Here is a 56,695-nt window from a genome sequence, read left to right as displayed (position 1 = left end):
GCGCCCTCTAGGACGGTGTCTTGGGGGTCGGGGTTTCATTCACCTCGTCAAAGCCGGTTTCAAGGCTGTGGAAAGACCGGGCAAGGCGACCTTGTGGGCCGTACGTCGCACATCGCCACGCGCGCGTTCCCCGCGGCGGTCCTGGTGATGACGCGCCCCACGGTCGCGCCGCCGACGGACGCGGAGTGCGTGGACGTGGGGTTGGCCGGGAGCCGGGCAACTGGGGCGTGGTCGGCGACTCCACGGGCGGCTACTGCGCGCTGAAGCTGGCCATGGACCACCCCGGGGTGTACGCCGCGGGGGCGGGCCTGCCCGCGCCCGACACTTCACTCCTCGTCAGCAGCGGTAAGGCCGGTGAGTCGAACTACAAGGACACGCTGAAGTTCATAGCGCGCGTGAAGGCCACAAAGCTGACGCAGATCTCCTCGATCATCCTGGAAAGCGGCGGGCACAACTTCCATACCTGGCAGCGCGAGATTCCGGCGACGTTGCAGTGGATGAGCGGGCGGCTGAGGGCCGGTTGAGGGCCGGGCCCGACTGTGCGGCCGTAATAAATGATCTTGGTTTGGGTTCCGAATTCCGTGAACGCTTCGGGATGGCTGTGTTTTTACGGGGCGGGGCTCCAAGATTCGCCTACGCGCGGTAAGTTTCTGGCCATGCCACGTGGACGTCACCGCCATTCCCCGCCCTTGCACAGGCTGCTGCCCCCGTCGGCCATCGCAGGCGTCTCCGTCGTCTGCGCGCTCGGTCCCTGGGCGTTCTCGGAGCCGTTGGTGCTCCGGGGCCTGGCCGCGGCCGCCGCGGCGACGGCGGTCGTCGGCGCGGTCGTCATGCGCCGCTGGGACACCCAGGCCGGCAAGCGGGTCGCCGATCTGACACGCGCGCGTGCGAGCGACGAGTGGCGCTTCGAGGAGCGGGTCGCCGAACTGGAGACGGACCTCGACGAGTCGCGCGAGCTGCGCGGCAAGCTGGAGCAGCGGCTGCGGGCCAAGCGCGCGGAACTCGCGGGGCTGCGCAACGAACACGCGGCGCTGCTACGGCGGTACGCCACCGCCGAGACCGAGCGCGCGACCGCCCTGGAGGGCCGTCGGCTGCTGGAGATAGAGGCGGTGGCGCCCACGCGCGCGTTGCCGCCGGCGCCGGTGGCCGCCGAGACGGCTCCCGAGGAGGAGGCGGGGGCCGTGGCAGCCCCGGCCGCCGAGAACGAGACCGAGCCGGCCGAGCCGACGGCTCCCGCGGTCTTCTCGCCGGAGGGGTCGAGCCTGTTCCTGCGGGCGCGGGCGGCGCTGTCGAAGTTCGACGCGCAGGACGCTCCGAAGACGGAGGGCGAGCCGCAGGGCGACGGTCCGGTGACCGCTCACGGGCCGGTCAGTGCCGACGCTTCGGCCAAGTCCGACGGCCCCGCGAAGACGCACGCCGACACTCCGCCGCAGGAGTCCGGCGACGCGCAGGCCGACATCCCCGCGCAGAACGGCAGCTCCTCGGACGACCAGGCCGTGAAGAGCGGTCCGGTCACGCAGGAGGACGAGGCGCAGGGGAAGCCCGAGGCGGCCGACGGGCAGGAGCATGCGCACGCGGCCGCCGCCACCACGGGCAAGCCGGCCCTGCCCTCCCAGCAGCCCGCCGGACACTTCGTCGCGCCGACCGCGGTGGCCGTCGCCCCGTCGGCGCCCGCGCGGCGCCCGAGGGTCGAGGGCGGCTTCGACTTCTTCGGTACGCACAAGGAGGGCACGCCCCCCGGCCTGGAGGACGTGCAGAACGAGGACCTCGCCGACGTCGTCGGCCAGGAGGCGCTCGCCCTGCACAAGGCCGAGTCGGAGGCGGAGTTCAAGCCGGCGGACGAGGAGTCCCGGGGCATCGGCCAGGTCATCGACCTGACGGCGCACGACGAGACGGAACAGATCGACGTACAGGGGCTGCGCAGCGCGGTGTCCTGACGCCGGGAGCACTCAACCAGGGGTCGGCCTAACGGTCGGCCCCTTGTGTCATCCAGCGGTCCGGCCGTGCGTCCCGCCGCCCCGTCCGCGACCGCTCCGCCTGTGCCCTGAGCAGCTCAGCCGCCTCGTCGGCGTCCCGCAGGCGGGCTGTCACGGTCTTGTTGGCCCCGGTGTCCACATGGACGTCGGCGATGCCCAGCGCACGCTTCCAGGGCCCCTGCGCCAGCCGTACGCTCTGCACCTTCGCGTGCGGCACCAGCGCCAGGCTCCGCCGCAGCAGCCCCTGGTGCGCGGCGAACACCGCGTCGGTCACGACCAGGCCGTAGCCCCGCCACCACACGGGGACGCACCACCGGGCGCGCCGCGGCGGCCGGGACAGCGCCGACTCCGGCGGCACGGTCACCCCGGGCAGCACGCGCGCGATGACGGCCTCGGCGACCTCACGCGGGGCGACCGGAACCAGTACGGAGTTCGACGACCCCGCCACGTCCAGCTCCACCCGCACCCACCCGCGCCGCCGCCACAGCAGCGGCCGTACGACCCGCACCGTCTGCACGCGCCCCGGCGGCACCGTCTCGTGGACGCGGTCCAACAGGCCGCGGTCGATGCGCAGCCCGTCGGGGGAGTCGGCCACCGTCCAGTCGTAGTCGGCGACGAACCGGCCCACGCTGCTCGCGCCCGCCGCGCCGAGCAGGGGCAGGGCGGTGGCGAGGACCGTCCACACGCTGTGGGTGGCGAACCAGAGGACCGGCGGTACGACGAGGGCAGCGGCGAGGGTGCCCCAGGTGGCGCCCGTCAGCACGAGGGAGAGCGCGAGCTCGCGTGGGGGTGTGCGCAGCAGCTCGCGCGCCGGAGCTTCGCCCACTTCGTGCGCCGTCTCGGGCGCGAATCCGGCGGCGCGCGCGAGGAGTTCCGCGCGGAGCGCACGCGCCTCCTCTGCCCCCAGGAAGGCGAGCTCGTCCTTCTTGTCCGTGCCGACGACGTCGAGCTTGAGCTTGGCGACGCCCGCCACGCGCGCGAGGAGCGGCTGGCTGACGTCGATGGCCTGGATGCGTTCGAGCCGGATGTGCGCGGTACGCCGGAACATCAGACCGGTACGGATGCGCAGTTCGCTGCCGGTCACCGCGAAGTGCGTGAACCACCAGGTCAGGAAGCCGTACAGGGCGGCCGCCGGAACGGCGACGGCTATCGCGAGCAGCAGCGTGGTCGTGGTCAGCCGGGTCAGATGGCGCTGCGTCTGGTCGGGATCGTGCACCGCCCACCCGATCACCACGGCCACCGGCGCCCACGCCCGCCTGAGCGGCGTCACGGGATGCAGCCGTCGCTCGGTGACGGGCGGCCTCTCCCGTACGGCGTCGTCGACGCCCGAGGCCGTCACAGCCCCGCCGATCGGGCCCCGCCGAGCTCGGTGAGCCGGTCGCGCAGCCGTTCCGCCTCGGCCGGGTCGAGGCCGGGGATGGTCGCGTCGGTCGCCGCGGCCGCGGTGTGCAGCTGCACGCTGGCAAGACCGAAGTGCCGCTCGACGGGCCCGGAGGTGACCTCCACCAGCTGCATGCGCCCGTACGGCACGACGGTCTCCTCGCGCCACAGCACGCCCCGGCTGATCAGCAAGTCGTCGGCGCGCTCGGCGTAGCGCCAGGAGCGCCAGTTGCGGCCGAGCATCACCCAGCCCCAGACCGCCACCGCCAGGGGCAGCAGCGCGAACAGGGCCCAGGCGGGGCCGGCGAGCAGGCCCAGAAGCACGGCGAGGCCCACGGTCAGCAGTCCCAGCCACACCACCAGCAACAGCCGACGCATCCGCAGCAGCCCCGGTGGCAGCCCGGTCCACACCGGCTCGTGTTCCGCTGCAGCGGCCCCCGTTTGTCCGCTGTGCGCCGCGTTTTCCCGGCTCCCCGTCTCCATATGGTCAGCCTACGTAGGAGAGACTGTGTCCATGCCTACGACGGAGACCACGGTCGGTATCGGCGGAGCCGCGGAGAGCACCGACATGGTGCTCAACATCGGGCCCCAGCACCCGTCCACGCACGGCGTGCTGCGCCTGCGGCTCGTCCTGGACGGCGAACGCATCACCAGCGCCGAGCCGGTGATCGGCTATATGCACCGCGGTGCGGAGAAGCTCTTCGAGGCGCGTGACTACCGCCAGATCATCATGCTCGCCAACCGCCACGACTGGCTGTCGGCTTTCTCCAACGAGCTGGGTGTCGTCCTGGCCGTCGAGCGCATGCTCGGCATGGAGGTGCCCGAGCGGGCGGTGTGGACCCGGACCCTGCTCGCGGAGCTCAACCGGGTGCTCAACCACCTGATGTTCCTGGGCTCGTACCCGCTGGAGCTGGGCGGGATCACGCCGATCTTCTACGCCTTCACGGAGCGCGAGGAGCTTCAGCATGTGATGGAGGACGTCTCCGGTGGGCGTATGCACTACATGTTCAACCGGGTGGGCGGCCTGAAGGAGGACCTGCCCGCGGGATGGGCCACGCGCGCGCGTGCCGCCGTGGCCGATGTGCGCTCCCGTATGGACCGGTTCGACGACCTGGTCCTCGGCAACGAGATCTTCCGGGGGCGCACGCGGGGCGTGGGCGCCCTCGCGCCGGAGACGGTCCACGCGTACGGCGTGAGTGGCCCGATCGCGCGCGCCTCGGGCGTGGACTTCGACCTGCGCCGCGACGAGCCCTACCTCGGGTACGGGGAGCTCCAGGACACGCTCAAGGTCGTCACCCGCCAGGAGGGCGACTGCCTGGCCCGGTTCGAGTGTCTGCTGGAGCAGACCCACAACTCCCTCGACCTTGCCGACGCCTGCCTCGACCGGCTCGCGGAACTGGCGCCAGGACCGATCAACCAGCGGCTGCCCAAGGTCCTGAAGGCGCCCGAGGGGCACACGTACGCGTGGACCGAGAACCCGCTCGGCATCAACGGCTACTACCTGGTCAGCAAGGGCGAGAAGACCCCGTACCGGCTCAAGCTCCGCTCGGCCTCGTACAACAACATCCAGGCGCTGGTGGAGCTGCTGCCGGGCACTCTGGTGGCGGACATGGTGGCGATCTTGGGGTCACTGTTCTTCGTCGTCGGGGACATCGACAAGTAGGCCGCCGAGCGCCGGGGCCGCGTCCGGAATGCCGACCGGCTGCAGCAGCCAGCCGAAGTCACCGAGGCCGCCGGGGGCGGTGAGCTCGGCGGCCTCGCCGGCGGTCGCGAGGGCGCGTACGTAGGCAGCGGGTTGGGTGGTCGCGAGCGCGAGCGGGGGGCGTGCGCCTGCGATGCCCAGGGCGCGCAGGGCTTCGCGCTGGAGAAGCAGGCGCGCGCGCGGCAGCTCGCGCGGGGTCGCGTACCCTCGCCGGCCCGTGCCCTCACTCTCCCGCGCGCCCCCCCGACCAACCGCCCCCAAGCCCGCGCGTACGCCTGTCTCGGTGCCCGCGTGCTCATTGCCCTCCGGGCCCGCGGCCCCGCCCCCTTCGCCCGTGCGCCGGTCCGTGTCCGTGCCCGCGCGCTCATTGCCCTCCGGGCCCGCGGCCCCGCCCCCTTCGCCCGTGCGCCCGTCCGTGTCCGTGCCCGCGCGCTCCCCCGCCCGCGCACACGCATCCAGCGCCACATGGGCCGTCACATCGCACGACCCGTCCGCGACCGGCGCCGTCTCGCGCCCGTCCCGGAAGCCGGTCAGTGTTCCGAACAGGGGGCGCGCATCCGCCGTGTGCGCGTAGTCCACGGCGACCGCGAGCCCCCGCTCCACGGCCCCGACCGCCCCCGCCCAGGCCTCGTCCCGGGGCAGCCCGATCTCGGCCCGCAGCCCCTCCTCGGGGGGCAGCGGCCACCACCGTGCGAGCCACTCGGCGTCCGCGCCGGCGACCGGTTCGCCGAGGCGCTCGGTCCCGTCGCGCCGTACGAGCACCACGCGCGGGACGCCCTCGGCGTCCACCTCGGCGACGTCGACGGGCACGTTGTCCAGCCATTCGTTGGCGAAGAGGAGCCCCGTGACGCCTCGCGGCGGCTCCGGCAGCCACTCGATCCGGTGATCGAGACCGGGCGGGCGGTCGGCGAGCTCGACGGCGTACCCGCGCGCGCGGGCGGCCACGTCGGAGGGGAGCGCGGCGAGGACCGCGGTGACCAGTTCGCCGCGGCCCGCGGCCATGTCGACGAAGTCGAGCGTCGCGGGACTGTCCAGCGCCTCGTCGACCCGGCACAGCAGCCGGGCCACGGCCTCGGCGAACAGCGGCGAGGCGTGTACGGACGTACGGAAGTGCCCGGCCGGGCCCTCGGGCCTGCGGTAGAAGCCGTGCGGTCCGTACAGCGCCTCCTGAGCCGCCGCCCGCCACCCCAGCCATTCCTCGCCAGCGTCTCGCGTCACCGGCCCAGGCTAAGTGCACAGAGGAACGGGGCCTCCACCTTGCGGAGTACACGCGCCCGTCGCGGATCGGTCCTCCGGTTGACCCCCGCACACGTCACGCTTCCCTACGCTGGGTTACGTGCAGCGCCTCTATGACTTCCTCCGCAGGCACCCGACATGGGTCGACGGCTTCTGGGCCGTCTTCGTGTTCGGGATCACCGTGGTGTCCGGGGTCGTGCAGCAGGAAGCGGAGCGCGTCGACTACCCGATCGCCGCCGTGCCGATCGCCCTGCTGCTGTCCCTGGTGATCGCGCTGCGCCGGCGCATGCCGGAGAAGATGCTGGTCCTGGCCAGCGCGCTCGGTGTGGCGCAGCTGGTGCTGGACGTCGAGACCATGCCCGCGAACTTCGCCATGCTGGTGATCACCTACACGGTGGCCGCGACCGGCGCCCGCTGGGCCTCAAGGCTGGCGCTCGGCGTCGGCCTGTGCGCGGCGCCCCTGGCCCAGCTGCGCTGGCCGGCGAACGAGTCGAGCGCCCTCGGCACCGTCGCGATCGTGATCTTCACGTCGGTGCCGTTCGCGCTGGCCTGGGTGCTCGGCGACTCGATACGCACGCGGCGCGCGTACTTCGCGCAGCTTGAGGAGCGCGCGAGCCGGCTCGAAAAGGAGCGCGAGGCGCAGGCCAAGGTCGCGGTCGCCGCCGAACGCGCCCGGATCGCGCGCGAGCTGCACGACGTGGTCGCGCACAACGTGTCGGTGATGGTGGTGCAGGCCGACGGCGCCGCCTACGTCCTCGACGCCGCGCCCGACCAGGCGAAGAAGGCCCTGGAGACCATCTCCTCCACCGGCCGCCAGGCCCTCGCCGAGATGCGCCGCCTGCTGGGCGTGCTGCGCACCGGTGAGCACCAGGAGGGCGGGGAGTACCTCCCGCAGCCCGACGTCGAGCAGATCGACGAGCTCATCCAGCAGTGCCGTACCTCCGGACTGCCCGTCGACTTCAAGGTCGAGGGCACCCCGCGCCCGCTGCCGAGCGGGGTCGAGCTGACCGCGTACCGCATCGTGCAGGAGGCGCTCACCAACACGCGCAAGCACGGCGGGCCGAACGCGGGTGCGAGCGTGCGTCTTGTCTACTTCGACGACGGTCTCGGCCTGCTCGTCGAGGACGACGGCAAGGGCGCCCCGCACGAGCTGTACGAGGAGGGCGGCGTCGACGGCCAGGGCCACGGCCTGATCGGCATGCGCGAACGCGTCGGCATGGTCGGCGGCACCCTGGACGCGGGCCCCCGCCCGGGCGGAGGATTCCGCATCAGTGCCCTGCTGCCGCTCAAACCCGTGCGCTGAGGCCGGGCGTGCCCTGCGCTGACACCTGTAACGACCCCGTAGACGGACACGGAAGAGGACCCGATGACGATCCGCGTAATGCTCGTCGACGACCAGGTGCTGCTGCGCACCGGGTTCCGGATGGTGCTCGCCGCCCAGCCGGACATGGAGGTCGTCGCGGAGGCGGGCGACGGCGTCGAGGCCCTTCAGGTGCTGCGCGAGACCGCCGTCGACGTGGTGCTGATGGATGTGCGCATGCCGAAGCTGGACGGCGTGGAGACCACCCGCCGCGTCTGCTCGGACCCGCATCCGCCGAAGGTGCTGATCCTGACCACCTTCGACCTCGACGAGTACGCCTTCTCCGGGCTGAAGGCGGGCGCCTCCGGCTTCATGCTCAAGGACGTGCCGCCCGGCGAGCTGCTCGCCGCCATCCGCGCCGTGCACAGCGGCGACGCGGTGGTGGCGCCCTCGACCACACGCCGGCTGCTGGACCGCTTCGCGCCGATGCTGCCGAGCACCGGCAACGAGCCGCAGCACAAGGAGCTGGACCGGCTCACCGACCGTGAGCGCGAGGTCATGATCCTGGTCGCCCAGGGGCTGTCCAACGGCGAGATCGCGGCCCGGCTCGTCCTGTCGGAGGCCACCGTCAAGACGCATGTGGGCCGCATCCTGACCAAGCTCGGGCTGCGGGACCGGGTGCAGGTGGTGGTCCTGGCCTACGAGACCGGTCTGGTGCGGGCCGGCGGGCAGGGCTGAGCGGAGCCGGTCAGCGCAGCAGCGCCTCAAGGAAGTCGCTGCCCAGCCGGGCCACCGCCGTGACGTCCAGCTGGTGCAGGACGTACCGGCCGCGCCGGCGGGTGGTGATCAGGCCCGCCTTCTTCAGGACGCCCAGGTGCCGGGATATCTCGGGCGCGGTCAAGCCGTGGATCTGTACGAGCTCGCTCGTGGTGTAGGTGCTGCGGGCGAGGTTGCGGCACAGCTGCATGCGCACTGGGTGGGACAACGCGGTCATCCGCAGGGTCAGTTGGTCGACGGAGGGCGGCGCGGTGAGTTCAGGGGAGCCGACCGGGTAGTGCAGGACCGGCTGCCAGTCATGCCGGTGCAGCACCATCAGATGCGGCCAGCCCAGGCTCGTCGGCACGAGCAGCAGGCTGCGGTCGCGGATGACGGTGTGGCCCTGGCGCAGCTTGTCGATGGTGATCCGGCCGCCGGACTCGTCCAGCGTGACCGCCCGGGACACCGAGGTCAGCGCTTCGGCGAGTCCCTTGTGCCGCAGCAGGTCGGTCTTGTGCCGGGCGTCGGCGGCGAGTTGGTGGCGCAGGCGGTGCCAGACGTCGGCGAAGAACGCCTCCTCGCAGTCCTCCAGGAACTGCCGCAGCCAGGCCCGGATCAGCGGCGGATCGTCGAGCAGCCGCTTGCTGAAGCGCAGTTGCTGGGGCCCGCGCGCGGCGGCGAGTTCCAGGGCGCGGCGGCGCAGTTCGGCGTCGGCGAGCACGGCGGGGCCCTGGGTGGCGTACGGCAGCGCGCAGGTGAACTCCAGGGCGGCGTCCACGAACTGCTCGTCCGTCAGCTTGTCCAGCAGGTCCAGTTCCTCGGCGAGGGTCGCGCCCGGGAGGGTGGGCCCGCCGGGTATGCCCGCGCACGGCAGGAACAGGTCCGAGAAGGTCGTACGCCACAGAAAGTCGGCCTCGCACATCCGGTCGGCCAGATGCGGGTCGAGCCCCGCGGTCACGCTCGTGACCCAGCCCTGCAGGCCCGGATGGTGCCCCGGCTCGGACAGCGCGTGCAGCGCCATGCCGAACTCGGCCAGGGGCGAGGGCACGACGGCGACCCTCTCCGGCCGCAGCCCCGCGATATCGATGCTCACGCTCATGCCCTCATGGTGCACCCCGCCACTGACAACGCCGTCCTCGATTGACGTCCGCCGTCAATCGACGCGACTTCGCCGCGCGACCGGCGCAGGCTGGGAGGACCGACCGGGGCAGCCGCGGAGCCTGCCGGACCCATCACCCGTCCCGAAGAGGCGAACCGCCATGAGCATCACCCAGCAGTACCTCCTCGACACTTACCGGGCCCAGCAGCACGGCGAGCCCGCCCCGCCCGCGCCCGGCACGCACGACTGGCAGGTCGTACGAGAGTGGCGCGACGACCGCCGCTTCCGGGCCGTTCTCGCAGGGCGCCCGGTGGGAGGCCGGCTCCGCCGGGCCCTCACCCGCTGGCTGCGGCCCAGCGGCTGATCTCCTTGTTCAGACGGTCGACGAACTCCGCCACCGCCGCGCGTACGTCCTCGGCCGTCCATGTCAGGCCCGCCGCGCGTACGTCGATCTCGGTGACCGCGAGTCCCGGGCCGGGGGCGGCCCAGGGGCGGGAGAACAGCAGCGTCCTGGTCTCCTCGGCGTGCCGGACCGCCGCCTCGGCGACGACATCGGCGTCGTAGGGCAGCCAGAGCTGGAACTCATTGGTGTGCGGCTCCTCGGGCTGGACGCGGGCCCAGGGCACGCCGGCCGCCGCGAACCCCTCGCGCAGCGCGCCGGCCACCACGCGCGCGTGCCGCACGTAGTCGGGCAGCCGGGGCAGCTCCCGCTCCAGGCCGACGAGGGCCGACAGCGCGGTCGGGAACTGCTGGAAGACGGTGCCGCCGTACCGGTGCCGCCAGGCCTTCAGCTCGTCGACGAGCGTCCTGGGGCCCGCGACCGCGGCGCCGCCGTAGCCGTCGAGGGACTTGTAGAACGAGACGTAGACGCTGTCCGCGAGGTCCGCGATCTCGTTCAGGGGGCGATCGAAGTGGACCGTGGACTCCCACAGGCGCGCGCCGTCGAAGTGCACCACCGCCTCGCGCTCCCGCGCCACCTCCACGACCTCGGTGAGCTCCTCCCAGGACGGCAGCACGAAACCGGCGTCCCGGAGCGGCAGTTCCAGCATCAGCGCCCCGAAGGGCTCGTCGAGGCCGCGCACCTCGTCGGCCGTCGGCAACCGCGGCTCGCTGGTCACCCTGACCGGGCGCAACCGGCTGACCTGGCTGAAGGCGTCGCGTTCATGCATCTCGGGGTGGGCCAGCGCGTGCAGGGCGACGGCCGGGTTCCCGGTCCGGCCCGCCCAGCAGCGCAGGGCCACCTGCTGGGCCATGGTGCCGGTGGGGAAGAACGCGGCGGCCTCCTTGCCGAGCAGCCCGGCGACCTTGTCCTCCAGGGCCTCCACGACGCCGTCGCCGTACATGTCGGCGGCTTCGTCCAGGTCGTACACGTCCGCCGCCTGCTCCAGGAGCGCGAGCCGCTCGCGGAGCGTGCGCTGTCCGCCTGCGCGCCCCAGCGTGCGCTCTGCGCTCCGGGATGCGCTGATGCGCCGAACTCGGAGGTGCTTGCGCCGTTCCGCGTCCGGGATCCGCTCCGATGGCCGTGCGCCCTGCTGTGCCGTCTGCGCCGCTTCACTCATGGGCGGATGATGTCGCGCCGCGCCTCACGCGGGCACTCGCTTTTCCGTACGCGTTTCTCTGTTCGCCCGTGGCTCACAAAAACCCACAGCCTGTGGACAACCGAACGCCCCTCGAACCGATCGCGTTAACATGACGAGAAATCGTCCGGTACCCGGAGCGGACTGGAACGGGAAGGCCGCCGTCGAGTGAGTACAAGCCAACAGCCAGATCCGAAGGACCGCCCAGCGCGGCTCACCGTCGGCGTCGTCGGCGCCGGCCGTGTGGGACCCGCCCTCGCCGCGTCCCTCCAACTCGCCGGGCACCGCCCGGTGGCGGTCTCCGGGGTCTCCGACGCCTCCCGGCGCCGCGCCGCGCAACTGCTCCCCGACGTGCCCCTCGTGGCGCCCGCCGAGGTCCTCAAGCGCGCGGACCTGGTCCTGCTGACCGTCCCCGACGACGCCCTGCCCGCCCTCGTCGCCGGACTCGCCGAGACCGGGGCCGTACGGCCCGGCCAGCTGCTGGTGCACACCTCCGGGCGCTACGGCGCGAAGGTCCTCGACCCCGCCCTGCGCGCGGGCGCGCTGCCGCTGGCCCTGCACCCGGCGATGACCTTCACCGGCACCCCCGTGGACGTCCAGCGCCTGGCCGGCTGCTCCTTCGGCGTCACCGCCCCCGAGGAACTGCGCCTGGCCGCCGAGGCCCTCGTCATCGAGATGGGCGGCGAGCCGGAGTGGATCGCCGAGGACATGCGGCCGCTCTACCACGCGGCCCTGGCGCTCGGCGCCAACCACCTGGTGACGCTGGTCGCGCAGTCCATGGAGCTGCTGCGCGCGGCCGGTGTCGAGGCCCCCGACCGGATGCTCGGCCCGCTGCTCGGCGCCGCCCTCGACAACGCCCTGCGCTCCGGCGACACCGCCCTGACCGGACCCGTCGCGCGCGGGGACGCCGGCACCGTCGCCGCGCACATCACCGAGCTGCGCAAGCACGCCCCGCAGACCGTCGCCGGCTACCTGGCGATGGCGCGCGCGACCGCCGACCGCGCGCTGGCCCACGGGCTGCTCAAGCCGGAACTCGCCGAAGACCTGCTCGGAGTGCTCGCCGACAGCACCAAGGGAGAAGCGGGATGACCACCACCCTGCTGCGCACCGCCGCCGAACTGTCCGCCCGCGCGCGTACCGGTCACCGAGCCGTCGTCATGACCATGGGCGCCCTGCACGAGGGCCACGCCACCCTGATCCGCTCCGCGCGCGAGATCGCGGGACCGGACGGCGAGGTCGTGGTGACGGTCTTCGTCAACCCGCTGCAGTTCGGCGCGGGCGAGGACCTCGACCGCTATCCGCGCACCCTCGAAGCCGACCTCAAGATCGCCGAAGAGGCCGGTGCGGACGTCGTCTTCGCGCCCTCGGTGGACGAGGTCTACCCGGGCGGCGAACCCCAGGTGCGGATCAGCGCGGGCCCCATGGGGGAGCGTCTGGAGGGCGCCGCGCGCCCCGGCCACTTCGACGGCATGCTCACCGTGGTCGCCAAGCTGCTCCACCTCACCCGCCCCGACGTGGCGCTCTACGGCCAGAAGGACGCCCAGCAGCTCGCCCTGATCCGCCGTATGGTCCGCGATCTGAACTTCGGCATCGAGATCGTCGGCGTGCCGACCGTGCGCGAGGACGACGGACTGGCCCTGTCCAGCCGCAACCGCTATCTCTCGCCCGCCGAGCGGCGCACGGCGCTCGCGCTGTCCCGCGCGCTGTTCGCGGGCCAGGACCGTCACGCGGCGCAGGAAGCCCTCCGCGCGCGGGCCCGCGAAGTGCCCGCCACGCACGCGCGTGCCGAGGCGCTGAGCGCCCTCGGCGAGTCCCGCGCCGCCGCCGACGCGCATGCCGTCGCCAAGGCGGCCCCCGGCGGCCCGGCCGCCGTGCGCGCCGCCGCCCGCCTGGTCCTGGACGAGGCCGCCCGCCTCACCCCGCCGCTCGCCCTGGACTACCTCGCCCTCGTCGACCCCTCCGACTTCACGGAGATCGACGACGACTTCACCGGCGAGGCCGTTCTCGCGGTCGCCGCCCGGGTCGGGGCGACCCGGCTGATCGACAACATCCCCCTCACATTCGGAACCCTCGGAGCCGCCTCGTGACCAGCACAGGCATACGACTGCACGCGCCCGCGCCCGGGTGGTCCATCGACGCGGACGTGGTCGTCGTCGGCTCCGGCGTCGCCGGTCTGACCGCGGCCCTGCGCTGCGAGGCCGCGGGTCTGACGACGGTCGTCGTCACCAAGGCCCGCCTCGACGACGGCTCCACCCGCTGGGCGCAGGGCGGCATCGCCGCGGCCCTCGGCGAGGGCGACACCCCCGAGCAGCACCTGGCCGACACCCTGGTCGCGGGCGCCGGTCTGTGCGACGAGGACGCGGTACGGATCCTCGTCACCGAGGGCCCGGACGCCGTGCGGCGGCTCATCGAGACGGGCGCCCACTTCGACGAGTCGGAGGAGGGCGGCCTGGAGCTCACCCGCGAGGGCGGCCACCACCGGCGCCGGATCGCGCATGCCGGCGGGGACGCGACCGGCGCGGAGATCTCCCGCGCGCTCGTCGAAGCGGCTCGCGCGCGGGGCGTGCGCACCATCGAGAACGCGCTCGTCCTGGACCTGCTCACGGACGCCGACGGCCGCACCGCGGGCGTGACCCTGCATGTGATGGGCGAGGGCCAGCACGACGGCGTGGGCGCCGTGCACGCCCCCGCGGTCGTCCTCGCGACCGGCGGCATGGGCCAGGTCTTCTCCGCGACCACCAACCCGTCGGTGTCCACCGGCGACGGCGTGGCGCTCGCCCTGCGCGCGGGCGCCGAGGTCTCCGACCTGGAGTTCGTGCAGTTCCACCCCACCGTGCTGTTCCTCGGCGCGGACGCGGAAGGCCAGCAGCCGCTCGTCTCCGAGGCCGTGCGCGGCGAGGGCGCCCACCTGGTCGACGGCGGCGGCGTGCGCTTCATGGTCGGCCAGCACGAACTGGCCGAGCTCGCGCCCCGGGACGTCGTCGCCAAGGGCATCATGCGCCGGATGCAGGAGCAGGACGCCGAGCACATGTTCCTCGACGCCCGGCACTTCGGCGCCGACATGTGGGAGCACCGCTTCCCGACGATCCTCGCCGTCTGCCGCGCCCACGGCATCGACCCCGTCCACGAGCCCATCCCGATCGCCCCGGCCGCCCACTACGCCTCCGGGGGCGTGCGCACCGACTCCCAGGGCCGTACGACCGTCCCCGGCCTGTACGCGTGCGGGGAGGTCGCGTGCACCGGCGTGCACGGCGCGAACCGGCTCGCGTCCAACTCCCTTCTGGAGGGCCTGGTCTACGCCGAGCGCATCGCCGCCGACATCGCGGCGAGCCACGCCGGGAACGGCCTCCACGCGCGTGCGCCGCATCCGGTGCCGTATCCGGAGGTGCCCGAGCATCCGCTCCTCGCGCCCGAAGACCGTTTCGCCATCCAGCGGATCATGACGGAGGGCGCGGGCGTCCTGCGCTCGGCCGACTCCCTCGCGCGGGCGGCCGAGCAGCTCCAGAAACTGCATGCGGACGCGCGCGAGGCCCTCGTCGAGAACGGCAAGACGGCCGAGCCCGGCGTCGACACCTGGGAGGCCACCAACCTTCTGTGCGTGGCCCGCGTCCTGGTCGCCGCCGCCCGGCTGCGCGAGGAGACGCGCGGCTGCCACTGGCGCGAGGACCAGCCCGAGCGCGACGACACCGGATGGCGCCGCCACATCGTCGTACGGCTGAATCCGGACCGCACACTCGCCGTGCACCCCACCGATACCGCAGACTTCCCCCCGACCCGGCAGCCCCAGGAGCAGTGACAGACGTGAGCACCCCCGACCTCCCCCTCGCCCAGGACGACGGCTGCGGCGACGGCTGCGCCTGCGGGGCGGACACCGACGAGATGTATCTGGAGTGCGGGCTCGACCCCGCCCTCGCGCAGCTTCTGACCGACGCGGGCCTCGACCCGCTGGAGGTCGAGGACATCGCGAACGTCGCCATCCAGGAGGACCTCGACAACGGCGTGGACGTGACGACGGTCGCGACCATTCCCGAGGACGCGGTCGCCACCGCCGACTTCACCGCGCGTGAGGCGGGCGTCGTGGCCGGCCTGCGGGTTGCCGAAGCCGTGATCTCCGTGGTCTGCACCGACGAGTTCGAGGTCGAGCGGCATGTCGAGGACGGCGACCGGGTGGCGGCCGGGCAGAAGCTGCTGTCGGTCACCACGCGCACGCGTGACCTGCTGACCGCCGAGCGCAGCGCGCTGAACCTGCTGTGCCGGCTGTCGGGCATCGCGACCGCCACGCGCGCGTGGGCGGACGTTCTGGAGGGCACCAAGGCACGCGTGCGTGACACCCGCAAGACGACGCCCGGGCTGCGGGCCCTGGAGAAGTTCGCGGTCCGCTGCGGCGGGGGTGTGAACCACCGGATGTCGCTGTCGGACGCGGCCCTGGTCAAGGACAACCACGTGGTCGCCGCGGGCGGTGTGGCCGAGGCCTTCAAGGCCGTACGGGAGGCCTTCCCCGAGCTGCCGATCGAGGTCGAGGTGGACACCCTGCACCAGCTGCGCGAGGTGGTGGACGCGGGCGCCGATCTGATCCTGCTGGACAACTTCACGCCGGGGGAGTGCGAGGAGGCGGTGGCCCTGGTGCACGGCCGTGCGGCGCTGGAGGCCTCCGGGCGGCTGACCCTGGGGCACGCCAAGGTGTACGCGGACACGGGCGTCGACTATCTGGCCGTAGGGGCGCTGACGCACTCCTCGCCGATTCTGGACATCGGGCTGGACCTGCGAGCGGCGGAGTAGGGAGCGGGAACCGGCCATGCTGCTGACGATCGACGTAGGAAACACCCACACCGTCCTGGGCCTGTTCGACGGCGAGGACATCGTCGAGCACTGGCGCATCTCCACGGACGCGCGCCGGACGGCGGACGAGCTGGCGGTGCTGTTGCAGGGGCTGATGGGGATGCATCCGCTCCTCGGGGAGGAGCTGGGCGACGGGATCGACGGGATCGCGATCTGCGCGACCGTGCCGTCCGTGCTGCATGAGCTGCGGGAGGTGACGCGGCGGTACTACGGCGATGTGCCGGCGGTGCTGGTCGAGCCCGGGGTGAAGACGGGGGTGCCGATCCTCACGGACAACCCCAAGGAGGTCGGCGCGGACCGGATCATCAACGCGGTGGCGGCGGTGGAGCTGTACGGCGGTCCGGCGATCGTGGTGGATTTCGGTACGGCGACGACGTTCGACGCGGTGAGTGCGCGCGGGGAGTATGTCGGCGGGGTCATCGCGCCCGGGATCGAGATTTCGGTGGAGGCGCTCGGGGTGAAGGGCGCGCAGCTTCGGAAGATCGAGGTGGCTCGGCCGCGGAGTGTGATCGGGAAGAACACGGTCGAGGCGATGCAGTCCGGGATCGTGTACGGGTTTGCCGGGCAGGTGGACGGTGTGGTGGGCCGGATGGCGCGGGAGCTGGCCGACGATCCGGATGATGTGACGGTGATCGCGACGGGTGGGCTGGCGCCGATGGTGCTGGGTGAGTCGTCGGTGATCGATGAGCATGAGCCGTGGTTGACGTTGATCGGGCTGCGGTTGGTGTACGAGCGGAACGTGTCGCGGATGTGACGGGTGTGCGGGGGCGCACGCCGATGGTTCTCGCCCCCGCCGCCCCTACCCGTCCCTCCCCCAGAGGGGGACCCCCACTGGGGGCTGCCGCCCCCAGACCCCCGCTTTCGGCCCTGAACGGGCCTCGTCCTCAAACGCCGGACGGGCTGAAAACGCGGACCGGCGTTCGAGAGGCCCCGCCGACGGCGAGAGCGCCCCGACGGCGAGAGCGCCCCGGCGGCGGGAGGCCCTCCGAGGCGGGAGGCCCTCCGGCCGGGGGAGGCTCTCCGGCGGCGAGGGCCCGCCAGCGGCCAGAGGCGCCCCCGGCGAGAGACCTTCCGCGGTGAGAGACCCCGCCCGTCATTGAAGGTCCCCGCCCGGCGATCAGAACGGCGTGGCCCGGCGGCGGGTGGGGGCCGGTCCTGGGCTGTGGCGCTCGCCTTGGGCTGGGTCGGTCCTGGGCTGTGGCGCTCGCCTTGGGCTGGGCCGGTCCTGGGCTGTGGCGCTCGCCTTGGGCTGGGCCGGTCCTGGGCCGCGGCCCTTCCCTCGGGCTCGGGTCAACCGGGTGGCTCCTTCGCGCCACGCCCTCTCCCTATGTCGAGTTTGTCTGATTAGCGCGTATCGTCGGCGCATGCCCACGCCATACGGATCCCGCGGCGGCATGGCGTTCGGCGTGGAGGAGCTGCGTGTGCTCCGCCGCGCGCTCGCTCTTGCCCTGAACCCCGACCCCGCCCCGGCCGAGGACGTCCAGGAATGCCTCCGTCTCGCCGAGTCGCTGGACGAAGCGATGCGCGAGGGCGCACGGCTGCGTGCCTTCCTGGTGGCCGACCTCGCCCGGTACCGCGCCGCCCTGCCCGGCACCGCCGCCGGCTATCTCGCTCTCCTGGAGGAGGCCCTGAGTGCTGGATACAGGCCGGAGCCGGACGATCTCGCCGCCCTGCGCGCCCTGCGCGGCAACCCCGTCGCCGCCGCCCTGCTGAGCCGTTGCCAGGTGCTCGCCGAACAGGACGTACGGGCCCGTCTCGCGCGCGGTGCGGGTGGGCAGGCCGCCACAGTCACCCCGAGCGTCCCCGCCTCCCGTACCCGCCTTCTGGCGCTTCCTGGGGGCCTCGCCGACGCACCCCTCGCCGAGGCGGAGCAGGATCCCGCCCAGAAGCCCGCGAAGAAGCCCTCGACCCGCCCCGCCGAGAAGCCGGCCACCCCCGAGCCCGCGGCTCCGCAGCCGTCCCGCCGCCCCGTCCCCACCCCGGGCGAGGTCTTCCCCCGCCGCAAACCGGCCTCACCCCCCGCGCAGCCACCCCAGCAACTGGCCGCGGGTTGAGCCGCAGGCCACCCTGCCGACGTCGGTCCGGCGCACCCCGACCCCGGCCCGCCCCGGACCCTGTCGCTACCATGGCCCCATGGACTACGTCTCCGCGCTTCTGCCTCCCGTCGTCATGGCCGTGTTCTTCGGCGGGGTGATCCGGGTGATCGTGAAGACCCAGGGTGGGGCCAACAAGGCCAAGGAGGATGCCGTCGTGGATGCGGCGCTTGCGCGGGTCGAAGGGGCCCGGCAGGCCTCCGCGCGGGAAGACGGCTGATCCTCTCGGGCAGTTCCCGGCGTACGACTCGCTTGGTTTTCGAGTCGTACGCCCTTTTTGTGCGCCTTTGCTGTTGAAAGTGCACGTCCGGCAGGCCAATCCCGGCATCTCCCACTATTGTGCTGAGCTGTGCCTCGCCCATTGGGAGAACTCGAAGACGCGGTCATGACGCGGGTGTGGAAGTGGAACCGCCCGGTGACCGTTCGAGAAGTCCTTGAAGATCTTCAGCAGGAACGGTCCATCGCGTACACCACGGTGATGACCGTTTTGGACAATCTCCATCAGAAGGGCTGGGTGCGCCGTGAGGCGGAAGGCCGGGCCTATCGATATGAGGCGGTCTCCACGCGTGCCGCCTACGCCGCCGCCCTCATGAACGACGCCTGGTCGCAGAGCGACAACCCCGCCGCCGCCCTGGTCGCCTTCTTCGGGATGATGAGCGACGAACAGCGAACAGCCCTCCGTGACGCCGTACGCATGGTCCAAGGACCGGAAGAAACCGAGCACACGGATACCCGTCCCGATACGTCTCCGGAGAACCCCGGCTCGGCGCCGGAGGCCGACGGGCGATAGCGTCCGGTCATGTCCGCACAGAGCTCCCCGGCAGAGAGCCCCGAAGTCACCGCAAAAGCCCTCACCGTCCGACGGGCCCGCACCAGCGATGTCCCGGCGGTGCGCGGCCTCCTTGACGCGTACGTCCGCGGCGGCATCCTGCTCGACAAAGCCACGGTGACGCTTTACGAGGACATCCAGGAGTTCTGGGTGGCGGAACGTGACGACAACGCGGAGGTCGTCGGCTGCGGCGCCCTGCACGTGATGTGGGAAGACCTCGCGGAAGTCCGCACTCTCGCCGTGAAGCCGGGGCTGAAGGGTGCGGGCGTCGGTCACCAGTTGCTGGAGAAGTTGCTGCAGACCGCGCGTTGGCTCGGTGTTCGCCGGGTATTCTGCCTGACCTTCGAAGTGGACTTCTTCGGCAAGCACGGCTTCGTCGAGATCGGTGAGACACCCGTCGACACCGATGTCTACGCCGAGCTGATGCGTTCCTATGACGAGGGCGTCGCGGAGTTCCTCGGTCTCGAACGAGTGAAACCGAACACCTTGGGCAACAGCCGGATGCTTCTGCATCTGTGATCGCCGGGTATGCCCTATGTCCGAAACGCGCATGTTTCCGGGCGGGGACCGGCCTGTGGGTCTCTCCCAGGGGTTTGTGTTTTTCCAGCAAAAGCGGTTTGCTTTCCGACGTACTGCAGTACTGCATATAACGGGGGGACGGCGAAACGGCGGACGCCGCAGACCCCAGCCCTCAAGTTATCGATGAAAGGAAATCCGGTGGCACAGAAGGTTCAGGTCCTTCTTGTCGACGACCTCGACGGCGGCGAGGCGGACGAGACCGTGACGTTCGCGCTGGACGGCAAGACGTACGAGATCGATCTCACGACCGCCAATGCGGACAAGCTCCGTGGCCTTCTCGACCCTTACGTGAAGGGTGGTCGTCGTACCGGAGGCCGTGCTTCGGGTGGGCGTGGAAAGGCGCGCGCCGCTTCCGGCGGCAGCCAGGACACCGCCCAGATCCGCGCGTGGGCGAAGGAGAACGGATACGAGGTCAATGACCGCGGCCGTGTTCCCGCGTCCATTCGTGAGGCCTATGAGAAGGCCAACGGCTGAGCGCACACGCGGCGCAGCCGCAGCCGGTGGCACTGTGTGGCCAGCGTGTCCACGAGTCGTACGAGATCGGGGGCGCCCCCACCGCCCCCCAGTGCCGACAGCGTCGGCAGCGAGGCCTCGACCTCGCACCCCGGCTCGGGGGGCCGCAGCCAGACAGCGGCCCCCTGCGGCGTGCCGTGGCGGCCCAGGGGCAGCGGCCGCCCGCCCGGCAGCCCCGCCCCGGGAGGCTCGGGCGCGTCCATGAGGCCGCCCTCGCCGGTCGCCGTGAGATCGAGGGCCAGCGCGCCCCATTCCAGCCAGGCCAGCACCCCGGGCAGCTCCTCCGCGCTGCCCGCGGCCACCAGCAGCCGCATCCGGTCGCCCCGCAGCGCCACCGGAGAGCCCGGCGCCAGGTGACGCAGCGCCGCCCGGCCCGCCTCGGCCGGCATGTCCAGGACGTCGAAGCGCAGGCCCAGCCGCAGTCCGAGCGGGCTCCCGGGCACCGTCGGCCACCCCAGTTCGTTCTCGTACCAGTCCTCGTACCACCGGCGGACCTGATCGCTCGGATCGAGCGGCCGACGGGGGAGCGGGACCGTGGTGACCGGAGGAAGGGCGTCAACCATGCCAAGTGCAACCGTCGGAAGGGCGTGCAGGTTACGCTGGGTGTTCTCCTGAATGCGCAGAGTGCCGATGGAGGGGGCGCGCGGGGGTGCGCGGAGGTTCGAGGTTGTTCGCCCGTAGCGGAGGGAACCGGTGTGCGCGGCATGGACTGTCAGTGCCGGCGGGTAAGACATCCCTAGTGGGAGGGGGCGACACGCAGGACAGGCCGTCTCACGTTCGCCATCGGCGTACTGGCGAAGCGGGTAACAGCCTGGCCTGCGGGAACATCGTCTCGCACCATCAGGTTGGAGCAGATGTCGGCGTTAGCGGGGTCAGGAGGCCATCGACGGTGTCGGCAGTTGGAATGAGCGGTCCCCGCTTGCGGGACTAAGCTGCGGAAGGACAGGGAGGGGAAGTTCCCCCCCACTGCCTGACCGCTCTGAGGAGCGATTAACGATGTTCGAGAGGTTCACCGACCGCGCGCGGCGGGTTGTCGTCCTGGCTCAGGAAGAAGCCCGGATGCTCAACCACAACTACATCGGCACCGAGCACATCCTCCTGGGCCTGATCCACGAGGGTGAGGGTGTCGCCGCAAAGGCCCTGGAGAGCCTCGGCATTTCGCTTGAGGCGGTCCGTCAGCAGGTGGAGGAGATCATCGGTCAGGGCCAGCAGGCCCCGTCCGGCCACATCCCCTTCACTCCTCGTGCCAAGAAGGTCCTGGAGCTGTCGCTCCGCGAGGCCCTTCAGCTGGGCCACAACTACATCGGCACGGAGCACATCCTGCTCGGCCTGATCCGCGAGGGCGAGGGCGTCGCCGCCCAGGTCCTCGTCAAGCTGGGCGCAGACCTCAACCGGGTGCGGCAGCAGGTCATCCAGCTGCTCTCCGGTTACTCCGGGGGCAAGGAGGCCGCCACGGCCGGCGGCCCGACCGAGGGCACGCCCTCGACCTCCCTGGTCCTCGACCAGTTCGGCCGGAACCTCACCCAGGCCGCTCGTGAGTCCAAGCTCGACCCGGTCATCGGGCGCGAGAAGGAGATCGAGCGGGTCATGCAGGTGCTGTCCCGCCGTACCAAGAACAACCCGGTCCTGATCGGTGAGCCCGGCGTCGGCAAGACCGCCGTCGTCGAGGGCCTCGCCCAGGCCATCGTCAAGGGCGAGGTGCCCGAGACCCTCAAGGACAAGCACCTCTACACCCTGGACCTCGGCGCCCTGGTCGCCGGCTCCCGCTACCGCGGTGACTTCGAGGAGCGCCTGAAGAAGGTCCTCAAGGAGATCCGCACCCGCGGCGACATCATCCTGTTCATCGACGAGCTCCACACCCTGGTGGGTGCGGGTGCCGCCGAGGGCGCGATCGACGCCGCCAGCATCCTCAAGCCGATGCTGGCCCGCGGTGAGCTGCAGACCATCGGTGCCACCACGCTGGACGAGTACCGCAAGCACCTGGAGAAGGACGCGGCCCTGGAGCGCCGCTTCCAGCCCATCCAGGTCGCCGAGCCGTCGCTGCCGCACACGATCGAGATCCTGAAGGGTCTGCGTGACCGGTACGAGGCCCACCACCGCGTCTCCATCACCGACGAGGCGCTGGTCCAGGCCGCCACCCTGGCCGACCGGTACATCTCGGACCGCTTCCTGCCGGACAAGGCGATCGACCTGATCGACGAGGCCGGTTCCCGGATGCGCATCCGCCGGATGACCGCGCCGCCGGACCTGCGCGAGTTCGACGAGAAGATCGCCGGTGTCCGCCGGGACAAGGAGTCCGCGATCGACTCGCAGGACTTCGAGAAGGCCGCCTCCCTGCGCGACAAGGAGAAGCAGCTCCTGGCCGCCAAGGCCAAGCGGGAGAAGGAGTGGAAGGCCGGCGACATGGACGTCGTCGCCGAGGTCGACGGCGAGCTGATCGCCGAGGTCCTCGCGACCGCCACCGGCATCCCGGTCTTCAAGCTGACCGAGGAGGAGTCCTCGCGTCTGCTCCGCATGGAGGACGAGCTCCACAAGCGGGTCATCGGCCAGGTCGACGCCGTCAAGGCGCTGTCGAAGGCGATCCGCCGTACGCGCGCGGGTCTGAAGGACCCCAAGCGTCCCGGTGGTTCGTTCATCTTCGCCGGCCCCTCCGGTGTCGGTAAGACCGAGCTGTCCAAGGCGCTCGCCGAGTTCCTCTTCGGTGACGAGGACGCGCTGATCTCCCTCGACATGTCGGAGTTCAGCGAGAAGCACACGGTCTCCCGGCTCTTCGGTTCGCCCCCCGGCTACGTGGGCTACGAAGAGGGCGGCCAGCTGACCGAGAAGGTCCGCCGCAAGCCGTTCTCCGTGGTCCTCTTCGACGAGGTCGAGAAGGCCCACCCGGACATCTTCAACTCGCTGCTGCAGATCCTGGAGGACGGTCGGCTGACCGACTCCCAGGGCCGGGTCGTGGACTTCAAGAACACGGTCATCATCATGACGACCAACCTCGGCACCCGGGACATCTCCAAGGGCTTCAACCTGGGCTTCGCGGCCTCGGGCGACAAGAAGACCAACTACGAGCGCATGAAGAACAAGGTCTCGGACGAGCTCAAGCAGCACTTCCGTCCCGAGTTCCTCAACCGCGTCGACGACGTGGTCGTCTTCCCGCAGCTGACCCAGGACGACATCCTCGCGATCGTCGACCTGATGATCGGCAAGGTGGACGAGCGCCTGAAGGACCGGGACATGGGCATCGAGCTCTCCCAGTCCGCCAAGGAGCTGCTGTCCACCAAGGGTTACGACCCGGTGCTGGGTGCGCGCCCGCTGCGTCGCACCATCCAGCGCGAGATCGAGGACTCCCTCTCCGAGAAGATCCTCTTCGGCGAGCTGCGCCCCGGTCACATCGTGGTCGTGGACACCGAGGGCGAGGGCGAGGCCAAGACCTTCACCTTCCGCGGTGAGGAGAAGTCGGCACTGCCCGACGTCCCGCCGATCGAGCAGGCGGCCGGCGGTGCCGGTCCGAACCTGAGCAAGGAGGCCTAGCCGCTGCGCTGGGCTTGAACCAAAGGGGTTGCCCCGGGACCTGGTCCCGGGGCAACCCCTTTTTCATGCCTTCGGTCAGGAGAGCTGGCCGTCGTAGTCCGGCAGCTTGTACGTCTTCTCGGCGTGGCCGCCCGACAGGTCGGTGGCGCTGTTGCCGATGTTCGCGATGATCGTGTAGCCCTTGTTCTCGATGTCGACGCGCTGGGCCGTCTTGTAGTCGCCGACGTTCTTGAACAGGTCGAGGAAGCCGCGGACATAGAGCCCGGCGACCTTGTAGCCGCGGTACTTGAGGTTGTAGTCCGTGACCGAGTAGATGATGCCCGGGCGGGCGGTCACGAAGAACAGGGCGACGCCGTGCTCCTGGGCGTACTTGGCGACCTCCAGGACCGGCTTGTTGGCCGGCTGGGGGTAGCTGAAGCCGAAGTCGGTCTCCAGGGTCGTGTTGTCGATGTCGAACACGATCGCCTGCTTCTCGCCCGGCTCGGTGTTCGCGATCCGCTGCTTGATCTGGGGCAGCGCCTGGTTCATCACCAGCTGGCAGTCCTTCTGCCAGGTGTCGTAGTCGACGTCCGCGGTGGCGGCGGCGGTGGCGATGGTCGTCGTGCCGGTGCTCGTCGCGGCCTGAGCGGGTCCGGCGAAAGCCACAAGGGCGGCGGCGGAGGCGGCGGTTGCACCTATGCGGAGCGCCCAGGGGCGTCGGGTGGTCATGTGTGTGGGGGTCCCTTCGCGTACGGCCAGCGTGTCGTGTGCATGTTCGTGGAGCTGGGTGGCGCGTGGGGAACCGTAGGGTTACTGGACGGTAGGTGGCTAGAGGTGTGCGTCACACGACGCCGCGGATCCGCTTGAAAGCAGGCTTCACCGGGAGCGGGCCGAGGATCTCCTCGGGGACTTCGGTGACCTCCGGGGCGCAGACGATGGAGACCGAGCGCAGGCCCGGGAAAAGGGCGGGGACGGCCGAGAGGTCCTCGGTGCCCTGGAAGTTGTTCAGGCGGAGATGGCTGAGGCCGGGGAGGGGCGGGCCCTGCCAGCCGCCGAGGTGCTCCCAGTCGATGCGCAGATCCTCCAGTTCGGGGAGCCGGCCGACCTCCTCGTGGTCGGCGGGGGAGAGCGGGCTTTTCAGCTTGGCGAGGCTCAGTTGCTTCAGGGAGGGGAAGCGATGCAGCCCGCGGAGGCCGGTGAGCTCCAGCGCCACGTGGGTGAAGCGCAGACAGCGCAGGGCCAGGTTCTGGGGGAGGGCCTCGTCGAGTGATCTGCCGAACAGCAGGAGCCCGAGGTCCAACTGGTCCAGGGTCGGCATACCGGAGAGGACGGACAGGTCCGTGCGGGGCGACAGCAGACCCAGCGACAGCCAGGACAGGGGAAGGCGGGCCAGAGCCGTCAGGTCTTCCACGCAGATGCATGCGGCCAGGTCCAGATACCTCAGCTCTCGCAGCCCCGACAGGCAGCTCAGGTCCGCCAGTTCGTCGTTGTCGCGGATGACGAGCTCGGCCGTGGTGCCCGGGTCGAGCCCGGCACTGATCTCCTCCGGCGCGATTCTGCCCACGAGCTGCACGGAACGCCGCCCGCCCAGCTCTCGCAGAAACCGCAACTGCTCCACCGACCGCGCACTGAAGAACAGCTCCTCCTCCGGCAGATGCGCGATGACCTCCTCGCCGTACCGCCGGGTCCCGAACCGGTGCCAGGTCCAGGAGAGCTGCGCCCGCACATCGAGCGCCGGATGTTCCCGGAACCGGGCCAGCACCGGCAGTGCGGCCTCCGACCCGATCAGCGAGGCGGTGACGACGACCGCCCGCGCCTCCTCGTCGTTCAGCCCCTCGGGGCCGGGCAGCAGCTCCAGGGCGAGCGGGCCGACCGAGGCCAGGGCGCGGGCCTCCTCCGTCGTCCGGGGCGGGATCAGCGAGGCCGCGTTCCGCTCGACTTCCTCCCGCACCCGTGGATCCAGCTCCGTCGCGTGCTCCAGCGAGGCCAGCGCCAGGAGTCGTATGCGCGCGCTCACCGCGCCCTCGGCCTGCTCCGCCGCCGTGCTCAAGTCCCGGAGGAGCTCCGCCCGTTCACGCGGCCGTGCATGTGCCACCGCCATCCGGACCACGTCCGCCCACTGCTCGTCCGCCGCTCCGCGCACCAGCAGTCCGAAGTCGCCGTCCTCCACGGCGGCCTTGGCGCCCAGGTAGTCCTGGAAGGTGCGGTGGACGAACTCCACGGTTCCGGCGGCCGGTTCGCGCAGCAGGCCGCTGCGGACCAGCAGGTAGCCCAGGATCTGCCCGGCGTCGCCCTGGTCGCCCGCGACCGGCAGGGACGGCAGGACGTCGGCGATGATCCGCTCGGCGCGGTCGCGGTCCAGCTCGGACTGGTTGTTGCGGATCAGCCAGTACGCCAGGCGCTGAAGCAGCTGGATCTGCGGGAGCTCCGTGAGGAACACACCCCCGGACGCGCCCCCTGGGTCCCCTTGCGGGAACATGTCCCGCTCCTCGTCCCGTCGCGCCAGCAGCATCGACAGGGCCGCGTCGTACAACTCCTTGCGGCCGTGCGGGAGATAGCCGCGCCGGTCCCGGTGCAGGGCGCAGATCAGGCCGCACATCAGCGGGTTGGTGGCGAGCCGCCCGAGGTCCGGCTTGGTGCGGACGGCGTCCAGGAGGGAGCGCCGGTACCCGTCCAGGCGCTCCGGGTCAGGCGCGTCGATACGGGCCGCGGTGTGCCAGCGGTCGATGAACGCGGCCACGTCGTCCTGGCTCATCGGGGTGAGCGCCAGCTCCGTGAAGCCGTCCGCGGCGAGCCAGTCCTCGCGGACGGCGGAGGGGCGGGAGGTGACCAGCCACTGGTTGCCGGGATAGACGTCGAGGAGGTCGCGCAGCCAGCGGCGGGTACGTTCCCGTTCGCGCTCGGGGATCTCGTCGATACCGTCGATCAGCAGCTGGCCCCGCCCGGCGGCCAGGACCCGGTCCGCCCAGCCGTCCGGCTGGTTCGCGTGGAACGGGACGTGAACGGCGGACAGGAAGGCGTCGGGCGCCGGAAGGCCCCGGCGGACCAGGGTGCGCAGCGGCAGCACGAACGGGATCCGGTCGCCGCGCTCCCCGCGGGCCGCGGTCACCGCGAGCCACTGCACGAGCGTGGTCTTGCCCGATCCGGCGACCCCGCGCAGCAGCACCCGGTCGTGTTCCGCGAGGGCCTGTTCGGCGGGCATCGCGCTGGCGGCGGAGGCGATGTGCAGCCCGCCGGGGCCGGTCGCGCGGTCGTCCTCGGCGGGGCCGAGGGCCTGCAGGCTGAGGTAGGCGGCGTCCAGGGGCCAGCGGTCGGGGGAGTTGGTCAGGTCGATGCCGTAGATCGTGAGCTGGCCGTGCTTGGTGGTGACGTAGGGCAGATAGCGCCGTTCGAAAGCGGTGTCGGTGCCGCCGGTGGGCGGGGTGCGGGCGATCAACTCGTCGACCTTGGCGATGAGTTCCCGCTGCCGTCGGGACTGTTCGACGAGGGTGCGGGCGACGAAGGTGGAGCGCTGGGTGAAGAAGTGCACGATGTGCAGACAGGCCGTGGTGAGCAGCCGGCCGTAGAACTGCCCGGCGTCGTAGGAGAGTTCGCGGTCCGGGTGGCCACTGGCGCTCCGCAGGCTGGCGGCCAGGAACTCGTGCCCGAGGTCCACCGCCTGTACGTCCGTCATGGTCAGGTCACCCAGGGCGTACAGGGTGTCGACGAGGGCGAGTACGACGGCCTGCTCCTCGTCGGCGTAGATGGGCCGCTCGCCGCCCTTGAGGGCCTGGCGGACCAGCTCGGCGGAGAGTCTGTGCAGGTCGGTCCGGTCCAGGGTGCGCTTCTCGCCCCGGAAGGAGACGAAGCCGGAGATCCGGACGGGGCGGTCGACGAGCGCGGCGCCGGGGGACTCGGTGACGAAGAGCTTCTTGATCAGCGGGGTGACCAGGGAGGACGCCATGCGGACGCCGATCGCTGCGGGTTCCATGGCGGCTGTCACTCCTTGGGGCGAGGGACGACCTCGACGGAGGCCGGGAGGGCGGAGGCGTTGCGCAGGCGGCAGTTGGGGGTCGTCAGCACCTTGGTCAGGCGGGGATGCGCGGCGAGCGGGGACAGGTCGACCTCGTCGGCCTGGAAGACGTACAGGTAGGTCATCGCGGGGAACACCGCGAGGAGCGGACCGAGGACCGGTGTCTGGTGCTCGGCCATCAGCGAGACGGAGTCGATCCGCTCCATCCGGAGGCCGTGGGCGTGCAGAGCGGTGAGTTCGCCGAGGCTCAGGCTCAGGCTGGTCAGGTGCTCCAGGCCCGCGACGGCCTGCCAGTCCTCCTGGGTGAGCGGGGCGTCCAGGTTCAGCCCGAGCTGGACCAGGGTCCGGAAGTCGCCGAGGTCGGACAGGTCATGCGCGGTGGGCGGCAGGAAGAGGTACTTCAGCGGGGCCTTGCGGGGCAGGGCGTCCAGGCCGGGCCAGGGGGTCGCGCCGCGCAGGCTCAGCAGAGTGAGCCGGTCGAGTTCGCTGAGCGGACTCAGGTCCCCGAGGCCGGGGAGGTCGTTGAGGATCAGCCGCTCCAGGGGTATTCGGGTCAGCGGCTCGACGGAGGTCAGGCCGGGGCACTCCATCAGGCGGAGCAGGGTCAGGTTCCGGTACCGCTCCAGGAACCCCAGGTCGGTCACCGGGCTGTTGGTCAGCGAGAGGCTGTGCGGTTTCTCCTCGCTCAGGACCCTGGTGATGAGTTCAGGGCCGAGGTCGCCCCACACCTCCACGCCGACCGGGCGGTCCACCAGGGCGGCGCCCGGGCCCTCCTTGACGAACAGCTTCTTCACCAGCGGACCGACCAGGCCGGACGCGAGCCTGGCGCCGAGTACTGCCGGGTCCAACCCGCCCTCCCCCGTCGTCATATGAACCGCAGGTCAGGGTAGCGCCGGTCACATTCCGGCGTCCTTGGATCTTGGCGGCCGGTGACATGCCGCACAGGCGATTTGTCCGTTACTAGGCCGAGTAGTGGAAAGGTCCGCTCGGACAAAAGCGACGTTTGGTTCGGAACTCCCCGCCCGGTTTTGCGGTCGTGGGGGTATTCGTCCCAGATGAGAGCTCTGTCAAGAAGGGGTCAGTTTTCTGGTGAAGTACTAGCTTCCGTCGTAGATCAGGGGTTTGGGGGTGGATGGGGGTGAGGGGTACCAAGGACTGGCCCGCCCGGCAGCCGCCTGAGTGCCGGGTGGTTCTCATGTCCCCGACCCCCCGAGGTTTCGATGTCCCAGCGCGTCTCCGTCCGTTCCTTCCGTACGTCCACGCTCCGCACCCGCGTCGCCGCCGTGGCCGCCGCCCTGGGGGCGTCGGTCGTGCTGGGGGCCGGAGTCGCCCAGGCCGCGCAGCCCGCCGTCGCCCAGACCGCCGCGACCGCGAAGGTGGCGAAGGCCAAGAAGGCTGTCTCCTGGGTCAAGCCGGTGAAGAAGTACACGAAGTCCGCGAGCTACGCCCAGAACGGCGCCATGTGGAAGTCCACCCACAGTGGTCAGGACTTCGCCGTCCCCAGTGGCACCCAGGTCCGCGCCGCACGCGGCGGCACGGTCGTCAAGGCCGGCGGCAACGGCGCCGGTGACGGTCCCGCCTACGGCAACGCCGTCGTCATCAAGCACGGCAACGGCACGTACTCCCAGTACGCCCACCTGTCGAAGGTCCAGGTGAAGGCCGGTCAGATCGTCAAGACCGGCCAGCGCATCGCCCTGTCCGGCAACACCGGCAACTCCAGCGGCCCGCACCTGCACTTGGAGATCCGTAAGACCGCGAACTACGGCTCCGCCGTCGACCCGGTGGCGTTCCTGCGCGCCAAGGGCCTGTCGCTCTAAGGCTCTTGGGTCTTCCGGGCGCCGCCGTGCGCCTGGGTGATCAGATCGATGGCGACCTCCAGGACTGCCGCGCGCTTGTCCTCGGGGTCGCCTTCGACTTCCCGCAGGACGAACATCCCGGCGTGCATGGTGAACAGCGCGCTGATGCAGCGGACCTGGTCGACCATCTCGGCTTCGGGATCGATGACGATCTCGCGCATGCCCATCATGCGCTGCTTGAACATCTCGCCGATGCTCAGGTCCCGCACGGTCGCCTGGTTCTCCTGCATGAACCGGAACAGCGGCGCCGCCTCGTCCAGGGCCGCGCTGTAGCGCCGTACGATCTCCTGCTTCGTCTCCAGGGTGTGCGGCTGCTCACGGCCCCACTCGATCAGGTCCTCGATCGGCTTCGTCAGGTCCTCGAAGAGGCTGACGATGATCTCTTCCTTGGTCTTGAAGTGGTAGTAGAGCGCCGCCTTGGTGACGTCGAGGCGCTCGGCGATCTCCCGCAGCGAGGTCTTCTCGTAGCCCTGCTCGGCGAAGAGTTCGAGTGCCACGTCCTGGATCCGCTGACGGGTGTCGCCGCGGCGCCGCTGCTTGGTGCCATCCATGCCGCCCATGCCGCCCATCCTCGTATCCCTCGACGCTTTCCAAAAACTTACTTGACGCCCGGCTAGTTACGCCTCTACTTTCCTGCAGTGTAGACAACTAGCCGGTCGGCAAGTAAGTAGCTGGGGGAGTGGGAGTCATGGCGCAGACACAGGCCGTGGACGCGGTACCGGAGAAACAGCCCAAGAGCGTGCGGGTGGTCCTGCTGGCTCTCATGATCACGATGATGCTGGCGATGCTCGACAACATGATCATCGGTACGGCGATGCCGACGATCGTGGGGGAACTGGGCGGGCTCGAACACCTCTCCTGGGTCGTCACCGCGTACACCCTCGCCACCGCCGCCTCCACGCCGCTGTGGGGCAAGATCGGCGACATGTACGGGCGCAAGGGCGTCTTCATGAGCTCGATCGTGCTCTTCCTGATCGGCTCCGCGCTCAGCGGCATGGCCCAGGACATGGGCCAGCTCATCGGCTTCCGGGCCGTACAGGGTCTCGGCGCCGGCGGTCTGATGGTCGGTGTGATGGCGATCATCGGTGACCTGATCCCGCCCCGGGAACGAGGCAAGTACCAGGGCATGATGGCCGGCGTCATGGCGCTCGCGATGATCGGCGGACCGCTGGTCGGCGGCACCATCACCGACCACTGGGGCTGGCGCTGGGCCTTCTACATCAACCTGCCGCTCGGCATCGTCGCCCTGCTCGCCATCAGCGCGGTCCTGCAGCTGCCGAAGAAGCGGGCGCAGGCACGGATCGACTATCCGGGTGCCGCGCTGCTGACCGTGGGCATCACCGCGATCGTGCTGGTCACCACCTGGGGCGGCACCGAGTACGCCTGGACGTCCGCGCGGATCATGGAGCTGATCGGCATCGGGGTCGCCGCGCTCGTCGGCTTCGTGTTCTGGCAGACCAAGGCCGCCGAGCCGGTGCTGCCGCTGCACATCTTCCGCAGCCGCAACTTCACGCTGATGTCCGTCATCGGCTTCATCACCGGCTTCGTGATGTTCGGCGCCACGCTCTTCCTGCCGCTCTACCAGCAGTCCGTGCAGGGAGCGTCCGCCACCAACTCCGGGCTGCTGCTCCTGCCGATGCTCGGCGCGATGCTGGTGACCTCGATGGTCGCGGGCCGGGTGACCACCAACAGCGGGCGCTACTACGTCTTCCCGGTCGTCGGCAGTGTGCTGATGGTCATCGGGCTGTACCTGCTGTCCACGATGGACACCGGAACCTCGCGGCTCACCTCCGGGGTGTTCATGGCCGTCGTCGGTCTCGGCATGGGCTGTCTGATGCAGATCACGATGCTGGTCGCGCAGAACAGCGTGGAGATGAAGGACATGGGCGTCGCGTCCTCGTCCAGCACCCTCTTCCGTACGCTCGGCTCCTCCTTCGGCGTCGCGATCATGGGCGCGCTCTTCAACAACCGGGTCCAGGACGTCATGGCCGAGCGGGCCGGGGCGCTCGGCTCGAAGGTGACCGAGCAGTCCGCGCAGTTGGACGCGGCGAGCCTGGCGAAGCTGCCGGAGGCGGCGCGGGAGGCGTACCAGCAGGCGGTGTCCACGGGCACGCACTCGGCGTTCCTGCTCGGCGCCGTGGTGGCGGTGGTCGCGCTGGTCGCGGCGGTCTTCGTGAAGGAGGTACCGCTCAAGGGCGCGGGACCGAAGGAGGACGCCCCGGCGCCGAAGGCCCCGGTGGCGGAGACCGTCTGAGTCCTACGGAAGCATGGGATAGCTCCCGGTGTTCGTCGGGGCGTGTTCCGGCAGCCACAGCACCGCCACCGCCCCCTCCGCCGGTAGGCCCTCCGGGGCGCCGGCGGGGCGGATGTTGCGGAAGGTCAGACGGGCGCCGAGGACCCGGGCCTGGCCGGCCGCGATGGTCAGTCCGAGACCGTGTCCGTGTCCGGCCCGGTCGCTGCTCCCGGTGCGAAAACGGCTCGGCCCGTCCGCGAGGAGGGCCTCCGGGAAGCCGGGACCGTGGTCGCGGACCCGGATGACCCGCCCCTCGACGGTGACCTCGATCGGCGGCTTGCCGTGCCGGGAGGCGTTGGCGAGCAGGTTGAACAGCACCCGCTCCAGGCGCCGGGGGTCGGTCGTGACCTCCGACTCGTGCACGACACGGACCTCGACGTCCGGATCCTTCGCCGAGACCCGCCGGGTGATGAACTCGCCCAGCATGATGTCCTGCAACTCCGCCCGCTCCGAGGCCCCGTCGAGCCGGGCCACCTCCAGGACGTCCTCCACCAGCGTGCGCATGGCCTTCGCCCGGTCCAGGACCAGCTCGGTCGGCCGCCCCGGCGGCAGCAGCTCCGCCGCGGTCAGCAGCCCGGTCACCGGCGTACGCAGCTCGTGCGCGATGTCGGCCGTGACGCGCCGCTCGGCCTCAAGCCGCTGCTGCAGCGCGTCCGCCATGGCGTCCACCGCCCGCGCGAGGTCGTCGGTCTCGTCCCGTACGACCCCGCCGATCGCCTCCCGCACCCGGACGTCCGTCTCGCCCTTGGCGACCTGCCCCGCCGCGACCGCCGCCTTGCGCAGCCGGCGTGACATCTGCCCGCCGACCAGCACACCGATCGCGCTGCCGCCGAGGACGACCGCGATGGAGCCGATCACCAGGGCCTGGTCGAGGTCCTTGAGGATGTCGGTGCTGCGGTCGGTGAACCCGCTGTGCAGCGACAGCACCCGCCCGTCCTGCACCGGCACGGCCGCCCAGATGTCCGGCCCGCCGTCCGGCGAGTCGGTGACATACGTCGCCCGCCGGCCCTCCCGGACCTTGTCCCGCAGCGGCCCCGGCAGCTCCTGGTCGTCGACCTTGACGTTCGGGAAGTTCGGACGCCCGGACAGCTCGTAGTTGCGCTGTGCGATCTGGATGCGCTCGTCGGCGAGATCGCGCGCGTTGTCCAGCATCGACACCCGGGCGGCGTTGTGCACGACCAGGCTGAGCGCGACCGCCACCAGGGCGCCGACCAGCGCGATGGCCGCGCTGAGCTTCCACCTCAGCCCGGTACGTATATCGGCCGCGCGCAGATCCGCGCGGCGCCAGGAGATCCCCCGCATTCCCCGCCCCGCTCAGGCCTTGAGCTTGTAGCCGAAGCCGCGGACCGTCTCGATCCGGTCCTGGCCGATCTTCGTACGCAGCCGCTGCACATGGACGTCGACGACCCGGGTGTCCCCGCCCCAGCCGTAGTCCCACACCCGCTCCAGGAGCTTGTCCCGGGAGAGCACGGTGCCCGGCGCGGAGGAGAACTCCAGCAGCAGCCGCATCTCGGTCGGGGTGAGCGCCACCGGCTGCCCTGCCCGGCGTACCTCCATGCCCTCGGTGTCGATCTCCAGCTCGCCGAAGGTCAGCACCCCGCCGCTCGCCGTCGCCCCCGGCTCCTCGGCCTGCGCGCCGCCGCTCGCGTGCCCGAAGCGGCGCAGCACCGCGCGGATGCGCGCGACGAGTACGGCACCGTCGAACGGCTTGGTGACGTAGTCGTCCGCGCCGGCCTCCAGCCCCAGCACGACATCGATGGAGTCGGCCCGCGCCGACAGCATGATCACCGGCACGGTCGACTCGTCCCGGATCCGCCGGCACAGGCTGACGCCGTCCAGGCCGGGAACCATGACGTCCAGCAGGGCGATGTCGGGCCGGTTCGCCCGGAACGCCGCCAGGCCCGACAGGCCGTCGGGCATGGCGGTCACCGCGAAGCCGTCCCGTTCCAGGGCGAGCTGGGTGGCCTCGCGGATGACGTCGTCGTCCTCGACGAACAGAACGTGGGTCTGGTCTGCCATCCCGGTGCTCTCAGTCCTCGTGGTCGTGGGTGTCCAACAGATGATCGGACCGAGCGGCCCGATCGGTTCACACCGGTGGTGGTCAGGGTGGTCAGGTTTCCGGCACCGGCGAGGTCTCGTCGCCGACGACCGTGCCGTAGTCGTTGTGCCAGAAGTACTCCTGGGTGAAGCGGCCCTCGTTCCAGCGGTACGTGATCACGTTCTCGCCGGACGGACTCGACACCGGGTCGCCCTTCCCGTAGACCTGCTTGCTCACCACCAGATCGCCGCGGTCGATCTGCGCGTAGACCGGCGGCTCCTCGGCCTTGAACACATTCTCGTACGCGCCGTTCTGCTCGCGATACACATACGACCCCACGCCCACGCCGTCTGCGCAGGTCAGGACGTTGACCACGACGTCGTCGGAGGATCCGCCGGTCAGGTCGCCGTAGGAGGTGTCGATGGGGTAGTCGTCGGCGGCACAGGGCTTGAGATCGCGCTTGACCTCGGACGAGACCAGCGGGTCCGCCTTGACGATCCGCACGACCTCCGCCTGACCGGGGCGGCCGGTGGACATGGGCGAGGGGGCCGACGAGGGGGTGACGGCGGCGCCCGCCGCCGACTCGTCGTGCGCGGGGCCCTCGTCCCGGGCGCCGGTGCCGCCGGTGGCGCAGGCGGACACGAAAAGGGCGAGGGCGGCGAACACGACGAGCGCCGTGATCACCGCCTGGTGGGACCCCCGGGCAGGTACCGGCCCCGCACTGGCCTTGTCGGCTAGGCCGCGCAACGCTCCCGCTCCTCACGCTCCAGCGCGCGTGCGTCCAGATCGCGGCTCTCCAGCTCCTCGCGGAGCCGGGCGAGCGCCCGGTGCAGCGTGCTCTTGACCGTTCCGGCCGACATGCCGAGGGCGGCGGCCGTCTCCTCCGTGGACATCTGCTCCCAGTGTCGCAGCACGACCACACTGCGCTGCTTGGGGGCGAGCACCTTCATGACGTCCATCAGCAGAGCGCGGTCCGCGTGCTGCTCGGTGGAGTCGTCGACCGAGGCGTCCGGGAGCTGCTCGGTCGGCACCTCCTCCAGCTTGCGGGCCCGCCACCACTCGGTACGCGTGTTGATCATCACCCGGCGCAGATAGGCGTCCGCGAGCCGCTTGTCCTCGATGGTCTCCCAGCGGCCGTACGTCCGTACCAGCGCCGTCTGGAGGAGGTCCTGGGCGTCCACGGGGTCCGGCACCAGCCGACGCGCGCTGCGCAGCAGCGCGTCCTGCCGGGTGCGGACGTACTCCTCGAATTCGAGCACCTCGCCCTGCGCCATGTTGACCGCCTCCACATCCCCGTTGACTTTCGTCGCGCTCGTGTCGAGCACGGACATGAAGCTACGGAGCTGTTGTCACGGCGCTGTCCGAAGCAGCCTGCGGCTGGCACTCGGCTGTCCGTCGGTTGTGTAACGGAAGGAGGAAACGGGTAAAGCAGCGCACTGAATCGGGCCGGTATGGGGTGATGTGGCGTTCCGCCCGGGCCTCAGGTCAACGGGAGCCGATACAAACCACCCGGCAGTGGCTCCACCAGACCGTCCGCGACCAGACCGTCCAGCGCCCGGGCGCGCTGTACCGGTTCATGCCATACGCGGTCCAGGACCGTCTGCGGCACGGGCGCGTGGGCCTCGCGCAGCACGGCGAGCAGCTTGCCGCGGACCTGACGGTCGGTGCCGGCGTAGGTCTGGCCGCGGCGCGGCGGGCCCTCGTGCTCCGGCTTGCCCGCGAGCCGCCAGGCGCACTGCGCGGCGATCGGACAGCGGTGGCACGACTCGTTCTTCGCCGTGCACACCAGCGCGCCCAGCTCCATGGAGGCGGCGGCCCAGCGCGCGGCGGTCGGCTCGTCCTCGGGCAGCAGCGCGCGGGCGAGCTTGCGCTCGGCTGCGGTGGTGGCGTTCGGCGGGTACCGCACGCCGGTCACCGCCCGCGCGATGACCCGGCGGACGTTGGTGTCGAGCACCGGGTGCCGCTGCCCGTACGCGAAGGAGGCGACCGCGGCCGCCGTGTACTCCCCGATGCCGGGCAGCGCGAGGAGCTGGGCGTGATCGGTCGGTACGTCGCCGCCGTGCCGTTCCGTTATCGCGCCCGCGGCCCCGTGCAGCCTGAGCGCGCGGCGCGGATAGCCGAGCCGGCCCCAGGCGCGGACGGCCTCGCCCGGAGCCTCGGCGGCCAGGTCGGCGGGGCGCGGCCAGCGGGCCAGCCACTGCTCGTAGACGGGCAGGACCCGGGTCACCGGCGTCTGCTGGAGCATGAACTCGCTGACCATCACGCCCCACGGTCCGGCCTCGGGCCGCCGCCAGGGCAGATCCCGGGCGTGGCCGTCGAACCAGTCGATGACGGGGGCGTGCAGCGGGGACGCTCCGCTGAGGGACTCGGGGAGGGCGTCGGACTTCGTGGGCGCAGTCATGGCCTTACCGATCCTGCCATGCGGGACGGGCCGGACGGTGACACCGCCACCCCTTGGGGTACGGGATCTTGAGGGGGCTCCACCAACCCGAGTTCGGCAGCGGTCAGTGGCTCGACCTGACGAAAGACAGGGGTGGAGACGCCGGTTGGGGCGACTCTCCGGGATGATGATCCGGAAAAGTTGCGGCCCGGGGTGGCGGGTGGGGCAAGCGAACGCGCCGATCTCTCGTACAGTTTGCGCCGTGGGATCTCTGCGCAATCCGGTCGGGCCGCTTCCCTCCTCCATCTACTGGCGACGGAGGGCCGTACTGCTGTCCGTGGTCGCCCTGTTGGCGCTGCTGATCACCTGGGTGCTCACCTCGGGCGGCGGAGGCGGCAAGAACGACGCGGACGGAAGCAACGGCAAGAATCCCGCACCGTCGACGATCACGCCGGGGCCGTCCGGCTCCGGCCCCGCGATCAGCCAGGCGCCGGGCGGACGGGACGAGTCGGGCGACGAGGACACCGGTGGGTCGGGGTCGGGGGACGGGTCGGGGTCCGGCTCCGGTGACACGGCGGGTTCGGGCGACGGCTCGGGCTCCGGGTCCTCCGACGGGAGCGCAGGTGGCGGCTCGACGGGCGGCGGTACGGGTGTTGGCGCGGGCGACGCGCTTCCGGCGGGGTCCTCATTGCCCAACTGCACTGCGGGCGCGGTGAAGTTGACGGTACGGAGTGTGCGCAACACGTACGGGCCCGGTGAGACGCCGACCCTGGAACTCACCGCGACGAACTCCTCCGGCGGCGACTGCAAGGTCGATCTGGGCCCGAAGAACGCGGTCCTGACGATCACTCAGGCAGGCAGCGACGACGCCTACTGGTCCTCCGCGGACTGCCCGAAGACCGCCGCCAGCCTGCCCTTCCGAGTGGCCGCCGACAGCAGCGTCACCTACACGGTCAAGTGGGACCGCAAGCCGAGCGCGCCCCAGTGCGCGACGCCTCCGGCGGGCTCGGCGGCGGTCGGCACCTACCTGGTGGAGGCGACGACTCCGGGCTTTACGAAGGCGCAGACGTCGTTCGTGCTGGAGAAGGACTGACGGCTCGCCCGGCGGGTCGGCCCGGCGGTGCCGGGTGCCGCTCGAACGTAACGGCCGCGCGCCGCAGGCTGGAAGTGTCCTGAAGATCTGGCTTGGGACGCCCCGATCGCCCAGGTTCGCCCGCAGAAGTCGATCGGGGCAATCCGGTGCAAGTCGGGCGGGTTTTCAAGATTCTCAGTGGTCTCCTAGACCCGTACTTCGCAGGTCACCCGATCGTGAAGACCAAGCGGTCGTAGCTGATCGCTCGCCGGTCGGAACCGCAGCAGCGATGGCCGTCTCGGTCCGGCCCGGTCGAGATCGGACGCCGTGAGGCCGATGCGGAGAACCTTTTCGGCGACCTGCGAAGTACGGGCCTAGACGTACCGCTCCAGAATCGAAGACTCCGCCAGCCGCGACAGCCCCTCGCGCACGCTCCGCGCCCGGGCCTCGCCGACCCCGTCCACCGTCTGCAGATCGTCCACGCTCGCGGCCAGCAGCTTCTGCAGCCCGCCGAAGTGCTCCACCAGCCGGTCGATGATCGCCCCGGGCAGCCGCGGCACCTTCGCCAGCAGCCGGAAGCCCCGCGGCGACACCGCGGAGTCCAGCGCCTCGGGCGACCCGGTGTATCCCAACGCCCGGGCCACCGTGGCCAGTTCCAGCAGCTCCGCATGGCTCAGCGCGTCCAGTTCGGACAGCGCCTCCTCGACCGTACGGGACCGCTTGGCCGTCGGCTCGGGCACATAGTCCCGGACCACGAGTTCCCGCTCGGGCTCGACACCCGCGATCAACTCGTCCAGCTGAAGCGCGAGAAGCCGCCCGTCGGTACCCAGCTCCACCACGTACTCGGCGATTTCGGTGGCGATCCGCCGGACCATCTCCAGCCGCTGCGCCACCGCCGAGACGTCCCGGACCGTCACCAGGTCCTCGATCTCCAGCGCTGACAACGTTCCCGCGACCTCGTCGAGACGCAGCTTGTACCGCTCAAGGGTCGCCAGCGCCTGATTCGCCCGGGACAGAATCGCCGCGGAGTCCTCCAGCACCCGCCGCTGCCCGTCGACGTACAGGGCGACCAGCCGCATGGACTGGGAGACGGAGACGACGGGGAACCCGACCTGCTTGCTGACCCGGTCCGCCGTACGGTGCCGGGTGCCCGTCTCTTCCGTGGGGATCATCGGATCCGGCACCAGCTGCACACCGGCACGCAGGATCTTCGACAGGTCGGAGGAGAGCACGATGCCGCCGTCCAGCTTGCACAGCTCCCGCAGCCGGGTCGCCGTGAACTCGACATCCAGCACGAATCCGCCCGTGCACATGGCCTCGACGGTCTTGTCGGAGCCCAGCACGATGAGCCCTCCGGTGTTGCCACGGAGGATCCGTTCCAGCCCGTCGCGCAGGGCCGTGCCGGGTGCCACGGCGCTCAGTGAGGCGCGCATCAGGCCATCGGCACCGGAGCTCCCACCGGACTTTCCGGGAGCTGCTGCCCGGTCGTTGGCTGCCACTGCACTCCTCCGGTCGCAGGATCTGGGGCGCTCCCGTTTCGCACACTTCATTCGTACGGACGGGCGAGACCAGGGCAAAGTCTACCGGCGGTCCTCGTCGTCCCGTGGGGCGTCTCGTCGACGCGAGCGCGGAAGGACCCGGAGAGCGTCCCCTATGTCCGCGACTTCCAGCACCTTCATCCCCGCAGGGATCTTCCCGGGGTCGCCCGGCACGAGCGCGTGCGTGAAGCCCAGCCGGTGCGCTTCGGAGAGCCGGCGCTGGACGCCCGTGACCCGTCTGACCTCGCCCGCAAGGCCCACCTCGCCGATCGCGACGAGGTTCTTCGGCAGCGGGGTGTCGCTCGCGGCGCTGGCCAGCGCGAGGGCGATGGCGAGGTCCGCGGCGGGCTCGGAGAGCTTCACTCCGCCGACCGTCGCGGAGTAGATGTCCCGCTTGCCGAGGGCGCTGATCCGGCCGCGCTGTTCCAGTACGGCGAGCATCATCGAGACCCGGGAGGTCTCCAGGCCGGAGGTGGTGCGGCGCGGGGAGGGGATCTGCGAGTCGACGGTGAGCGCCTGCACTTCGGCGACCAGGGGGCGGCGGCCCTCCAGGGTGACCGTCAGACAGGTACCGGGGACCGGTTCGTCACGACGGGTCAGGAAAAGTCCGCTTGGGTCGGTAAGTCCAGTGATGCCCTCGTCGTGCAGTTCGAAGCAGCCGACCTCGTCCGTCGCGCCGTACCGGTTCTTGACGCCGCGCACCAGGCGCAGGCGCGCGTGCCGGTCGCCCTCGAAGTGCAGGACGACGTCCACGAGGTGCTCCAGCAGGCGGGGGCCCGCGATGGCGCCGTCCTTGGTGACATGGCCCACGAGCAGCGTGGACATCCCGCGCTCCTTGGAGGCCCGGATCAGCGCCCCGGCCACCTCCCGCACCTGCGCCATGCCGCCCGGGGCGCCGTCGATCTCCGGGGAGGCCACCGTCTGCACGGAGTCCAGGATCAGCAGGGACGGCTTGACCGCGTCCAAGTGGCCGAGCACCGCCGACAGGTCGGTCTCGGCGGCGAGATACAGATGGTCGTCGAGGGCCTTGATGCGGTCGGCGCGCAGCCGGACCTGGCTCGCCGACTCCTCGCCGGTGACATAGAGGGTGCGGTGCTCGTCACTGGCCGCCTTGGCCGCGACGTCGAGCAGCAGCGTGGACTTGCCCACACCGGGCTCGCCCGCGAGCAGCACGACGGCCCCGGGCACGAGCCCGCCGCCGAGCACGCGGTCCAGCTCGGGCACCCCGGTGGACCGGGCGGTCGCCTGCCGTCCGTCGACCTGTCCGATGGGCACGGCCGAGTTGGTCACACGCCCGGGCGCCGTCGTACGGACCGCGGGCGCGCCGTACTCCTCGATCGTCCCCCAGGCCTGACACTCGGGGCACCGACCGAGCCACTTCGCCGTCTGCCACCCACACTCGGTGCAGCGGTAGGAGGGGCGCTCTTTGGCGGACTTCGTACGGGCAGCCATGGACGGAACGGTATCCGGCCCCACTGACAACGCCCTCGGTGGCGGCGGGTACGGAACGGCCGCCCCCGCCCCGACTGCGTGAAACCAGCCGCCGTCGCCGGGAACCAGCCACGGAATCCGTGGCTCCTGTCCCCTTATGAGGGATCGTTTCACCCGTACGGATTAAATGTCCTCAAGGTGGAAGAAGCCGCCTCCCCGACCCGCCTACGGTCCACGGGTGATGAGCAGCAGTCCGGAGACCTCCACCCGCACCACCGGCGCACACCGAGCGCACCGGGAGGCGCGCGACCGAGGCGCGGCGCGCACCCTCGCGCAGCGCCCGCCCGCGCGCTACGAGCCGTACCTGGACGGCCTGTTCACCTACTGCCTCTCCGTGCTGTGCGACCACGACACCGCGACCGCCGCCCTGGGCGACGTCCTCGCCCTGGCCGAGCGCCGCGGGCAGCGCGTCCCGGAGGCCGCCGCCGATCGCCGGGCCTGGCTGTACGCCGTCGCCCGCTGGGCATGCCTGCGCAAGCTGGCCGAGGCCAAGCAGAAACGTCAGGCCACCCACGCGGCGGGCCGCCACGGCACCCATCGGCAGCCCACCGCCCCGCCCGTCTCCGAGCAGGTCCAGGAAGACCGCAGACGCCAACTCTCCCTGCTCGCCTGGCCGGAGGCGGCCGGCACCACCCCCGAACAGCGCGAGGCGCTCGAACTCGCCGTACGCCACCACCTCGCCGCCCACGAGGTCGCCGCCGTGCTCGGCATGGACCCCACAGCCGCCCGCGAGCTGCTCGCCTCCGCCGCCTGTGAGGTGGAGCGCACGCGCGCGGCGCTCGCCGTGGTGGAGACCGGCACCTGCCCGAGCGTCGCCCGCCTCACCGGCGACAACCAGCTCGTCCTCAGCACAGCCCTGCGCCGCGAGCTGGTGCGCCACGTCGACGACTGCCCCCGCTGCCGCCGTACCGCCGAACGCGCGGTCCCCGGCCGCTGGCCCGGCGCCACCGTCACCCCGGCCGAGCTGCCCGTCCTGGAGGCGCCGCGCGCGGCGCTGCACGTCGCCATGGCGCACGTCCCACGCGCGCGGGGCACCGCCCCCCGCTTCGACCGCCGCGGCTTCCCGATGGACCCCAAGGACCGGGCCGCCCGCCGGGACCGCCTCCGCGCGCGTGCCGTCACCACGACCGTCGTCGCCACCGTCGTCGCCGCGCCCGTGCTCGCCCTGTGGGCGGCCTACCGGGGCACGCCCACCGGCGAGCCGACCGAGGGCCGCTCCGCCAGCGCGAGCGAGGCGCACGGCCCGGGCGCCCTGGACCGCGAGACGGCCGAGGACGGCTACGAGAACGCCGGCAACGCCAGCACCCACCCCGGCGGACGCCCCGCCAAGGGCACCAAGCCCGATGTCACGGTCGAGGTCATCAGCGTCACCGGCACCGGCAAGAAGGGCGCGGCACAGCTCGACGTGACGGCGGGCAACCACGGCGACACCACGTTCATCACCCTGACCGCGACCGGCGACGCCCCCGTGCGCTGGTCCGCCACCACCGGCGCCTCCTGGCTCTACCTGAGCCGGTCCTCGGGAACCCTCGCCCCCGGCGCATCGTTGACGATCAAGGTGTACGTCGACCCGCTGCGCGAGCCGTCCGGGTACTGGAGCGCACAGGTCGCCGTCTCACCCGCCGGAGCCGTCGTCCGCATCGAGGGCTACGGCACCGCGCCCAGCCCCTCCGACCCCGGACCGGGCAGCCCCGATCCGGAACCCACGGATCCCACTCCGAGCGACCCGCCCCCGTCGTCGCCGGACCCGACACCCACCGACCCCGAGCCGACGCCGACCGAGCCGACGCCCACGGACCCCACGCCCACGGACCCCACGCCGAGCGACCCGCCGCCCTCGTCCTCCGACCCGGACCCGCCGCCGTCCGGCCCGGGGGACCCGGGAGGCTCGACGCCACCGCCGAGCGGCAGCGGCGACCCGAGCCCGACCACGTCGTAGCCCTCGGGGTGGTTCTTGGGGCCGTCAGTCCACCGGATCCGCGGGATGCGGAGCCAACAGGGGCAGCTGCGAGGCCAGCCGCTCCTCGCACAGCTCGACCAGGCGGTCGTAGCCGGCCTTGCCCATCATCTCGATCAGTTCCGGCCGGTAGGAGACATACACCGGCTCACCGGCGCCGTGTGCCGAGGTCGCCGAGGTGCACCACCAGTGCAGATCATGGCCGCCCGGGCCCCAGCCGCGGCGGTCGTACTCGCCGATCGACACCTGGAGCACCCGGGTGTCGTCGGGCCGGTCGATCCAGTCGTAGGTCCGCCGGACCGGAAGCTGCCAGCAGACGTCCGGCTTGGTCTCCAGCGGCTCGCGGCCCTCCTTGAGGGCGAGGATGTGCAGCGAGCAGCCCGCGCCGCCCGCGAAGCCGGGCCGGTTCTGGAAGATGCACGAGCCCTGGTACGGCCGGGTCTGCCGGTCGCCGTCCTCGTCCTCCGAGATCCATCCGGTCTCCGTGCCCACGTCATGGTGCTGCCAGATCTCCGGAGTGAGCCTCGCCACGTGCTCGGCCACCCGCTTCTCGTCGTCATCGTCGGAGAAGTGGGCGCCCAGGGTGCAGCATCCGTCGTCCGCGCGGCCTGCTTGGATGCCCTGGCAGCCGCTGCCGAAGATGCAGTTCCAACGAGAGGTCAGCCATGTCAGATCGCACCGGAAGATCTGCTCGTCGTCTGCCGGATCGGGGAACTCCACCCACGCGCGTGCGAAATCGAGCCCCTTCTCGTCCGCAGCCAGGGCCTTCCTCTTCGCCTTCTTCGACGGCTTCACCTGCGAAGAACCGTCGGATGATTTGGCCGTCTTCTGGTCCTTCGCCTTTTTCGTCTTTGGCACTCGTCCAGGGTAAGTCGCCCGAGACCCCGGCCGGGACCGCACCGGGGGCGGTGCCCGGCTCGGCTGGCAGTAGCGTTCCGTACATGAGACTCGGTGTCCTCGACGTGGGATCGAACACGGTGCATCTGCTGGTGGTGGATGCGCACCCGGGCGCGCGCCCGCTGCCCGCGCACTCGCACAAGGCGGAGCTGCGCCTTGCCCAACTGCTCGACGAGAGCGGGGCCATCGGGCCCGACGGGGTCGACAAACTCATCGCGGTCGTCAAGGAAGCGCTCCAGGCCGCCGAGGACAAGGGTGTGGAGGACCTGCTGCCGTTCGCGACCTCCGCGGTGCGCGAGGCCAGCAACGCCGATGACGTCCTCGCGCGCGTGAAGGCCGAGACCGGGGTGGAGCTCCAGGTCCTCACCGGCGCCGAGGAGGCCCGGCTCACCTTCCTCGCCGTCCGCCGCTGGTTCGGGTGGTCGGCCGGAAAACTGCTGGTCCTGGACATCGGCGGCGGCTCCCTTGAGATCGCCTACGGCATCGACGAGGAGCCGGACGCCGCGGTGTCGCTGCCGCTCGGCGCCGGCCGCCTCACCGCCGCCTGGCTGCCCGGCGATCCGCCCGACCCCGAGGACATCCGCGCCCTGCGCCGGCATGTCCGCGCCCAGATCGCGCGTACGGTCGGCGAGTTCAGCCGCTTCGGACGCCCCGACCATGTCGTGGCCACGTCCAAGACCTTCAAGCAGCTCGCCCGCATCGCAGGCGCCGCCCGCTCCGCGGAGGGCCTGTACGTCCAGCGCGACCTGAAGCGCGAGTCCCTGGAGGCGTGGGTCCCGCAGCTCGCCGGCATGACAGCGGCGGAACGCGCCGAACTCCCCGGCGTCTCCGAAGGCCGCGCGGGCCAGCTCGTAGCGGGCGCGCTGGTCGCCGAGGGCGCGATGGACCTGTTCGGCGTGGAGAACCTGGAGATCTGCCCGTGGGCGCTGCGGGAGGGCGTGATCCTGCGGAGGATGGACCACCTTCCGGCTGTGCGACGGTGACGGCCGGGGCGGCGGGGTAGGGCGCTTCCAGGGGAGGGGGCATCCAAGTGAAGTGGGCCACCCCACCCCGCCTGGCTGATTGCCGCGCCCCCCACACCCCGCCAGCGGCCGTCGGCTCCACCGTGCCGAGCGAGGCCCCGTACCCTGTCTCCGTGGCAGAACCAGTGGTGCGCATCCCGGATGCGAAGGTCGCGCTGTCTACGGCCTCGGTCTATCCGGAGTCGACGGCGACGGCCTTCGAGATCGCGGCGCGCCTCGGCTACGACGGCGTCGAGGTCATGGTGTGGACCGATCCGGTCAGCCAGGACATCGAGGCACTGCGCCGGCTCAGCGACTACCACCAGATCCCGATCCTCGCCGTGCACGCCCCCTGCCTGCTCATCACCCAGCGCGTGTGGTCCACCGACCCCTGGACCAAGCTCCAGCGCGCCCAGGCGGCGGCCGAGAAGCTGGGCGCGAGCACGGTCGTCGTGCACCCCCCGTTCCGCTGGCAGCGCCAGTACGCGCGGGACTTCGTCGCCGGAATCTGGCGTATGGCGAACGAGACGGATGTGCGGTTCGCCGTAGAGAACATGTACCCCTGGCGCTACCGCGACCGCGAGATGCTCGCGTACGCCCCCGACTGGGACGTCACCAAGGACGACTACCGTCACTTCACGATCGATCTCAGCCACACCGCGACCGCCCGCACCGACGCCATCCATATGATCGACCGCATGGGTGACCGGCTGGGGCATGTGCACCTCGCGGACGGCCGGGGTTCGGCGAAGGACGAGCACCTCGTCCCGGGCCGCGGCACCCAGCCCTGCGCCGAGGTGCTGGAACGTCTCGCCCTGACCGGTTTCGACGGCCATGTCGTCATCGAGGTCAACACCCGGCGGGCGATGTCCAGCGCCGAGCGGGAGGCCGACCTCGCCGAGGCGCTGGCCTTCACCCGTCTCCATCTGGCCTCCGCGGTGAAGGTGCCCCGACCGTGACCGACACCGCAGCACCCCGCAGGGGCCGGGGCCGTCGTACCCGCAGTGAATCCGCCGACACCAGGGCCCGGATCCTGGCCGTGGCCCGCGAGGAGTTCTCCGAGCGGGGGTACGAGAAGACGTCCGTGCGCGGCATCGCCAAGGCGGCCGGGGTGGACTCCGCTCTCGTGCACCACTACTTCGGCACCAAGGAACAGGTCTTCGAGGCGGCCGTGGAGGTCGCCTTCGCGCCCGCGTTCCGGGCCCGCGACACCGTCCTCGACGGCCCCCTCGACGGCGTCGGCGAACGGCTGACCAGGATGATCTTCGGTCTCTGGGAGAACCCGGTCACAAGGGCTCCGCTGCTCGCGATCGTCCGCTCGGCCGTCAACAACGAGAGCGCGGCCGCCGTCTTCCGCAAGCTGGTCGCGGCCCAGCTGCTGCGCCGTATCGCCGAACAGCTCGACCTCCCGGACGCCGAACTGCGCGCCGAGCTCGCGGCCGCCCAGCTCGTCGGCATCGCGATGATGCGGTACGTCATCAAGATCGAGCCGATTGCCTCGGCGGACCCGGAGCAGATCATCACGAGGGTGGCACCCGTCGTACAGCGCCACCTGACCCAGCCCTGACGAGCACACGGCCGCCGACCGAGACGTACATCCCGCATTCCGGACACCGTGTCCGGACCCTGGATGACCGGCGTACGCTCAATAGCAGCCCTATCTGTCTGAAGGAGCGAGCGACGATGCCCGAGCTGAGGTCCCGCACAGTCACCCACGGTCGCAACATGGCGGGCGCCCGCGCCCTTATGCGCGCCTCCGGTGTACCCGGTGCGGACATCGGCCGTAAGCCGATCATCGCGGTCGCCAACAGCTTCACCGAGTTCGTGCCGGGCCACACCCACCTCCAGCCGGTCGGCCGGATCGTCAGCGAGGCCATCCGCGAGGCGGGCGGCATCCCGCGCGAGTTCAACACGATCGCCGTCGACGACGGCATCGCGATGGGCCACGGCGGCATGCTGTACAGCCTCCCGTCCCGCGACCTGATCGCCGACTCGGTCGAGTACATGGTCGAGGCCCACTGCGCCGACGCCCTGATCTGCATCTCCAACTGCGACAAGATCACCCCGGGCATGCTGAACGCGGCTCTCCGCCTCAACATCCCCACGGTCTTCGTCTCCGGCGGCCCGATGGAGTCCGGCCGCGCCACGCTGGTCGACGGCACGGTCCGCACCCTCGACCTGGTCGACGCGATCTCCGACGCCGTGAACGACAAGATCTCGGACGAGGACATCCTCCGTATCGAGGAGAACGCCTGTCCGACCTGCGGCAGCTGTTCCGGCATGTTCACCGCCAACTCGATGAACTGCCTCACGGAGGCCATCGGCCTCTCGCTCCCGGGCAACGGCTCGGTCCTCGCCACGCACACGGCCCGCAAGGGTCTGTACGAGGACGCGGCCCGCACGGTCATGGACATCACCCGCCGCTACTACGAGCAGGACGACGAGACGGTCCTGCCGCGCAACGTCGCCACCTTCCAGGCCTTCGAGAACGCCATGGCCCTGGACATCGCGATGGGCGGCTCCACCAACACGATCCTGCACCTGCTCGCCGCCGCGCAGGAGGCGGGCGTCCCCTTCGGCCTTGAGCAGATCGACGCGGTCAGCCGCCGCGTCCCGTGCCTGGCGAAGGTCGCGCCGAACGTCGCCAAGGACCGCACGTACTACATGGAGGACGTGCACCGCGCCGGCGGCATTCCCGCCCTGCTCGGCGAACTGCACCGCGCGGGCCTGCTGAACGAGGACGTGCACGCGGTCCACAGCCCGTCCCTGGCGGACTGGATGAAGACCTGGGACGTCCGCGGCGGCTCTCCGTCGGCGGAGGCGGTGGAACTGTGGCACGCGGCCCCCGGCTGCGTCCGCTCCGCCGAGGCCTTCTCCCAGTCCAAGCGCTGGGAGGCGCTGGACGAGGACGCCGAGGGCGGTTGCATCCGCAGCGCCGAGCACGCGTACTCCAAGGACGGCGGCCTGGCGGTCCTGCGCGGCAACCTCGCGGTCGACGGCTGTGTGGTGAAGACGGCCGGCGTCGACGAGTCGATCTGGACCTTCGAGGGCCCGGCGGTCGTCTGCGAGTCGCAGGAAGAGGCCGTCGAGAAGATCCTCAACAAGCAGGTCACGCACGGCGACGTGGTGGTCATCCGCTACGAGGGCCCCAAGGGCGGCCCCGGTATGCAGGAGATGCTCTACCCGACGTCCTTCCTCAAGGGCCGCGGTCTCGGCAAGACCTGCGCCCTGATCACCGACGGCCGCTTCTCCGGGGGCACCTCGGGCCTGTCCATCGGCCACGCCTCCCCTGAGGCGGCCTCCGGCGGCACCATCGCCCTCGTCGAGGACGGCGACCGCATCCGCATCGACATCCCGAACCGCACGATCGAGTTGCTGGTCGAGGATGCGGAACTCACACGCCGCCAGCAGGCGTTGAACGGGGCGTACGCCCCGAAGAACCGCGAACGCAAGGTCTCGGCGGCACTGCGGGCGTACGCGGCGATGGCTACCAGCGCGGACAAGGGCGCGGTGCGGGACGTCACGAAGCTGGGCTGATACCCGGCACTTGGGGCCGCCTTCTGCTTCGGCGGGGGGCGGCCCTTTGGCGTGCCTACCAGTCGGTGGGGTTGCGTGTGTCGAGGGCGAAGACGGAGCCGTCGGGGGCTGCGGCGTACACGTAGCCGTTGGCAAGGAGAGGGGCCGGGATCTCGAATGCCACCTGGTCGGCCTTCTTGGAGAGCCGCGGGGGAGTCTGGCCGACGAGCTCGCCGCTTCGGGCGTCGACGGCGAGCAGCCGTCCGTCGGCGACGGCGACGTAGACGTGCCGCCCGTCGGCGACCGGCGCCGAGCCTCGGCTCACGGAGGTCTCAACGGACCACAGCCGCCTGCGCCGGTCCATGTCGACAGCCTCCAGGGCGCCGCCTCTGGACAGGAGGTGGACGACGCCTCCGCGCACCGTGGCGAGGGGGTCTTGGCGGGGAACCGGCAGGGTCACGCGCTGCGAGGCCCGGGACTCGGGGTTGTAGCGGATCACCGCGGTCGTGTCCCCGGAGGGCGCGACCGAGAGGAAGTAGACGGAGCCGTCCTGGGCACCGACGGGCTTCAGCGTCCCGCTCATTTCCGTCTCCCATCGAACGGCGCCCGTGGCCGGATCCACTGCGGTGACGAGCGTGCTCGTGCCGTCGGCGGACGGGCTCGTCGCATAGGCGAGGGAGTCCCCGGCGAACGACGAGAAGTACGGCGCGCTCTGGCCGGGTATCCGATGGCTCCACGTCGTGTCGCCGGAGGCGGCGTCCACTCCGGTGACAGTCCCGTCCGCGCCAGTGAACAGGAGCGTGTCTCCGGCCGCCCGCTTGCTGCTGTGGCTCGGCGCCTTCCGCTCCCAACGAGCCTTCCCGGAACCGGGATCGAGGCCTTCCAGATCGGGGTCCTGGACCGTCGGGGGCTGTACGAGCCCACCCGCGAGCACCGGCGGTCCACTTCGGTGTGCCTTTGCGACGGAGTGCCGCCAGAGCACACGGCCGTCGGACGGATCAAGGCCGAAAACCACGTCGGACTGCGCGCAGAGCAACTTGCCCGCCCCGTACGAGCACTGGGGCATGGATGCCGCCCCGGACACCGACTCGGTTTGCCACGCGCCGAACGCGGCCGCCGTCGTCCGGGTGCCCCTCCCCTCCGTTGCCGGGGCATCGCCGCCGGCCAGGTGAACGGTCACGAGACCACCGCCCACCAGGAGCGCCAGCACGCCTGCCGCCAGTACTGCCTGACGGCCGTGTCGCCTCCGGGCCGGCCGCGCGGCAGGTTTCTTGGTGCGGCGGGGCTCGGCCGGGGGCTCGTCGCTCGTCCGCTGGGCCGGGATGAACGCCTGCGTGTCGTAGGAGGCCGCCACGGACCGCAGAGCCCGCATCAACTCGTCGGGCGTGGGCCGGTCCTCGGGCTCCTTGGCGAGACACCGCTGGATCAGCGGCGCCAGGTTCGCCGGTACGCCGGTCAAGTCGGCCTCGTCGTGCACGACTTGGTAGGCGACGACGTACGGACTGTCCGAGTCGAACGGCCCGCGCCCCGTGGCCGCGTGCACCATGACCGACCCCAGCGCGAAGATGTCCGCGGCGGGACCGACCTCCCGCGGCCGTCGGAACTGCTCGGGCGCCATGAACGGCGGCGTGCCGATCAACTTCCCTGTCTCGGTCCGCAGTTCACTGTCTTTTGGCCGAGAGATGCCGAAGTCGATGACCTTCGGTCCGTCCTCGGCGAGGAGCACGTTGCTCGGTTTCAGATCCCGGTGGACGACCCCGACCCGGTGGATGTCACGCAGCGCCTCCGCGAGCCCGGCCATCAGCCGGCGCAACTGCTCCGGAGCCATCGGGCCGTTCCGCTTGACATGATCGGAGAGTGTCGGCCCCGGTATGAACAGCGTGGCCATCCAGGGGCGTTCGGCCTCCGGATCGGCGTCTACCACGGACGCCGTGAAGGCACCGCTCACCCTTCGGGCCGCTGCTATCTCCTGCCGGAACCGCCCCCTGAACTCGCGATCCCGGGCGAACTCGGCATGGATGACCTTCACCGCGAGCTTCATCCCCGAGGTGCTGCGCGCCAGATGGACGACGCCCATGCCGCCGGAGCCCAGGCAGGACTCCAGCCGGTAGTGACCGGCGTACTCGGGAAGTTCCGCTTCCGCGCCCGCTCCGGCGTTCCGCTGTGGCGCCATGGGACCACCCCCGTGCTGTTCGTCCGCGCGCGCGACGCACGGAGCCTAGTCGATGACTCGTACGAGACAGAGGCGGCTTGCTAGCCTCTGCGTGCGAGTTGCGTACTTGTGTTTCATGGCGCGATTCAGGGGAATCAACGGGGCCCCACGGCAGACGTGGGGTTCAACGGGGGAGGTTTTTCCATGTCTGTTGACCGTGCAGGAGAGGTCGAGGGCGGGGAGCAGGTCGAGGCGCTCGCCACCGCGTCCTATCGCTACTACTCGATCGCCCCGGGCGTCCGTCTCAACGTCCGCAACGGGCCCGGCACCAACTACGACATCGTGCGCGTGCTACCCGAGGGTTCACGCGTCCCGATCTACTGCCAGATGCCGGGCACGACCGTGACCGGCCCGTACGGCACGAGCAAGATCTGGGACAACATCAGCAACGGCGAGTTCGTCTCGGACGCGTACGTGAACACCGGCAGCGACGGCTACGTGGCCTCCCGCTGCGGCTGACTCCGCAGACAGGGGAACGACCTGACCCCGCTCAGTCGTAGATCACTCCTGTCCGAGGGCGCCAAGGTCCACACGGGCAGCGACGGCTACGTCCGTCCGTCCTGCGCCTGAGCCCCTGCGGGGACCCCCGGCCGGCCGGAGCGATAATCGACGCGTGAGCGACGACAACGGCACCCCCGACCCGGCCGCGGGCCCCCGCCCCGAACCCATCCGCTTCTTCGGCACGACCTGGGTCGGTCACACCGACGGCTACACGGCCCGCCGTATCGGCGTCGCCGTGGGCTCGCTCGCGGCCGGGGTCGTCTCCTGCCTGGTCCTGCGCTTCGCCTACGAGGGCCTGCAGATCGCCGCCGTCGGCAGCCTGGTCACCGTCCTCATGACCGTGATGTTCGCGATCTGCAGCGCCCTCGCCTTCCGGAACACCTGGGAAGGCTTCGGCAAGCGCCCCGACCCCGCCCGCCAGGCCTCCCTGCGCGGCTTGCTGGCCATCGGCTTCGTCGGCTCCCTGCTCGCCTACTTCTTCCGCTCCCTCACCGAGGCCCCTGGCGAGAAGCTCCACCGCGAGGAGTACGAGACGGCCCAGCAACTCTACGAGAAGCGCACCAAGCGCCGCTCGGGCAACCCGAAGAAGCGCCGCCGCTCCTGACCGCCCGGCGAGGAACCGCTCTCACCGAAACCGAACCCCCGGAGCGCCCACCCCGCCACCATGGCTCCATGACGGCAGCCTCTCCCCACTCCACCCGCGCCCACTCCTTCAACGCCGCCGCGGCCCAGTACACCGCCAACCGCCCCTCCTATCCACCCGCCCTCTTCGACGCCGTCGAGGAACTGGCCAGCCGCCCCCTCGCCGCAGCGCGCGTCGTGGACGTCGGGGCCGGTACGGGAATCGCCACCGCGCTCCTGCACGCCCGCGGCGCCGAAGTCATCGCCGTGGAACCCGGCGACGGCATGGCGGCCCAGTTCCGCCGGGCGCACCCCGGGATCCCCATCGTCCGCGGCACCGGCGACGCCCTCCCCCTGGCCGACTCCTCGGCCGACCTCCTCACCTACGCCCAGGCCTGGCACTGGACCGACCCGGCCCACTCGATACCCGAGGCCCTGCGCGTACTGCGCCCGGGCGGCGCGCTCGCCCTGTGGTGGAACACCTACGCCCTGGACGTCCCCTGGATAGCCGCCCAGGCGAACCGCATCGAGCACTTCTTCGGCATCGACCCGATCGTCGAGAAGAACGGCGCCGGCGCCCGCGCCGCCGACCCCGAGGACCGCGTCGACTTCACCCGGCGAGTGGTCCGCTGGAGCCGCCGCATCCCGATCGACACCCACCTCGCCAACCTCGGCAGCCACTCGATCTTCCTGGTCCATGGCGAGGGCAGCACCACCTTCCTCACCGAGGAGCGGGCCCACCTGCTGAAGGCCTTCCCCGACGGCACCGTCGAGGAGACCTACGACGTCGACCTCCTGGTCGCCACCCACCCTTGACCGCTACGGCAGACCCGCCACCCACCCTTGACCGCTACGGCAGACCCGCCACCCACCCTTGACCGCTACGGCAGACCCGCCACCCACCTCGCCCCGCGCGCCGCGGCCCACCCCTCAAGGGCCGCGGCACAGGCATGGTCCAGATGCCGCAACCGGCCCAGCTCCAGCCGCACCGCACGGTCCCGCGGCAACGCCTCCAGCGCGTCCAACAGTTTCGGCAGCCGCAGGACCGTCGCATGCCCCACCACCCCTACGACGATCCCGGCGTCCCCCCGGTCCTCGGAACCACCGCCCGAGCCGCAGCGCCCCGAGCCCGACCTGCACCAGCCCGGCGCCGAGCACCAGCACTCCGAGCGCCTCGATCCCGTAGGCACGCACAGCCTCGTGCACCAGTACGGTCAGTCCCACCGCGGGGCCGCTGATCCGCAGGCTGCTCCCGGGCAACGCCCCGGCGACCAGCCCGCCGACGATCCCGGTCACCAGCCCCAGTTCGGCGGACACACCGGAGGCCACGGGCCACGCCCACGCATGGCGGCAGGGCCACGAGGAACACGACAAACGAAGCGAACAGATCGGCCTTGCCTACGCCATGGCGCATCACAGCAGCACCCCCGGTTGCGAACGCCTCGGCGGACTGAAATCCACCGTCAGGAACGAGCAACCTGCTCTGCACGTGGTCGCCATGCACGTCCGGAACCCCTGGAAGCACGCAAACCGGACGGCCCGCCTCCGATCACTCCTCCGTACGCCTGCGCCATCGAGCGCCACCACTTGACGGCGCCCCTCACTCGCGAGTTAATCAGCACATGATGAATATCCATCGCGACCCACCAGCCACAGAAATTTCTCCAAACATGGATAAGTCACCCGCCATCCGCGCCGAAGGCCTCACCGTCGCCCGCGGCCCCCGCACCGTCCTGCGCGGCATCGACTTCACCGTCCCGCGCGGCCAGATCACCGGCCTCCTCGGCCCCTCCGGCTGCGGCAAGTCCACCCTCATGCGCTCGATCGTCGGCACCCAGGCCAAGGTCACCGGCACCCTCGACGTCCTCGGCCACCCCGCCGGCCACCCCAGACTGCGCACCCTCATCGGCTACGTCACCCAAGCCCCCTCCGTCTACGACGACCTGACGGTCCGCCAGAACCTCGAATACTTCGCGGCGATACTCACCCCCGGCCACGCCGCCGCCGACCGGCGCCACGAGAACGTCACCCGCGCCATCGAGGACGTCGACCTCACCAGCCACGCCGACGCCCTCGCCGGCAACCTCTCCGGCGGTCAGCGCAGCCGCGTCTCCCTCGCGGTCGCGCTCCTCGGCACCCCCGAGCTCCTGGTCCTCGACGAACCCACCGTCGGCCTCGACCCCGTCCTCCGCCGCGACCTGTGGGACCTCTTCCACAACATCGCCGCCCAGCGCGGCGCCACTCTCCTCATCTCCTCCCACGTCATGGACGAGGCCGAGCGCTGCCACCGCCTCCTCCTGATGCGCGAGGGCCAGATCCTCGCCGACGACACCCCCGACGCCCTGCGCACCCGCACCGACTCCGAGACCGTCGAAGCGGCGTTCCTGCACCTGGTGGACGAGGCCGTCGCGGCCGCCGCCCGCGAGAAAGAGACCACCCGATGAGCACCACAACCCACACACCCGGCACGACCGCCACGGTCACGCCCGCCCCGACCAGCGCCCTGAACCTCTCCCGCACCACCGCCACCGCGGCCCGGGTCCTGCGCCAACTCCGCCACGACCCCCGCACCATCGCGCTGATGATCCTCGTCCCCTGCGTGATGCTCTTCCTGCTGCGCTACGTCTTCGACGGCGACCCGCGCACCTTCGACAACATCGGGGCATCCCTCCTCGGGATCTTCCCGCTGATCACGATGTTCCTGGTCACCTCCATCGCCACCCTGCGCGAACGCACCTCCGGCACCCTGGAACGCCTCCTCGCCATGCCCCTCGGCAAGGGCGACCTGATCGCCGGCTACGCCCTCGCCTTCGGCACCGTCGCGATCGTCCAGTCCATCCTCGCCACGGCCCTCGCCCTGTGGGGCCTCGGTCTGGACGTCACCGGCAGCCCCTGGCTGCTCCTGCTGGTCGCACTCCTCGACGCCCTCCTTGGCACCGCCCTCGGCCTCTTCGTCTCGGCCTTCGCCGCCTCCGAATTCCAGGCCGTCCAGTTCATGCCGGCCGTGATCTTCCCCCAGCTCCTCCTCTGCGGCCTGTTCACCCCGCGCGACAACATGCACCCCGTCCTGGAGGGCATCTCCAACGTCCTCCCCATGTCCTACGCCGTCGACGGCATGAACGAAGTCCTCAAGCACACCGACATGACGGCCGCCTTCGTACGCGACGCCCTGGTCGTCGCGGGCTGCGCCCTCCTCGTCCTCACCCTCGGAGCCGCCACCCTGCGCCGCCGCACGGCATAGCCGGCCGCCCCACCCGCCGACGTCCCGCCCACCGGACACCCCACCCACACTCAAGCCCTCGATGGGAGGATGAACACCGGACGACGCAACCCCGGAGGGCACCCCAGCCATGACGCAGAAAGTCGCAGTCCTCGGCACCGGCAAGATCGGCGAAGCCCTGCTCAGCGGAATGATCCGAGCAGGCTGGGGCCCGGCCGACCTCCTGGTCACCGCCCGCCGCCAGGAACGGGCCGAGGAACTCCGCAGCCGCTACGGCGTCACCCCGGTCAGCAACCCTGAAGCCGCCAAGACCGCCGACACCCTGATCCTCACGGTCAAGCCGCAGGACATGGGCACCCTCCTCGATGAACTCGCCCCCCACGTCCCCGCCGACCGCCTGGTCATCAGCGGAGCCGCAGGCATCCCCACCTCCTACTTCGAGGAGCGCCTCACCGCGGGCACCCCGGTCGTCCGTGTCATGACGAACACCCCCGCCCTCGTCGACGAGGCCATGTCCGTCATCTCCGCCGGCAGCCACGCCACCGAGGACCACCTCGCCCACACCGAGGAGATCTTCGGCGCCGTCGGCAAGACGCTCCGCGTCCCCGAGTCCCAGCAGGACGCCTGCACCGCCCTGTCCGGCTCGGGCCCGGCGTACTTCTTCTATCTGGTCGAAGCCATGACCGACGCCGGCATCCTGCTCGGCCTGCCCCGCGACAAGGCCCACGATCTGATCGTCCAGTCCGCGATCGGCGCCGCGACGATGCTCCGTGACAGCGGCGAGCACCCCGTAAAGCTCCGCGAGAACGTCACCTCGCCGGCCGGCACCACGATCAACGCCATCCGCGAGCTGGAGAACCACGGCGTCCGGGCCGCCCTCATCGCCGCCCTCGAAGCCGCCCGTGACCGCAGCCGCGAACTCGCCTCCGGCAACAACAGCTGACGCCCGGCCGCCCCCGCGCACGAGGGGCGGCCCAGCACACAGCCCTAAGCGGTCACCCCGATATCCGCGGCCGCAGGCAGCAGCCCGATCGCCCGATACGCGGCATCCACGGTCGGCCGCGCCATCGCCCGAGCCCTCTCCGCACCATCCCGCAGCACCCCCTCCACATAGCCAGGATCAGCGCACAGCTCCCTGTGCCGCTCCTGCACCGGCCTGAGAACCTCCACCACGGCCTCCGCGGTGTCCTTCTTCAAAGAGCCATACGACTCATATACACCGCTCAGGTCCTCGGGGTTCCCACCCGTGCACGCCGCGAGGATCTCCAGCAGATTCGCCAGGCCAGGCCGCTCCTCCCGGTCGTACACGACCTCCCGCCCGCTGTCGGTGACGGCCCGCATGACCTTCTTCCGCACCACGTCCGGCTCGTCCAGCAGATAGACGATCCCCGGCCCGACGTCATCGCTCTTGCCCATCTTCGACGTCGGGTCCTGCAGATTCATGACCCGAGCGCCCACCGCCGGATGCGTGGCCCGCGGCACCACGAACGTGTTCCCGTACCGCTGGTTGAACCGCCCCGCCAGATCCCGCGTCAGCTCCACATGCTGCGCCTGGTCGTCCCCGACCGGCACCTCATCACTGCCGTACGCCAGGATGTCCGCCGCCATCAGCACCGGATAGGTGAGCAGCGACAGCCGCACACTCCCACCACGCCCCCGCTCCTGCGCGGCCTTCTCCTTGTACTGGATCATCCGCCGCATCTCGCCGTCCGTGGCCACGCACTCCAGCACATAAGACAGCCGCGCGTGCTCATCCACATGACTCTGTACGAACACGGTGCACAGCGCCGGATCAAGCCCCGCCGCGAGCAACAGCGTCGCCGCCTGCCGACTGAGCCTGCGCACCCGCGCCGGATCGTGCTCCACGGTGAGCGCATGCAGATCGACGATGCACAACAGCGCGTCGGCCTGGTGCTGGTCGACCTGCGCCCACCGCCGCATGGCCCCGAGGTAGTTCCCCAGAGTCAGATGCCCGGTCGGCTTGACCCCGCTGAAGACCCGCGTCATCTCTCCACCTCCTGGTCGAGACCGCCACACCCGGCCGGCCGACCCCCTGGAGGGAGATACAAGAACGGCCGCCGAGGCGGCGGCCGTTGAGTGCATACGTGACTACGGCCGCCGTCAGGCGGCCCACCACAGTTGGGTGCACGTACGCGTTGTCATGCGGCCCAGACTACGCCTCCAGGGGTCCGTCCGGAGCTGAGTTGACACTCCTCGACGCGGTCCGTACTGTTCTCCGAGTTGTCCGACGTGAGCGCCGACTCCGGTCGGTCCCCGGACAGCCATTCCGCAAGACCCAACCAACACTCGGCAACAGTCGATCATTCTGTCGTAGTGTCATTGGCATGTGTATTTGCGAAATGAGGAATCCACGTTCGAAAGGACGCGGCCCCCGATTAGCTCGGGAGCCGGGAATCCGCTAAAGTCTCACTCGTCGGAACGGCCCGCAACGGCCGCGAAGGCAAACTCCCGCTGACTGGGAATCAGGCCCGAAAGGATCTGATAGAGTCGGAACCGCCGGAAAGGGAAACGCGAAAGCGAGAACCTGGAAAGCGCCGAGGAAATCGGATCGGAAAGATCTGATAGAGTCGGAAACGCAAGACCGAAGGGAAGCCCGGAGGAAAGCCCGTGAGGGTGAGTACAAAGGAAGCGACCGTTCCTTGAGAACTCAACAGCGTGCCAAAAGTCAACGCCAGATATGTTGATA

General features: G+C 71.0%; 52 protein-coding genes and 2 pseudogenes. 31 read left to right on the top strand and 23 right to left on the bottom strand.

Annotation, left to right across the window (positions count from 1 at the left end; all coding sequences use genetic code 11):
• Window positions 1–138: 138 nt before the first annotated feature.
• Window positions 139–524 (top strand): annotated as a pseudogene (locus RMT89_RS15350) (esterase); the annotation flags it as partial.
• Window positions 525–656: 132 nt separating this feature from the next.
• Window positions 657–1,937, top strand: a complete 1,281-nt coding sequence (locus RMT89_RS15345; RefSeq protein ID WP_315884314.1) for a hypothetical protein — start codon at window positions 657–659, stop codon at window positions 1,935–1,937.
• A gap of 28 nt (window positions 1,938–1,965) precedes the next feature.
• Here RMT89_RS15345 and RMT89_RS15340 read toward each other — a convergent pair whose 3' ends face one another.
• Together RMT89_RS15340 and RMT89_RS15335 are read right to left on the bottom strand one after the other, a co-directional pair.
• Window positions 1,966–3,315, bottom strand: coding sequence for a PH domain-containing protein (locus tag RMT89_RS15340; protein WP_315884313.1), 1,350 nt, complete (start codon window positions 3,313–3,315; stop codon window positions 1,966–1,968).
• A complete protein-coding gene (locus RMT89_RS15335) occupies window positions 3,312–3,839 on the bottom strand; it encodes a PH domain-containing protein (RefSeq protein WP_315884312.1) in 528 nt (175 codons plus the stop codon). The genes RMT89_RS15340 and RMT89_RS15335 overlap by 4 nt, the downstream gene beginning before the upstream one ends.
• Before the next feature lie 31 nt (window positions 3,840–3,870).
• Here RMT89_RS15335 and RMT89_RS15330 point away from each other — a divergent pair, with 31 nt between their 5' ends.
• Window positions 3,871–5,019: an NADH-quinone oxidoreductase subunit D gene (locus RMT89_RS15330; protein ID WP_315884311.1), complete on the top strand. Its 1,149-nt coding sequence runs from the start codon at window positions 3,871–3,873 to the stop codon at window positions 5,017–5,019.
• On the opposite strand, the gene RMT89_RS15325 is transcribed toward RMT89_RS15330, so the two are convergent.
• Entirely contained in the window at window positions 4,984–6,276 is a 1,293-nt protein-coding gene (locus RMT89_RS15325; RefSeq protein ID WP_315884310.1) for an SAM-dependent methyltransferase, read from the bottom strand. The two genes, RMT89_RS15330 and RMT89_RS15325, sit on opposite strands and share 36 nt — an antisense overlap.
• Before the next feature lie 118 nt (window positions 6,277–6,394).
• Between RMT89_RS15325 and RMT89_RS15320 the strand changes: the two genes are divergently transcribed.
• Entirely contained in the window at window positions 6,395–7,597 is a 1,203-nt protein-coding gene (locus tag RMT89_RS15320; RefSeq protein ID WP_315884309.1) for a sensor histidine kinase, read from the top strand.
• 63 nt (window positions 7,598–7,660) lie between these two features.
• On the top strand, window positions 7,661–8,332 hold the full coding sequence (locus RMT89_RS15315) for a response regulator transcription factor (protein ID WP_315884308.1): 672 nt from the start codon (window positions 7,661–7,663) through the stop codon (window positions 8,330–8,332).
• Window positions 8,333–8,342: 10 nt separating this feature from the next.
• Here RMT89_RS15315 and RMT89_RS15310 read toward each other — a convergent pair whose 3' ends face one another.
• Window positions 8,343–9,449: a DUF5937 family protein gene (locus tag RMT89_RS15310; RefSeq protein WP_315884307.1), complete on the bottom strand. Its 1,107-nt coding sequence runs from the start codon at window positions 9,447–9,449 to the stop codon at window positions 8,343–8,345.
• Between the two features lie 160 nt (window positions 9,450–9,609).
• Between RMT89_RS15310 and RMT89_RS15305 the strand changes: the two genes are divergently transcribed.
• Window positions 9,610–9,813 carry a hypothetical protein gene (locus RMT89_RS15305; protein ID WP_315884306.1) on the top strand — a complete coding sequence of 68 codons (204 nt, stop codon included), beginning with the start codon at window positions 9,610–9,612 and terminating at the stop codon, window positions 9,811–9,813.
• Here the strand turns inward: RMT89_RS15305 and RMT89_RS15300 are convergent.
• Complete coding sequence (locus tag RMT89_RS15300; RefSeq protein ID WP_315884305.1) at window positions 9,785–11,008, bottom strand: beta-eliminating lyase-related protein; 1,224 nt, start codon at window positions 11,006–11,008, stop codon at window positions 9,785–9,787. The genes RMT89_RS15305 and RMT89_RS15300 overlap by 29 nt on opposite strands.
• A 186-nt stretch (window positions 11,009–11,194) precedes the next feature.
• On the opposite strand from RMT89_RS15300, the gene RMT89_RS15295 reads away from it, so the two are divergent.
• From RMT89_RS15295 to RMT89_RS15250, 10 genes are all read left to right on the top strand, one after another.
• A complete protein-coding gene (locus tag RMT89_RS15295; protein ID WP_315884304.1) occupies window positions 11,195–12,115 on the top strand; it encodes a DUF2520 domain-containing protein in 921 nt (306 codons plus the stop codon).
• Window positions 12,112–13,113, top strand: coding sequence for a pantoate--beta-alanine ligase (gene panC, locus RMT89_RS15290; RefSeq protein ID WP_315884303.1), 1,002 nt, complete (start codon window positions 12,112–12,114; stop codon window positions 13,111–13,113). Before RMT89_RS15295 ends, panC begins: the two co-directional genes overlap by 4 nt.
• The gene (locus RMT89_RS15285) at window positions 13,110–14,822 is read left to right on the top strand and encodes an L-aspartate oxidase (protein WP_315884302.1); all 1,713 of its coding nucleotides are present in this window, start codon (window positions 13,110–13,112) and stop codon (window positions 14,820–14,822) included. The genes panC and RMT89_RS15285 overlap by 4 nt, the downstream gene beginning before the upstream one ends.
• Before the next feature lie 5 nt (window positions 14,823–14,827).
• Window positions 14,828–15,805, top strand: coding sequence for a carboxylating nicotinate-nucleotide diphosphorylase (gene nadC, locus RMT89_RS15280; RefSeq protein WP_315884301.1), 978 nt, complete (start codon window positions 14,828–14,830; stop codon window positions 15,803–15,805).
• Window positions 15,806–15,821: 16 nt separating this feature from the next.
• Window positions 15,822–16,619: a type III pantothenate kinase gene (locus RMT89_RS15275; RefSeq protein ID WP_315884300.1), complete on the top strand. Its 798-nt coding sequence runs from the start codon at window positions 15,822–15,824 to the stop codon at window positions 16,617–16,619.
• A gap of 640 nt (window positions 16,620–17,259) precedes the next feature.
• Window positions 17,260–17,919 carry a hypothetical protein gene (locus RMT89_RS15270; RefSeq protein ID WP_315884361.1) on the top strand — a complete coding sequence of 220 codons (660 nt, stop codon included), beginning with the start codon at window positions 17,260–17,262 and terminating at the stop codon, window positions 17,917–17,919.
• A 79-nt stretch (window positions 17,920–17,998) separates the two neighbouring features.
• Entirely contained in the window at window positions 17,999–18,178 is a 180-nt protein-coding gene (locus tag RMT89_RS15265) for a hypothetical protein (RefSeq protein WP_315884299.1), read from the top strand.
• A 141-nt stretch (window positions 18,179–18,319) separates the two neighbouring features.
• Window positions 18,320–18,748 carry a BlaI/MecI/CopY family transcriptional regulator gene (locus RMT89_RS15260; protein WP_399498181.1) on the top strand — a complete coding sequence of 143 codons (429 nt, stop codon included), beginning with the start codon at window positions 18,320–18,322 and terminating at the stop codon, window positions 18,746–18,748.
• A 9-nt stretch (window positions 18,749–18,757) separates the two neighbouring features.
• Complete coding sequence (locus RMT89_RS15255) at window positions 18,758–19,306, top strand: amino-acid N-acetyltransferase (protein WP_315884297.1); 549 nt, start codon at window positions 18,758–18,760, stop codon at window positions 19,304–19,306.
• A 198-nt stretch (window positions 19,307–19,504) separates the two neighbouring features.
• On the top strand, window positions 19,505–19,840 hold the full coding sequence (locus tag RMT89_RS15250; protein ID WP_149512141.1) for an Lsr2 family protein: 336 nt from the start codon (window positions 19,505–19,507) through the stop codon (window positions 19,838–19,840).
• Here the strand turns inward: RMT89_RS15250 and RMT89_RS15245 are convergent.
• The gene (locus tag RMT89_RS15245; RefSeq protein ID WP_315884296.1) at window positions 19,819–20,442 is read right to left on the bottom strand and encodes an SCO3374 family protein; all 624 of its coding nucleotides are present in this window, start codon (window positions 20,440–20,442) and stop codon (window positions 19,819–19,821) included. The two genes, RMT89_RS15250 and RMT89_RS15245, sit on opposite strands and share 22 nt — an antisense overlap.
• A gap of 433 nt (window positions 20,443–20,875) precedes the next feature.
• On the opposite strand from RMT89_RS15245, the gene RMT89_RS15240 reads away from it, so the two are divergent.
• Window positions 20,876–23,404: an ATP-dependent Clp protease ATP-binding subunit gene (locus RMT89_RS15240; protein WP_315884295.1), complete on the top strand. Its 2,529-nt coding sequence runs from the start codon at window positions 20,876–20,878 to the stop codon at window positions 23,402–23,404.
• A 75-nt stretch (window positions 23,405–23,479) separates the two neighbouring features.
• Here RMT89_RS15240 and RMT89_RS15235 read toward each other — a convergent pair whose 3' ends face one another.
• The 3 genes from RMT89_RS15235 to RMT89_RS15225 all read right to left on the bottom strand — a co-directional run bounded on the left by RMT89_RS15235 (window position 23,480) and on the right by RMT89_RS15225 (window position 28,243).
• Window positions 23,480–24,112: an HAD family acid phosphatase gene (locus RMT89_RS15235; protein ID WP_315884294.1), complete on the bottom strand. Its 633-nt coding sequence runs from the start codon at window positions 24,110–24,112 to the stop codon at window positions 23,480–23,482.
• A 112-nt stretch (window positions 24,113–24,224) separates the two neighbouring features.
• Window positions 24,225–27,353 carry an NACHT domain-containing protein gene (locus RMT89_RS15230; protein ID WP_315884293.1) on the bottom strand — a complete coding sequence of 1,043 codons (3,129 nt, stop codon included), beginning with the start codon at window positions 27,351–27,353 and terminating at the stop codon, window positions 24,225–24,227.
• A gap of 8 nt (window positions 27,354–27,361) precedes the next feature.
• Window positions 27,362–28,243 carry a hypothetical protein gene (locus RMT89_RS15225; protein ID WP_315884292.1) on the bottom strand — a complete coding sequence of 294 codons (882 nt, stop codon included), beginning with the start codon at window positions 28,241–28,243 and terminating at the stop codon, window positions 27,362–27,364.
• 372 nt (window positions 28,244–28,615) lie between these two features.
• On the opposite strand from RMT89_RS15225, the gene RMT89_RS15220 reads away from it, so the two are divergent.
• Window positions 28,616–29,212: a M23 family metallopeptidase gene (locus RMT89_RS15220; protein WP_315884291.1), complete on the top strand. Its 597-nt coding sequence runs from the start codon at window positions 28,616–28,618 to the stop codon at window positions 29,210–29,212.
• Here the strand turns inward: RMT89_RS15220 and RMT89_RS15215 are convergent.
• Window positions 29,209–29,802 (bottom strand): TetR/AcrR family transcriptional regulator, encoded by a 594-nt coding sequence (locus tag RMT89_RS15215; protein WP_315884360.1) that lies wholly within the window; start codon window positions 29,800–29,802, stop codon window positions 29,209–29,211. The two genes, RMT89_RS15220 and RMT89_RS15215, sit on opposite strands and share 4 nt — an antisense overlap.
• 137 nt (window positions 29,803–29,939) lie before the next feature.
• Between RMT89_RS15215 and RMT89_RS15210 the strand changes: the two genes are divergently transcribed.
• Window positions 29,940–31,505 (top strand): MDR family MFS transporter, encoded by a 1,566-nt coding sequence (locus RMT89_RS15210; RefSeq protein ID WP_315884290.1) that lies wholly within the window; start codon window positions 29,940–29,942, stop codon window positions 31,503–31,505.
• A gap of 3 nt (window positions 31,506–31,508) precedes the next feature.
• Here RMT89_RS15210 and cseC read toward each other — a convergent pair whose 3' ends face one another.
• The 5 genes from cseC to RMT89_RS15185 form a co-directional block, all read right to left on the bottom strand.
• On the bottom strand, window positions 31,509–32,846 hold the full coding sequence (gene cseC / locus RMT89_RS15205; protein ID WP_315884289.1) for a two-component system sensor histidine kinase CseC: 1,338 nt from the start codon (window positions 32,844–32,846) through the stop codon (window positions 31,509–31,511).
• Between the two features lie 12 nt (window positions 32,847–32,858).
• Entirely contained in the window at window positions 32,859–33,563 is a 705-nt protein-coding gene (gene cseB / locus RMT89_RS15200) for a two-component system response regulator CseB (protein WP_315884288.1), read from the bottom strand.
• Window positions 33,564–33,654: 91 nt separating this feature from the next.
• The gene (locus RMT89_RS15195) at window positions 33,655–34,329 is read right to left on the bottom strand and encodes a hypothetical protein (protein ID WP_315884287.1); all 675 of its coding nucleotides are present in this window, start codon (window positions 34,327–34,329) and stop codon (window positions 33,655–33,657) included.
• Complete coding sequence (locus RMT89_RS15190) at window positions 34,317–34,856, bottom strand: SigE family RNA polymerase sigma factor (RefSeq protein ID WP_186283894.1); 540 nt, start codon at window positions 34,854–34,856, stop codon at window positions 34,317–34,319. Before RMT89_RS15190 ends, RMT89_RS15195 begins: the two co-directional genes overlap by 13 nt.
• Window positions 34,857–35,062: 206 nt before the next feature.
• The gene (locus RMT89_RS15185; RefSeq protein ID WP_315884286.1) at window positions 35,063–35,983 is read right to left on the bottom strand and encodes an A/G-specific adenine glycosylase; all 921 of its coding nucleotides are present in this window, start codon (window positions 35,981–35,983) and stop codon (window positions 35,063–35,065) included.
• A gap of 241 nt (window positions 35,984–36,224) precedes the next feature.
• On the opposite strand from RMT89_RS15185, the gene RMT89_RS15180 reads away from it, so the two are divergent.
• A complete protein-coding gene (locus RMT89_RS15180; protein WP_315884285.1) occupies window positions 36,225–37,055 on the top strand; it encodes a hypothetical protein in 831 nt (276 codons plus the stop codon).
• 353 nt (window positions 37,056–37,408) lie between these two features.
• Here the strand turns inward: RMT89_RS15180 and disA are convergent, their stop codons facing one another.
• Both disA and radA read right to left on the bottom strand, forming a co-directional pair.
• Window positions 37,409–38,533, bottom strand: a complete 1,125-nt coding sequence (gene disA, locus RMT89_RS15175) for a DNA integrity scanning diadenylate cyclase DisA (protein WP_315884284.1) — start codon at window positions 38,531–38,533, stop codon at window positions 37,409–37,411.
• Window positions 38,534–38,614: 81 nt separating this feature from the next.
• Window positions 38,615–40,024, bottom strand: a complete 1,410-nt coding sequence (gene radA, locus RMT89_RS15170) for a DNA repair protein RadA (RefSeq protein ID WP_315884283.1) — start codon at window positions 40,022–40,024, stop codon at window positions 38,615–38,617.
• Between the two features lie 220 nt (window positions 40,025–40,244).
• Between radA and RMT89_RS15165 the strand changes: the two genes are divergently transcribed.
• Window positions 40,245–42,002 (top strand): BACON domain-containing protein, encoded by a 1,758-nt coding sequence (locus RMT89_RS15165; RefSeq protein WP_399498176.1) that lies wholly within the window; start codon window positions 40,245–40,247, stop codon window positions 42,000–42,002.
• 24 nt (window positions 42,003–42,026) lie between these two features.
• Here RMT89_RS15165 and RMT89_RS15160 read toward each other — a convergent pair whose 3' ends face one another.
• On the bottom strand, window positions 42,027–42,878 hold the full coding sequence (locus RMT89_RS15160; RefSeq protein ID WP_315884281.1) for a hypothetical protein: 852 nt from the start codon (window positions 42,876–42,878) through the stop codon (window positions 42,027–42,029).
• Between the two features lie 83 nt (window positions 42,879–42,961).
• On the opposite strand from RMT89_RS15160, the gene RMT89_RS15155 reads away from it, so the two are divergent.
• The 4 genes from RMT89_RS15155 (at window position 42,962) to ilvD (ending at window position 47,455) form a co-directional block, all read left to right on the top strand.
• Complete coding sequence (locus RMT89_RS15155) at window positions 42,962–43,900, top strand: Ppx/GppA phosphatase family protein (protein ID WP_315884280.1); 939 nt, start codon at window positions 42,962–42,964, stop codon at window positions 43,898–43,900.
• Window positions 43,901–44,052: 152 nt separating this feature from the next.
• A complete protein-coding gene (locus tag RMT89_RS15150) occupies window positions 44,053–44,877 on the top strand; it encodes a sugar phosphate isomerase/epimerase (RefSeq protein ID WP_315884279.1) in 825 nt (274 codons plus the stop codon).
• A complete protein-coding gene (locus RMT89_RS15145) occupies window positions 44,874–45,485 on the top strand; it encodes a TetR family transcriptional regulator (protein WP_315884278.1) in 612 nt (203 codons plus the stop codon). The genes RMT89_RS15150 and RMT89_RS15145 overlap by 4 nt, the downstream gene beginning before the upstream one ends.
• A gap of 116 nt (window positions 45,486–45,601) precedes the next feature.
• Complete coding sequence (ilvD, locus tag RMT89_RS15140; RefSeq protein WP_315884277.1) at window positions 45,602–47,455, top strand: dihydroxy-acid dehydratase; 1,854 nt, start codon at window positions 45,602–45,604, stop codon at window positions 47,453–47,455.
• A 55-nt stretch (window positions 47,456–47,510) separates the two neighbouring features.
• On the opposite strand, the gene RMT89_RS15135 is transcribed toward ilvD, so the two are convergent.
• Window positions 47,511–49,607 (bottom strand): serine/threonine-protein kinase, encoded by a 2,097-nt coding sequence (locus RMT89_RS15135; protein ID WP_315884276.1) that lies wholly within the window; start codon window positions 49,605–49,607, stop codon window positions 47,511–47,513.
• A 183-nt stretch (window positions 49,608–49,790) separates the two neighbouring features.
• Here RMT89_RS15135 and RMT89_RS15130 point away from each other — a divergent pair, with 183 nt between their 5' ends.
• From RMT89_RS15130 to RMT89_RS15120, 3 genes are all read left to right on the top strand, one after another.
• Window positions 49,791–50,105: an SH3 domain-containing protein gene (locus RMT89_RS15130; RefSeq protein WP_315884275.1), complete on the top strand. Its 315-nt coding sequence runs from the start codon at window positions 49,791–49,793 to the stop codon at window positions 50,103–50,105.
• Window positions 50,106–50,259: 154 nt separating this feature from the next.
• A complete protein-coding gene (locus RMT89_RS15125) occupies window positions 50,260–50,751 on the top strand; it encodes an EamA/RhaT family transporter (RefSeq protein ID WP_315884274.1) in 492 nt (163 codons plus the stop codon).
• A 68-nt stretch (window positions 50,752–50,819) separates the two neighbouring features.
• Window positions 50,820–51,584, top strand: coding sequence for a class I SAM-dependent methyltransferase (locus RMT89_RS15120; protein WP_315884273.1), 765 nt, complete (start codon window positions 50,820–50,822; stop codon window positions 51,582–51,584).
• Window positions 51,585–51,649: 65 nt separating this feature from the next.
• Here the strand turns inward: RMT89_RS15120 and RMT89_RS15115 are convergent, their stop codons facing one another.
• Complete coding sequence (locus tag RMT89_RS15115; RefSeq protein ID WP_315884367.1) at window positions 51,650–51,958, bottom strand: hypothetical protein; 309 nt, start codon at window positions 51,956–51,958, stop codon at window positions 51,650–51,652.
• A pseudogene (locus RMT89_RS15110) lies at window positions 51,864–52,182 on the bottom strand (SulP family inorganic anion transporter); the annotation flags it as partial. The pseudogene RMT89_RS15110 and the gene RMT89_RS15115, both read right to left, overlap by 95 nt.
• Before the next feature lie 208 nt (window positions 52,183–52,390).
• Between RMT89_RS15110 and RMT89_RS15105 the strand changes: the two are divergent.
• From RMT89_RS15105 to proC, 3 genes are all read left to right on the top strand, one after another.
• A complete protein-coding gene (locus RMT89_RS15105) occupies window positions 52,391–53,212 on the top strand; it encodes an ABC transporter ATP-binding protein (RefSeq protein WP_399498172.1) in 822 nt (273 codons plus the stop codon).
• The gene (locus RMT89_RS15100; protein ID WP_315884271.1) at window positions 53,209–54,009 is read left to right on the top strand and encodes an ABC transporter permease; all 801 of its coding nucleotides are present in this window, start codon (window positions 53,209–53,211) and stop codon (window positions 54,007–54,009) included. Before RMT89_RS15105 ends, RMT89_RS15100 begins: the two co-directional genes overlap by 4 nt.
• Before the next feature lie 109 nt (window positions 54,010–54,118).
• On the top strand, window positions 54,119–54,931 hold the full coding sequence (gene proC / locus RMT89_RS15095) for a pyrroline-5-carboxylate reductase (protein ID WP_315884270.1): 813 nt from the start codon (window positions 54,119–54,121) through the stop codon (window positions 54,929–54,931).
• A 44-nt stretch (window positions 54,932–54,975) separates the two neighbouring features.
• On the opposite strand, the gene trpS is transcribed toward proC, so the two are convergent.
• Together trpS and RMT89_RS15085 are read right to left on the bottom strand one after the other, a co-directional pair.
• Window positions 54,976–55,995: a tryptophan--tRNA ligase gene (trpS, locus tag RMT89_RS15090; RefSeq protein WP_315884269.1), complete on the bottom strand. Its 1,020-nt coding sequence runs from the start codon at window positions 55,993–55,995 to the stop codon at window positions 54,976–54,978.
• A gap of 420 nt (window positions 55,996–56,415) precedes the next feature.
• Window positions 56,416–56,695, bottom strand: a 280-nt coding sequence (locus RMT89_RS15085) for a hypothetical protein (protein ID WP_315884268.1), incomplete at its 5' end; no start/stop codon positions are given.

It is taken from the genome of Streptomyces sp. P17, from assembly GCF_032436805.1.
Taxonomy (GTDB): Bacteria; Actinomycetota; Actinomycetes; order Streptomycetales; family Streptomycetaceae; genus Streptomyces.
Note: the sequence above shows the minus strand (reverse complement) of the source record. Positions and strands in the feature narration are given on the sequence as shown.

Bases quoted from the DNA above. Each gene is read 5' to 3' on its own strand.
- RMT89_RS15345 (WP_315884314.1), top strand. From the start codon at position 657: ATGCCACGTGGACGTCACCGCCATTCCCCGCCCTTGCACAGGCTGCTG.
- RMT89_RS15335 (WP_315884312.1), bottom strand. From the start codon at position 3,839: ATGGAGACGGGGAGCCGGGAAAACGCGGCGCACAGCGGACAAACGGGG.
- RMT89_RS15330 (WP_315884311.1), top strand. From the start codon at position 3,871: ATGCCTACGACGGAGACCACGGTCGGTATCGGCGGAGCCGCGGAGAGC.
- RMT89_RS15315 (WP_315884308.1), top strand. From the start codon at position 7,661: ATGACGATCCGCGTAATGCTCGTCGACGACCAGGTGCTGCTGCGCACC.
- RMT89_RS15310 (WP_315884307.1), bottom strand. From the start codon at position 9,449: ATGAGCGTGAGCATCGATATCGCGGGGCTGCGGCCGGAGAGGGTCGCC.
- RMT89_RS15305 (WP_315884306.1), top strand. From the start codon at position 9,610: ATGAGCATCACCCAGCAGTACCTCCTCGACACTTACCGGGCCCAGCAG.
- RMT89_RS15300 (WP_315884305.1), bottom strand. From the start codon at position 11,008: ATGAGTGAAGCGGCGCAGACGGCACAGCAGGGCGCACGGCCATCGGAG.
- panC (WP_315884303.1), top strand. From the start codon at position 12,112: ATGACCACCACCCTGCTGCGCACCGCCGCCGAACTGTCCGCCCGCGCG.
- RMT89_RS15275 (WP_315884300.1), top strand. From the start codon at position 15,822: ATGCTGCTGACGATCGACGTAGGAAACACCCACACCGTCCTGGGCCTG.
- RMT89_RS15270 (WP_315884361.1), top strand. From the start codon at position 17,260: ATGGCGTTCGGCGTGGAGGAGCTGCGTGTGCTCCGCCGCGCGCTCGCT.
- RMT89_RS15265 (WP_315884299.1), top strand. From the start codon at position 17,999: ATGGACTACGTCTCCGCGCTTCTGCCTCCCGTCGTCATGGCCGTGTTC.
- RMT89_RS15255 (WP_315884297.1), top strand. From the start codon at position 18,758: ATGTCCGCACAGAGCTCCCCGGCAGAGAGCCCCGAAGTCACCGCAAAA.
- RMT89_RS15245 (WP_315884296.1), bottom strand. From the start codon at position 20,442: ATGGTTGACGCCCTTCCTCCGGTCACCACGGTCCCGCTCCCCCGTCGG.
- RMT89_RS15240 (WP_315884295.1), top strand. From the start codon at position 20,876: ATGTTCGAGAGGTTCACCGACCGCGCGCGGCGGGTTGTCGTCCTGGCT.
- RMT89_RS15235 (WP_315884294.1), bottom strand. From the start codon at position 24,112: ATGACCACCCGACGCCCCTGGGCGCTCCGCATAGGTGCAACCGCCGCC.
- RMT89_RS15230 (WP_315884293.1), bottom strand. From the start codon at position 27,353: ATGGAACCCGCAGCGATCGGCGTCCGCATGGCGTCCTCCCTGGTCACC.
- RMT89_RS15220 (WP_315884291.1), top strand. From the start codon at position 28,616: ATGTCCCAGCGCGTCTCCGTCCGTTCCTTCCGTACGTCCACGCTCCGC.
- RMT89_RS15215 (WP_315884360.1), bottom strand. From the start codon at position 29,802: ATGGATGGCACCAAGCAGCGGCGCCGCGGCGACACCCGTCAGCGGATC.
- RMT89_RS15210 (WP_315884290.1), top strand. From the start codon at position 29,940: ATGGCGCAGACACAGGCCGTGGACGCGGTACCGGAGAAACAGCCCAAG.
- cseC (WP_315884289.1), bottom strand. From the start codon at position 32,846: ATGCGGGGGATCTCCTGGCGCCGCGCGGATCTGCGCGCGGCCGATATA.
- cseB (WP_315884288.1), bottom strand. From the start codon at position 33,563: ATGGCAGACCAGACCCACGTTCTGTTCGTCGAGGACGACGACGTCATC.
- RMT89_RS15190 (WP_186283894.1), bottom strand. From the start codon at position 34,856: ATGGCGCAGGGCGAGGTGCTCGAATTCGAGGAGTACGTCCGCACCCGG.
- RMT89_RS15185 (WP_315884286.1), bottom strand. From the start codon at position 35,983: ATGACTGCGCCCACGAAGTCCGACGCCCTCCCCGAGTCCCTCAGCGGA.
- radA (WP_315884283.1), bottom strand. From the start codon at position 40,024: ATGGCTGCCCGTACGAAGTCCGCCAAAGAGCGCCCCTCCTACCGCTGC.
- RMT89_RS15165 (WP_399498176.1), top strand. From the start codon at position 40,245: ATGAGCAGCAGTCCGGAGACCTCCACCCGCACCACCGGCGCACACCGA.
- RMT89_RS15155 (WP_315884280.1), top strand. From the start codon at position 42,962: ATGAGACTCGGTGTCCTCGACGTGGGATCGAACACGGTGCATCTGCTG.
- ilvD (WP_315884277.1), top strand. From the start codon at position 45,602: ATGCCCGAGCTGAGGTCCCGCACAGTCACCCACGGTCGCAACATGGCG.
- RMT89_RS15135 (WP_315884276.1), bottom strand. From the start codon at position 49,607: ATGGCGCCACAGCGGAACGCCGGAGCGGGCGCGGAAGCGGAACTTCCC.
- RMT89_RS15130 (WP_315884275.1), top strand. From the start codon at position 49,791: ATGTCTGTTGACCGTGCAGGAGAGGTCGAGGGCGGGGAGCAGGTCGAG.
- RMT89_RS15120 (WP_315884273.1), top strand. From the start codon at position 50,820: ATGACGGCAGCCTCTCCCCACTCCACCCGCGCCCACTCCTTCAACGCC.
- RMT89_RS15105 (WP_399498172.1), top strand. From the start codon at position 52,391: ATGATGAATATCCATCGCGACCCACCAGCCACAGAAATTTCTCCAAAC.
- RMT89_RS15100 (WP_315884271.1), top strand. From the start codon at position 53,209: ATGAGCACCACAACCCACACACCCGGCACGACCGCCACGGTCACGCCC.
- proC (WP_315884270.1), top strand. From the start codon at position 54,119: ATGACGCAGAAAGTCGCAGTCCTCGGCACCGGCAAGATCGGCGAAGCC.
- trpS (WP_315884269.1), bottom strand. From the start codon at position 55,995: ATGACGCGGGTCTTCAGCGGGGTCAAGCCGACCGGGCATCTGACTCTG.